50 protein-coding genes and 1 tRNA gene (2 of these 51 cut by a window edge) are annotated in these 57671 nt (G+C 43.9%); 31 read left to right on the top strand and 20 right to left on the bottom strand.

Annotated features, from left to right (window positions below):
• From CAG58_RS13750 to CAG58_RS13735, 4 genes are all read left to right on the top strand, one after another.
• A protein-coding gene (locus CAG58_RS13750) for a helix-turn-helix domain-containing protein (RefSeq protein ID WP_161429743.1) crosses the window boundary here: on the top strand, positions 1 to 2663 show its 3' portion. 658 nt of this gene lie to the left of the window's left edge; 2663 of the gene's 3321 nt are visible here — the last part of the coding sequence; its start codon lies beyond the left edge, outside the window; its stop codon occupies positions 2661 to 2663.
• Positions 2664 to 3347: 684 nt separating this feature from the next.
• Positions 3348 to 3575 carry a FeoA family protein gene (locus CAG58_RS13745; RefSeq protein ID WP_154170489.1) on the top strand — a complete coding sequence of 76 codons (228 nt, stop codon included), beginning with the start codon at positions 3348 to 3350 and terminating at the stop codon, positions 3573 to 3575.
• Positions 3575 to 5845: a Fe(2+) transporter permease subunit FeoB gene (gene feoB / locus CAG58_RS13740; RefSeq protein ID WP_161426683.1), complete on the top strand. Its 2271-nt coding sequence runs from the start codon at positions 3575 to 3577 to the stop codon at positions 5843 to 5845. The genes CAG58_RS13745 and feoB overlap by 1 nt, the downstream gene beginning before the upstream one ends.
• Positions 5842 to 6072, top strand: coding sequence for a FeoC-like transcriptional regulator (locus CAG58_RS13735; RefSeq protein ID WP_154170493.1), 231 nt, complete (start codon positions 5842 to 5844; stop codon positions 6070 to 6072). Before feoB ends, CAG58_RS13735 begins: the two co-directional genes overlap by 4 nt.
• Positions 6073 to 6150: 78 nt before the next feature.
• On the opposite strand, the gene CAG58_RS13730 is transcribed toward CAG58_RS13735, so the two are convergent.
• Both CAG58_RS13730 and argS read right to left on the bottom strand, forming a co-directional pair.
• On the bottom strand, positions 6151 to 6579 hold the full coding sequence (locus CAG58_RS13730; protein ID WP_158138752.1) for an HIT family protein: 429 nt from the start codon (positions 6577 to 6579) through the stop codon (positions 6151 to 6153).
• Positions 6580 to 6690: 111 nt separating this feature from the next.
• A complete protein-coding gene (gene argS, locus CAG58_RS13725; RefSeq protein ID WP_154170497.1) occupies positions 6691 to 8424 on the bottom strand; it encodes an arginine--tRNA ligase in 1734 nt (577 codons plus the stop codon).
• 206 nt (positions 8425 to 8630) lie between these two features.
• Here argS and CAG58_RS13720 point away from each other — a divergent pair, with 206 nt between their 5' ends.
• Positions 8631 to 9230, top strand: coding sequence for a VOC family protein (locus CAG58_RS13720; RefSeq protein ID WP_161426684.1), 600 nt, complete (start codon positions 8631 to 8633; stop codon positions 9228 to 9230).
• Here CAG58_RS13720 and CAG58_RS13715 read toward each other — a convergent pair.
• On the bottom strand, positions 9222 to 11999 hold the full coding sequence (locus tag CAG58_RS13715; protein WP_161426685.1) for an insulinase family protein: 2778 nt from the start codon (positions 11997 to 11999) through the stop codon (positions 9222 to 9224). The two genes, CAG58_RS13720 and CAG58_RS13715, sit on opposite strands and share 9 nt — an antisense overlap.
• 230 nt (positions 12000 to 12229) lie before the next feature.
• Here CAG58_RS13715 and sixA point away from each other — a divergent pair, with 230 nt between their 5' ends.
• The 14 genes from sixA to CAG58_RS13645 all read left to right on the top strand — a co-directional run bounded on the left by sixA (position 12230) and on the right by CAG58_RS13645 (position 26915).
• On the top strand, positions 12230 to 12697 hold the full coding sequence (gene sixA / locus CAG58_RS13710; protein ID WP_154170503.1) for a phosphohistidine phosphatase SixA: 468 nt from the start codon (positions 12230 to 12232) through the stop codon (positions 12695 to 12697).
• Positions 12698 to 12978: 281 nt separating this feature from the next.
• The gene (gene flhA, locus CAG58_RS13705) at positions 12979 to 15072 is read left to right on the top strand and encodes a flagellar biosynthesis protein FlhA (RefSeq protein ID WP_158138749.1); all 2094 of its coding nucleotides are present in this window, start codon (positions 12979 to 12981) and stop codon (positions 15070 to 15072) included.
• A gap of 30 nt (positions 15073 to 15102) precedes the next feature.
• On the top strand, positions 15103 to 16569 hold the full coding sequence (gene flhF / locus CAG58_RS13700) for a flagellar biosynthesis protein FlhF (protein WP_161426686.1): 1467 nt from the start codon (positions 15103 to 15105) through the stop codon (positions 16567 to 16569).
• Between the two features lie 13 nt (positions 16570 to 16582).
• Positions 16583 to 17470, top strand: a complete 888-nt coding sequence (locus CAG58_RS13695; protein ID WP_040904164.1) for a MinD/ParA family protein — start codon at positions 16583 to 16585, stop codon at positions 17468 to 17470.
• Positions 17463 to 18197 carry an RNA polymerase sigma factor FliA gene (locus CAG58_RS13690; protein ID WP_040904165.1) on the top strand — a complete coding sequence of 245 codons (735 nt, stop codon included), beginning with the start codon at positions 17463 to 17465 and terminating at the stop codon, positions 18195 to 18197. Before CAG58_RS13695 ends, CAG58_RS13690 begins: the two co-directional genes overlap by 8 nt.
• Before the next feature lie 45 nt (positions 18198 to 18242).
• Positions 18243 to 18611 (top strand): chemotaxis response regulator CheY, encoded by a 369-nt coding sequence (gene cheY / locus CAG58_RS13685; RefSeq protein WP_040904166.1) that lies wholly within the window; start codon positions 18243 to 18245, stop codon positions 18609 to 18611.
• 120 nt (positions 18612 to 18731) lie between these two features.
• Entirely contained in the window at positions 18732 to 19448 is a 717-nt protein-coding gene (locus CAG58_RS13680; protein WP_004394818.1) for a protein phosphatase CheZ, read from the top strand.
• A gap of 9 nt (positions 19449 to 19457) precedes the next feature.
• Complete coding sequence (locus CAG58_RS13675; RefSeq protein WP_161426687.1) at positions 19458 to 21779, top strand: chemotaxis protein CheA; 2322 nt, start codon at positions 19458 to 19460, stop codon at positions 21777 to 21779.
• Positions 21780 to 21813: 34 nt separating this feature from the next.
• Positions 21814 to 22932 carry a protein-glutamate methylesterase/protein-glutamine glutaminase gene (locus CAG58_RS13670; RefSeq protein ID WP_004394820.1) on the top strand — a complete coding sequence of 373 codons (1119 nt, stop codon included), beginning with the start codon at positions 21814 to 21816 and terminating at the stop codon, positions 22930 to 22932.
• 10 nt (positions 22933 to 22942) lie between these two features.
• Positions 22943 to 23719: a ParA family protein gene (locus CAG58_RS13665; RefSeq protein WP_004394821.1), complete on the top strand. Its 777-nt coding sequence runs from the start codon at positions 22943 to 22945 to the stop codon at positions 23717 to 23719.
• Positions 23712 to 24719 carry a chemotaxis protein CheW gene (locus CAG58_RS13660; RefSeq protein WP_004394822.1) on the top strand — a complete coding sequence of 336 codons (1008 nt, stop codon included), beginning with the start codon at positions 23712 to 23714 and terminating at the stop codon, positions 24717 to 24719. The genes CAG58_RS13665 and CAG58_RS13660 overlap by 8 nt, the downstream gene beginning before the upstream one ends.
• Positions 24720 to 24757: 38 nt before the next feature.
• A complete protein-coding gene (locus tag CAG58_RS13655; protein ID WP_004394823.1) occupies positions 24758 to 25243 on the top strand; it encodes a chemotaxis protein CheW in 486 nt (161 codons plus the stop codon).
• A complete protein-coding gene (locus tag CAG58_RS13650) occupies positions 25243 to 25752 on the top strand; it encodes a DUF2802 domain-containing protein (RefSeq protein ID WP_040904167.1) in 510 nt (169 codons plus the stop codon). Before CAG58_RS13655 ends, CAG58_RS13650 begins: the two co-directional genes overlap by 1 nt.
• A 410-nt stretch (positions 25753 to 26162) precedes the next feature.
• Positions 26163 to 26915: an MlaA family lipoprotein gene (locus tag CAG58_RS13645; RefSeq protein ID WP_154170509.1), complete on the top strand. Its 753-nt coding sequence runs from the start codon at positions 26163 to 26165 to the stop codon at positions 26913 to 26915.
• A 95-nt stretch (positions 26916 to 27010) separates the two neighbouring features.
• Here CAG58_RS13645 and CAG58_RS13640 read toward each other — a convergent pair whose 3' ends face one another.
• The 3 genes from CAG58_RS13640 to sodB all read right to left on the bottom strand — a co-directional run bounded on the left by CAG58_RS13640 (position 27011) and on the right by sodB (position 29154).
• Positions 27011 to 27679 carry an SDR family oxidoreductase gene (locus CAG58_RS13640; protein WP_158144826.1) on the bottom strand — a complete coding sequence of 223 codons (669 nt, stop codon included), beginning with the start codon at positions 27677 to 27679 and terminating at the stop codon, positions 27011 to 27013.
• Between the two features lie 258 nt (positions 27680 to 27937).
• Entirely contained in the window at positions 27938 to 28441 is a 504-nt protein-coding gene (locus tag CAG58_RS13635) for a VC2046/SO_2500 family protein (RefSeq protein WP_154170514.1), read from the bottom strand.
• Positions 28442 to 28569: 128 nt separating this feature from the next.
• A complete protein-coding gene (sodB, locus tag CAG58_RS13630; protein WP_110166592.1) occupies positions 28570 to 29154 on the bottom strand; it encodes a superoxide dismutase [Fe] in 585 nt (194 codons plus the stop codon).
• Between the two features lie 321 nt (positions 29155 to 29475).
• Here sodB and CAG58_RS13625 point away from each other — a divergent pair, with 321 nt between their 5' ends.
• The 3 genes from CAG58_RS13625 to CAG58_RS13615 all read left to right on the top strand — a co-directional run bounded on the left by CAG58_RS13625 (position 29476) and on the right by CAG58_RS13615 (position 33700).
• Complete coding sequence (locus tag CAG58_RS13625) at positions 29476 to 29811, top strand: Grx4 family monothiol glutaredoxin (protein WP_072669841.1); 336 nt, start codon at positions 29476 to 29478, stop codon at positions 29809 to 29811.
• A gap of 84 nt (positions 29812 to 29895) precedes the next feature.
• Complete coding sequence (locus CAG58_RS13620; RefSeq protein ID WP_161426431.1) at positions 29896 to 31854, top strand: DNA topoisomerase III; 1959 nt, start codon at positions 29896 to 29898, stop codon at positions 31852 to 31854.
• A gap of 223 nt (positions 31855 to 32077) precedes the next feature.
• Positions 32078 to 33700: a methyl-accepting chemotaxis protein gene (locus tag CAG58_RS13615; protein WP_161426432.1), complete on the top strand. Its 1623-nt coding sequence runs from the start codon at positions 32078 to 32080 to the stop codon at positions 33698 to 33700.
• A 107-nt stretch (positions 33701 to 33807) separates the two neighbouring features.
• On the opposite strand, the gene phnE (CAG58_RS13610) is transcribed toward CAG58_RS13615, so the two are convergent.
• Genes phnE (CAG58_RS13610) through phnD form a run of 4 tightly spaced genes read right to left on the bottom strand, consistent with a single transcriptional unit; the run spans position 33808 to position 37242 of the window.
• The gene (phnE, locus tag CAG58_RS13610; RefSeq protein WP_161426433.1) at positions 33808 to 34617 is read right to left on the bottom strand and encodes a phosphonate ABC transporter, permease protein PhnE; all 810 of its coding nucleotides are present in this window, start codon (positions 34615 to 34617) and stop codon (positions 33808 to 33810) included.
• Positions 34614 to 35420 carry a phosphonate ABC transporter, permease protein PhnE gene (gene phnE, locus CAG58_RS13605; protein ID WP_161426434.1) on the bottom strand — a complete coding sequence of 269 codons (807 nt, stop codon included), beginning with the start codon at positions 35418 to 35420 and terminating at the stop codon, positions 34614 to 34616. Before phnE (CAG58_RS13605) ends, phnE (CAG58_RS13610) begins: the two co-directional genes overlap by 4 nt.
• Entirely contained in the window at positions 35417 to 36235 is an 819-nt protein-coding gene (gene phnC, locus CAG58_RS13600) for a phosphonate ABC transporter ATP-binding protein (protein ID WP_004394834.1), read from the bottom strand. Before phnC ends, phnE (CAG58_RS13605) begins: the two co-directional genes overlap by 4 nt.
• Before the next feature lie 59 nt (positions 36236 to 36294).
• On the bottom strand, positions 36295 to 37242 hold the full coding sequence (gene phnD / locus CAG58_RS13595; RefSeq protein WP_161426435.1) for a phosphate/phosphite/phosphonate ABC transporter substrate-binding protein: 948 nt from the start codon (positions 37240 to 37242) through the stop codon (positions 36295 to 36297).
• A gap of 305 nt (positions 37243 to 37547) precedes the next feature.
• On the opposite strand from phnD, the gene CAG58_RS13590 reads away from it, so the two are divergent.
• From CAG58_RS13590 to CAG58_RS13570, 5 genes are all read left to right on the top strand, one after another.
• Entirely contained in the window at positions 37548 to 38024 is a 477-nt protein-coding gene (locus tag CAG58_RS13590; RefSeq protein WP_040904169.1) for a YqhA family protein, read from the top strand.
• Positions 38025 to 38127: 103 nt separating this feature from the next.
• Positions 38128 to 38991, top strand: a complete 864-nt coding sequence (locus CAG58_RS13585; RefSeq protein ID WP_161426436.1) for an MBL fold metallo-hydrolase — start codon at positions 38128 to 38130, stop codon at positions 38989 to 38991.
• Between the two features lie 17 nt (positions 38992 to 39008).
• Positions 39009 to 39428 carry a TIGR01244 family sulfur transferase gene (locus CAG58_RS13580; protein WP_154170527.1) on the top strand — a complete coding sequence of 140 codons (420 nt, stop codon included), beginning with the start codon at positions 39009 to 39011 and terminating at the stop codon, positions 39426 to 39428.
• Positions 39429 to 39473: 45 nt separating this feature from the next.
• Positions 39474 to 41195, top strand: coding sequence for a SulP family inorganic anion transporter (locus CAG58_RS13575; RefSeq protein ID WP_161426437.1), 1722 nt, complete (start codon positions 39474 to 39476; stop codon positions 41193 to 41195).
• 218 nt (positions 41196 to 41413) lie between these two features.
• Positions 41414 to 43018 (top strand): ABC-F family ATPase, encoded by a 1605-nt coding sequence (locus CAG58_RS13570; RefSeq protein ID WP_161426438.1) that lies wholly within the window; start codon positions 41414 to 41416, stop codon positions 43016 to 43018.
• A gap of 61 nt (positions 43019 to 43079) precedes the next feature.
• Here CAG58_RS13570 and CAG58_RS13565 read toward each other — a convergent pair whose 3' ends face one another.
• From CAG58_RS13565 to CAG58_RS13535, 7 genes are all read right to left on the bottom strand, one after another.
• Positions 43080 to 44480, bottom strand: a complete 1401-nt coding sequence (locus CAG58_RS13565) for an HD-GYP domain-containing protein (RefSeq protein WP_161426439.1) — start codon at positions 44478 to 44480, stop codon at positions 43080 to 43082.
• A 137-nt stretch (positions 44481 to 44617) separates the two neighbouring features.
• On the bottom strand, positions 44618 to 45232 hold the full coding sequence (locus tag CAG58_RS13560; protein ID WP_161426440.1) for a glutathione S-transferase family protein: 615 nt from the start codon (positions 45230 to 45232) through the stop codon (positions 44618 to 44620).
• A gap of 12 nt (positions 45233 to 45244) precedes the next feature.
• Positions 45245 to 46282: an NADP-dependent oxidoreductase gene (locus CAG58_RS13555; RefSeq protein WP_161426441.1), complete on the bottom strand. Its 1038-nt coding sequence runs from the start codon at positions 46280 to 46282 to the stop codon at positions 45245 to 45247.
• 99 nt (positions 46283 to 46381) lie between these two features.
• Positions 46382 to 46978 (bottom strand): TetR/AcrR family transcriptional regulator, encoded by a 597-nt coding sequence (locus CAG58_RS13550; protein WP_161426442.1) that lies wholly within the window; start codon positions 46976 to 46978, stop codon positions 46382 to 46384.
• 36 nt (positions 46979 to 47014) lie between these two features.
• Entirely contained in the window at positions 47015 to 47359 is a 345-nt protein-coding gene (locus CAG58_RS13545) for a YajD family HNH nuclease (RefSeq protein ID WP_004394845.1), read from the bottom strand.
• A 434-nt stretch (positions 47360 to 47793) separates the two neighbouring features.
• On the bottom strand, positions 47794 to 48468 hold the full coding sequence (locus CAG58_RS13540) for an outer membrane protein (RefSeq protein ID WP_161429742.1): 675 nt from the start codon (positions 48466 to 48468) through the stop codon (positions 47794 to 47796).
• Positions 48469 to 48542: 74 nt separating this feature from the next.
• Positions 48543 to 49049, bottom strand: coding sequence for a GlcG/HbpS family heme-binding protein (locus CAG58_RS13535; RefSeq protein ID WP_161429741.1), 507 nt, complete (start codon positions 49047 to 49049; stop codon positions 48543 to 48545).
• 168 nt (positions 49050 to 49217) lie between these two features.
• Here CAG58_RS13535 and CAG58_RS13530 point away from each other — a divergent pair, with 168 nt between their 5' ends.
• Both CAG58_RS13530 and CAG58_RS13525 read left to right on the top strand, forming a co-directional pair.
• Positions 49218 to 49802, top strand: coding sequence for a response regulator transcription factor (locus CAG58_RS13530; protein WP_161429740.1), 585 nt, complete (start codon positions 49218 to 49220; stop codon positions 49800 to 49802).
• Positions 49803 to 49881: 79 nt separating this feature from the next.
• Entirely contained in the window at positions 49882 to 50856 is a 975-nt protein-coding gene (locus CAG58_RS13525; RefSeq protein ID WP_187985153.1) for a transposase, read from the top strand.
• A gap of 411 nt (positions 50857 to 51267) precedes the next feature.
• Here the strand turns inward: CAG58_RS13525 and CAG58_RS13520 are convergent.
• Both CAG58_RS13520 and nifJ read right to left on the bottom strand, forming a co-directional pair.
• Positions 51268 to 51358, bottom strand: a tRNA-Ser gene (locus CAG58_RS13520).
• A gap of 157 nt (positions 51359 to 51515) precedes the next feature.
• The gene (gene nifJ / locus CAG58_RS13515; protein WP_161426089.1) at positions 51516 to 54797 is read right to left on the bottom strand and encodes a pyruvate:ferredoxin (flavodoxin) oxidoreductase; all 3282 of its coding nucleotides are present in this window, start codon (positions 54795 to 54797) and stop codon (positions 51516 to 51518) included.
• A gap of 112 nt (positions 54798 to 54909) precedes the next feature.
• On the opposite strand from nifJ, the gene CAG58_RS13510 reads away from it, so the two are divergent.
• Both CAG58_RS13510 and CAG58_RS13505 read left to right on the top strand, forming a co-directional pair.
• Entirely contained in the window at positions 54910 to 56343 is a 1434-nt protein-coding gene (locus CAG58_RS13510) for a sensor histidine kinase (protein ID WP_161426092.1), read from the top strand.
• A complete protein-coding gene (locus tag CAG58_RS13505) occupies positions 56333 to 57028 on the top strand; it encodes a response regulator (protein WP_154170546.1) in 696 nt (231 codons plus the stop codon). The genes CAG58_RS13510 and CAG58_RS13505 overlap by 11 nt, the downstream gene beginning before the upstream one ends.
• Before the next feature lie 598 nt (positions 57029 to 57626).
• Here the strand turns inward: CAG58_RS13505 and CAG58_RS13500 are convergent.
• On the bottom strand, positions 57627 to 57671 hold the 3' portion of the coding sequence (locus tag CAG58_RS13500; RefSeq protein WP_158138733.1) for a DUF2058 domain-containing protein. 477 nt of this gene lie beyond the right edge of the window; 45 of the gene's 522 nt are visible here — the last part of the coding sequence; its start codon lies beyond the right edge, outside the window; it ends in the stop codon at positions 57627 to 57629.

The following is a 57671-nucleotide window of genomic DNA, read 5'->3' as shown; positions in this document are numbered from 1 at the left end:
TAGGTACTCATAAAGGGGCTTTATTGATTGATATTTTTCACTCTGAATACCCATTAAAAAAAATAGGTGATGGTCAAGTCTTTGCGATCATTGAAGCCGAAGGAGAGTATTGGATTGGTAGTGATAAGGGATTATTTGTCTATTCCTTAGCGACGGAGAAAACGACCCAACTGATCAGTAATGGGCAGGGGCCTTATGGCTTACCTGAAGGGCGAATCTACGCTCTCGCTAATGATCAGCATGGGGGGGTTTGGATTGCGACTCATCAAGGTGTTCGCTATTTTTCTCTTTTCAGTCAGAAATTTACGCGCTATTTAGCCGATGACATTACTCATGAACGTCTCAATAGCAAACTGAAACGCTTGCGTCCTATACCAAGTAGTAACCAATATTTAATGGTCACTCAGGATGGCTTATATCTATTTGATGGGCAGCAACAGGGCAAAAAATCACTGGTGTACTCAGGGCAGGTTAATGATGTCTTATTGCTAGAAGATCAGCTATGGATCGCCAGCGAACAAGGCTTAATATTACGTTCATTCAAGCAAAATCGTGATCAGCCAGAGCCGTTGCCCTTTATCTTACGTCATTCACCGATTCAGCATTTGACCGTCGATAATGAGGGGCGGTTATGGGGGGTCTCAAACAATCAGCTTTGGTCTTATCATCCTGATTCGCAGCATTACACGGATTTTGGTCACAATTGGTTGCTGGATAATAAGCAAGATATAGCGGTTACGGCTTTATACAGCAGCCGTGAACATGGCTTATTGATTGGGACTCGGCATGGTATTTATACCTTAAAAAATGGCCAAATTACTTATGACAAACGAACGGCCAACTATGGTACCAACCTTGGTATCAGCGAAACTGCAACGGGAGAGGTATGGTTTGTCAGTGAGCGGGGGGTATTTCGACGTTTAAACGATCAACTATCGTTATTCGCTGTGCCTTTGATTGACGATAATATTCGTCTTAAATGCCTTGTGAACAGTGGACAAGGGATGTGGTTAGCCTCCTCTAAAGGTCTCACTCTCTATCATGCGGATGGTTCGATTGATAAACATTTTGGTTCTCCTCATGGCTTAATCAATAATGAGCTAGAAAGCGGCGTTTGTTCCGCTTCTTATACTCAAGAGCAGATACTCTTTTCATCGATGTTTGGGCTCTTGGCTATTCAAACGACGCCACTCGCAAATGCCGAGCCTCCTCATTCCTCACTCATTTTTAGTCAGGTCAGTGTCAACTATCAACCGATACAGATTGGTGGCGCTACTTTAGTGCCGTTACACGTGGCCTATGGACAAGCCATCAGTTTTCAATTTGGTGCATTACCCGATGCCAGAGGGCAAGCGTTAGAATTCAGTCTCAATAATGATCCATGGCAGCGATTTGAAGGGCCGCAGCTAACGCTTGATCATCTTTTACCTGGCCACTACACCCTATCATTGCGACATATTGGAGAAGAGAGAGTTGATAAAACCTTAAATTTTCAAGTATTAAAACCGTGGTATTTCTCCAACTGGGCGATAGTTGGCTATGCCTTTAGTTTATTGTTGGTTGGTGGCTTATTGACAGGATGGCGTTCTCGAGTGATGGATCGAGTGAATCAGGATCTTAAACAGCAGATTGCAGATAAAACACGTCAGTTACAACAGCAAAGTAAGATGCTACTAAGTCATAACTTATTATTACGCAAACAGATACAGATTCGTCATTTGTGGTTAGAGCGTTGGCAACGTCAAAATCAGTCACTGCTTAAACAGTTAAGCGTTCAAACTCACCAGCACCATTCTCCCGAGATAACTGCGTTGATTGATCAACTGACGGAGCAAATAGTGCAAATCGGCACCTTTAATTCATCAGGCGAGTCAATGACCATCAGCTGCTCGTTATCTTTAGTGCTTGAGACGGTGCTGCATGGTTGGCACAGTGAATTTGAACGAGCCAACATTAAAATTGATTATCACCCAAGTGATCTTTTGCCGGATGTGCTGGTCAAACAAGCGGGATTGGATGTTATCTTTAATGCATTGTTATCGGATGCATTAAAGCGTTTGTATGCCCATCAGACATTGACCATTGAGACAATAGAACGTGAAGGACATGTTGTGGTGCTGATAAAAGACTATGGCTCGGCATCCGGCTTACTGGATAAACTGATGGTGATTTCCAACGGTAATGTTCAATTTTCCCTTGATGAGCTGGTGGCTTTATCAGGCGGAAATTTATCGATTCACTCGTCCAGTGAACGAAACTTAATCGAGCTGATGTGGCCACAAGTTATCTCTGTCGAATCGACACCTGCGGCGCTATTATCAGCAAAGCCACAAAGTGACAGTGAGTTAGAGTGGCTACGAAAACTCAATCATATTGTTGCTGAGCGCTATGCTGACGCAGAATTTACAACGTCTGATATTGCGAAAAGAATGTATCTGTCGGAGCGCAGCTTACAACGACGGATGAAGTATCTAACGGGCAAAACATTTAAAGAATATTTAACGGAATATCGCTTAGAGCAAGCCTGTAGTTTATTGATGAGTGGTGAAAAAGTCGCGCAAGTTGCCTTTTTATGTGGATTTAATGATCCGTCTTATTTTAGTCAACGTTTTAAACATCAATATGGATTATCTCCCTCTCAATTTGCTGAAGAGTCACAATGATCGAAACGGCCGCGCTTGCGACTGGCTTAGCATCACGTCCCGTTAGCGACTTTCTCTTGCGCTTTGCAGAGCGTTATCCACGGGTAGGAGCGCTTATCTATGAGTTACTAGGCTGTGTTGAGAGGTGTGGAGATACCGTTGAGTGATTTTTTCATTAGAGGTTAAGCGAGGAGAGTGGGGTTGAAGTGTCAATGAAGAAAAAAATATCGTGGTATAGCCGGGGGACTATACCACGGGTGTCAATGACACCTTCGCTTGCTGCCGGAGTGATATGGGCAGTGCCATATCACCTCTGGAGTTCTATCTTCGGGTCAATTCCCGCTGACCTGTTCAATATAATAACCTCTGCTTTTTTTGCTTATAAAATTAACGCCAACCTCACCTAATAAAAGCGCCATCATTAAGATTAACTCTCTATCGTATTGTTTTTTATGGATTATTTCCCCTTGTTGTATTGTTTTTATCCTTAATGGTTGAGTCGTCCTTGTGGCAAGAAAATAATTTTGACGTTTTTAACGAGTCAATTTTTAGCGGAAATGACAATTTTGAACGTTTATCGATGCTCTGTAGGCCAATATCAATTAATGCAATCTTTGATTTCACACAATGATTAGCACTTATTTACAGCGTATTATCCAGTAATAGCAATCCTTCTCATTAACAATATTGTTTGTGTGGCCCCTAATGAAATTGTCTGAATTAAAAGCAGGTGAGTCCGGACTCATCACGGCATTGAATGAACTGTCGATCGATGTACGTAAAAAATTAATGGTAATGGGGATACTGCCCAATACGTTAGTGACATTAATCCGTCGTGCCCCGATGGGCGACCCTTTACAAATTGAAGTTCGGGGTGTGTCGATGGCCGTTCGAGAGAGTATCGCTGCTGCGGTTGAGGTGGAGAAAGCCTAATGCAATATCAAATTTTGACCGTAGGTAACCCCAATAGCGGTAAAACCACCCTATTTAATGGGTTAACGGGAGCAAAACAGCAAGTTGGTAACTGGGCAGGCGTCACGGTTGAGAAAAAGACGGGGCGTTACACACACTCAGGTGATGAATTTTATATTACCGATTTACCAGGCATTTATGCTCTAGATAGTGGCAATGATAGCAATAGTATTGATGAATCCATTGCTTCACGAGCCGTGCTGACTCATCCTGCGGATGTAATTATCAATGTGGTCGATGTCACCAGTTTAGAGCGCAGTTTATACATGACACTGCAGCTACGTGAGTTGGGTCGTCCAATGGTTGTGGTTTTGAATAAAATGGATGCGCTTAAGCGTGAGCGGCAAACCATTGATGTTAAAAAACTAGAGCAAGTATTGGGCTGCCCAGTGTTGGCGCTTTCTGCTAATAATAAACAGCAGGTGATACAGTTCAAACAACAGCTGCATAAGAAGGTTGTGCAAGGCATTGCCTTAAAGCAGTTAGAATTAGACTATGGCCAAGCTTTTGAACAAGCGATTAGTGCACTATTGCCTCTATTTGAGGGACAAGAAGTCTCTGCTCGTTCTTTGGCGATAAGAGCGTTAGAAAACGATCTGATGGTGATCAATGGGTTACCAGAATCAGAACGCTTAAACGTGATCAGTGTACAGCGAGGGTGTGAGTTTGATATTGATTTGCATGTCGCGGATGTTAAATACACATTTTTACACCACTGTTGTCAACAAGTGCGCCGTAGTGAGGGTAAGCTGAGCCACAGTTTCACGGAAAAAGCAGACCAGATCATTTTAAATAAATGGGTCGGCGTGCCTTTCTTTTTTGTCGTCATCTACTTGATGTTTATGTTCTCCATCAACATTGGTAGTGCATTTATCGACTTCTTTGATATTGGGGTTGGTGCACTTTTGGTTGATGGCGGTCATTATTTGCTCGATGATCATCTTCCTATCTGGTTGGTGACATTAATCGCCGATGGTCTAGGTGGTGGTATCCAAACGGTAGCGACTTTTATCCCTGTAATTGCTTGTTTGTATCTGTTCTTGGCTATTTTAGAAAGCTCTGGCTATATGTCTCGTGCCGCTTTTGTACTGGATAAAGTGATGCAGAAAATAGGCTTGCCAGGTAAAGCCTTTGTGCCACTGGTATTAGGTTTTGGTTGTAACGTTCCAGCGATAATGGCGACACGAACCTTAGATCAAGAGCGTGAGCGTAAACTCGCTGCTGCGATGGCTCCTTTTATGTCTTGTGGTGCTCGTTTACCAGTTTATGCTTTGTTTGCTGCGGCATTTTTCCCACAAAGCGGACAAAATATTGTTTTTGCACTCTATCTGCTTGGTATTGTCGCCGCGGTTTTCACAGGATGGGTATTGAAAAAGACCTTATATCCGGGATCAAGTGATAGTTTATTGATGGAGATGCCTGATTATGAATTACCGACGTTACAAAATGTGCTGATCAAAACTTGGCAGAAACTGAAACGTTTTGTGCTTGGCGCTGGGAAAACCATCGTTATCGTTGTGACCATTCTTAGCTTTTTAAATTCGCTCGGTACCGATGGTTCATTCGGTAATGAAGACAGTGATAACTCGGTGTTGTCTAGTGCAGCCCAAGTCGTAACGCCTTTATTTGCTCCAATTGGAATTAATCAAGATAACTGGCCAGCGACCGTTGGGATCATCACTGGTATTTTTGCTAAAGAGGCAGTCGTCGGGACGCTGAATAATCTTTATACCTCGGTCGATGCCGAAGACGAAGAGTTCGATTTATGGGCAAGCTTACAAGAAGCGGTGTTATCGATTCCTGAAAACTTAATGGGACTTAATTTTGCTGATCCTCTGGGTATTGAAGTCGGTGATTTGTCCGACACTAGCGCCTTAGCGGAAGAGCAAGCTGTCGATGCTTCAATTTTTGGTAATCTACAACATCACTTTGTAAGTGGTTATGCGGCCTTTTCTTACTTAATTTTCATTTTGTTGTATACGCCTTGCGTTGCGGCGATGGGAGCTTATGTTCGAGAATTTGGCGCTAAGTTTGCAAGGTTTATTGCGGTTTGGACAATGGGCTTGGCGTATGGTGCTGCTGCGCTCTTTTATCAGGCGACTCATTTCAATGATCATCCTGTCACCAGTTCGCTATGGATTATCGGGATCATTGGTTCATCGTTAGCGATTTATTATTGGCTTAAGAAAGTCGGCCGAGAGTCGCAATCACTACAGGTACAAATGGCATGATTTTATCTGAGCTAAAGCAATGCATTGAACAACAAGGTTATGTGACTCGTAAAGAGCTCGCCCAACGTTTTGCTTTAAGTGAAGATGGTGTCGATGCGATGCTTGAAGTGTGGATAAAAAAAGGAGTGATTTCACGCTTAATTGATACCAATGCGGCTAATTACGTTACTCGTGTGCGCTATTGCCCAAACCGAGTCAATGGATTATCGATGACGGTCACGATGTAATGGATGAACGCCATCGCGAATGAAATAACAAAGCCGTACTGTCGATGTACGGCTTTTTTGTCAATGAATGTTTTGAGGTTAAACTTTAGAGAATAAGTGGCTCAGCGCTAAGATACCTTGCAAACGAGTTAACATTGCTTGTTGCTCAACAGCGTCGCGTTGCTGCCCGTTGGTATTTCCCCATATTGGTCCTGGCCAAGCACAGTCACTGGTAAAGCGTGCAATATGATGGATATGCAATTGGGGCACAATATTACCGAGTGCACCGAGATTAATTTTATCGGGTTGAAACAAAGCTTCAAGCGTTTGACTGACGGCTTGAGATTCCAGTAAAAACTGCTGTTGTTCGGGCATCGGTAAATGATGCAGCTCTTTCAGATGTTCTCTTTTAGGTACTAGGATCACCCAAGGTACCGCTGATTCTTTATGTAATAACGCAACACACAGTGGGAAGTGGCCAATAATATCAGTATCTTTTGCCAGTTGTGGGTGAAGTTCAAACGGCATCGCTATTCTCCATTAGAGATGATTTTTCGATGTAATAAAGGCTGACATCACGCCAGCCTTTTTTAGATGTATTTTAATCCGTCATTTTTGTCGTTGACGATAAGTTTCTCGTTACATCCGCTCTAGAGTATTAATACCTAATAGGTCCAAACCTTGTTTGATGGTTTTTGCCGTCAGCGCGGCGAGTTTTAAGCGGCTTTGCTTGCTCTCTTCATTACTGGCAACCAAGATTGGACAAGCCTCATAGAAACTAGAGAATTGACCGGCTAATTCAAATAAGTAACTGCACATGATGTGCGGCTGACCTTCGCGGGCCACCGCTTGTACCGCTTCTTCAAACTGCAGCAGTTTAGCAATTAAGGCTTTCTCTTTTTCTTCACCAATGATGATCTGGCCACTAAGCGCATCCATAGAGATACCCGCTTTAGCGAAGATAGAGGCAACGCGAGTGTAAGCGTACTGCATATAAGGCGCGGTATTACCTTCAAATGCCAGCATATTATCCCAATCGAAAATGTAATCGGTAGTGCGATGCTTAGAGAGGTCGGCATATTTTACCGCAGCCATAGCGACAGTGGTTGCAATGCTGTTTTTCTCATCAGCCGTTAAATCTGGGTTTTTCGCTTCAATCAGTGCCGCTGCACGCACTTGCGCTTCATCGAGAAGATCGGCAAGACGCACGGTTCCGCCCGCACGAGTTTTAAACGGACGCCCATCTTTACCCAGCATCATGCCGAACGCGTGATGTTCAAGTGACACATGTTCAGGAATGTAGCCCGCTTTACGTACGATAGTCCACGCTTGCATGAGGTGCTGATGTTGTCTGGAGTCGATGAAGTACAACACTCGGTCCGCGCCAAGTGTTTCATAACGATATTTTGCACAAGCAATATCGGTAGTGGTATACAAGAAACCACCATCACGCTTCTGGATGATAACGCCCATTGGCTCACCATCTTTATTTTTGTATTCATCTAAAAAGACAACTTGAGCGCCGTCATCTTCTTGAGCAATGCCTTTTTCTTTTAGATCAGCGACGATACCCGGTAGCATATCGTTGTACATGCTTTCGCCCATGACATTATCACGTGATAATGAGACATTGAGGCGGTCATAGTTTTGTTGGTTTTGAATCATGGTCACATCGACCAGCTTCTTCCACATCTCTAGGCAGAAAGCATCACCACTTTGCAGTTTCACCACGTAGTTACGTGCTTTAGCGGCAAATTCTTCATCTTCATCGTAGAGCGTTTTTGATTCGCGATAGAAAGCTTCTAAATCGGCCAGCTCCATTGAAACCTCACCCGATTGCTGCTGGACTCGCTCAAGGTTGGCAATCAACATACCGAACTGAGTACCCCAGTCACCGATATGGTTAGCTCGAATCACGTTATGGCCTAAAAACTCCAGCGTACGAACGACGGCATCACCGATGATTGTCGAGCGTAAATGACCCACGTGCATCTCTTTTGCCACGTTAGGGGCAGAGTAATCAACGACAATAGTTTGTGGTTCCGCTTTGTTGACGCCGAGATGAGCATCAGCGAGGGCTAATTCGGCTTGCTGAGCAAGAAAGGTCTCACTCAAGAAAATGTTAATAAAGCCCGGGCCCGCGATTTCGGTTTTACTGGCAATGCCATCGAGATCCAAGACATCAATGACCTTCTGTGCGAATTCTCGCGGATTCATCCCTAACTGTTTAGCGACGCCCATCACGCCGTTAGCTTGATAATCACCAAATTGTGGTTTTGCAGATTGACGAACTGCTGCAGGGCTTCCTGCAGGTGCACCAGCGGCTTCAAGAGCCTGAGAGACTTTATCATTAATCAGTGCTTGAATATTCACACGCGTGTCCTTTGATTCTGGAAACTGGTTTGGTATGCATTTTATTCACTACGGGGTAGCGAGTGCATATCTCGATTCTGTTGATAATTTACGGACCATAATAACAATTTTATGGGGAGGCACATAGGGCGAAAATTAGGTATTTTTCTACTTTAACGAGGAATCTTGATACTATCAGCTGAAAATACCGATTTTGGATGATTATTATGTCTGAATTACTCATCAATTCTGGCCTTCACCCTGAGCAGATGAAAAGTGAAGTTGATGATTTCATGGATAAAATTCATGAATTATGCAAGATCTTACACATTGATATCTCATCATTAGCGATTGATCATATCGCGCTTAGAATCAATCAGTGGCCATTGGCGCAAGCCGCTCATCAAGCTTGGTTAGAGTATGGTTCCTTACTCTCTGAAGCGAAGATCAACGGTCGACCCATCGTCGTATTGGATTTGTATCAACCTATCGTTCATAAGCAGTGGTCGATAGCGTGCTTAGAACTGCCTTATCCTGCCGAAGGAAAATGTTACCCAACACAAGGTTGGGAGCATATTGAATGTGTTTTTCATGCTAATGCTACAACCGCACAGGCGTATCTGCAGGCTATTTTGCAACATTTTCCTGAATTAGCGGAACATTGGGATTCATTAGCGGCATTAGGGGTTAAGACAAAACTTTCTCATCCACAAGGTGAAGGTGAGCGGCTTGCAAACCCAACCGTTGCTTTTAAATGGCAGGGAGTGTGCCTTAAACTGCATCCTCACAGTTTAAGGCAAGTGATTGAGTCCGAAAGATTAACCTAAATCATACACTTTTGGGCGTAATTGAAACTCTGCTATTGAATCAATTGGTTGCCCTAGTGTGAAAGGCGGAGCGTGGTGGTGGGCTTGTCCTTGGGTATGCATAATTAAACGGTTGGCCGTTCTGGGTTTTAATTGATTGACCACAAAGCGGATCATATCAGAACGACTGAGGCGTTTGAGCTCTTCTAGGACCGTCTCACGTTGATCAAAGCTCCAGTCTTTATTACCGATTGCTACCCATAATCGTTGCGCTCGGCTTCTTAAGGTTGGATCGGCAGCGGCGATTTGGTTCCATAACCCTCGTTTACTGCTGTGCCATTGATATTCGTTTAATTCGAGCAATACCATGTAAAAAGCGTTTAAAAATTCATCGATTGAATTGATCAGTTCAATCGGTGCTGCATGCGGAGATTGAACGTAAAGGACAATGCCAGGGTGACGGTTAAGGGGCATGTTGCCAGTGCCCACCATATAACCGAGCTGCTGCTTGGTCCGTATTTCATGAAAAAACGTCGCTGACATTAGATGATTAGCGAGTGAATACAGGGCGATACTACGGGGCTGACTATCTGGCGATTGGTAATACACCACCACGGCAGAATCATCTTGATTGCAATGAACTTCATGTTGAAAAGATCCATGGTTGCCCAGCGTGATCAACGGGCGTAACGCTTCTTGATAAGCTTGATCGTTCACTCGTAAGGCCGTTTTTAGCATTTCGCCCAGGGTCAGCGCTTCTTGGGCTAACCAATCACCATACACGAACATCTCAACATGCAGTTTGGAGAGGATTAACTCAACAAAGGGCGCAAGATGCTCAAGCTTGATACTTTCGAGAGCGTTAAGTAAATCACTATAGGGAGGATTATTCGGTTGCAGTAATCCGGTCATCGCATTAAATAGCTGTGAAATAGGACGATCATGCGCTGCATTACGCCAGTTACGATGTAATTGCTGTTTAATCGTGGCAAAACGCGCTGGCTGAAAGTCACGTTGAGAAAATTTATCCAAAATCATCTTCATCAGTTGCGGTTGCTTTTGACTAAAGCCAGAAAGAGAGAGGGTAACACCGCCTTGATGGGCATAAAGGTTATAACTCATGCCGGCGATTTCCGCTTGATAGGTTTGGGTGGCTAAACTATCTAAGAACATCTCTACACATAAGCGAGTCATAACGATGTGACGAGTGCTTGATACGGCATGAGGGCTATCGATGGCCATATAGATCACACCTTTCGGAACCTGAAATTCAGTGTCTTGTTGATGCCATAATCTAAAGCCGGGTAATTCTTCAATAATCTGTGGTTGCGCAGTAGGATTGACAAACGGCTTGGGTTCTAATTGTTCGCAAATAAATGGGTTTTTACCGGGTAATCTCACTGGAAAATCAGTGACGATCGTGTGGTATTTAGTTAATTGCTGTTGAGTAAAGGGGCGACAAGCATAAGGCGTTCCATACCACTGTGCATTACGATCATAGCTGAGTCCTTGAGCGACTAAGGTTGCTCGTAAGTTCTCTGGTACCAGATAGCTGAGAATAGTGTTCAGTAAAGGTTCATCATAGGCTTGCATCATGTAATCACCATACATGATGTCCTCAGGCTGGTAATGTTGCATATTGATCACTAAGTGGCTGACAATATCGAGAGGGCGTGAGGTTTCTTGAAAACGGAAGACGGATTCAAGAACGGCTCTTTTTTCTAGATAGCGCCACTCATTAAGCCCTTCACGGCCAATCAGCGCTAAAGTTTGAAACAGCATCTGAATAATATCATCAACGTGCTCAATGCCTTGCTGAGTTAAGGTGCAACTGATAGCAAACTCTCGGTAATTGCTGCCGCTGGCTCCCCCTCCCGCAGAGAGGGATGTGATCCAATTGCGCTCTCTTAATGCCAATAATAAGCTGCCTTCCCCTTCATAACCCAATAAATGGGCAAAATAGGAGAGGGGTTTGTATTGATAATAGGCATCCGTACTCGGCATTGGGAAACTTAAGATCAGCTTGCGGGTTTCTTTTAATGGCTCAACATACAGCCATAATCCGGTATGTTTTTGTTCAACAAAGGGTTGCTGAATATTTTTATCGGCTTGTTGAGTATTAATAATGGTGGCAAAACCTTGTTCTACCGAGTGTTGTAACTCATCCAGTGATTGTGGGCCAACGATTGCTAGTGTCATGATATCAGCTGAGTAATAAGCTTGATAAAAAGCGATCACTTCATCACGAATGGATTGGCCGTTTCTATCGGCGAGAGTCTGTTGATTACCGACGGAAAATTTAGCAAAAGGGTGAGCTGGATTAATGGTTTCTTTGTGGACTTGATATAAACGTCTGGAGTCATCGTTTAATTTCATCTTAAATTCAGAATCAACTGCTTGACGTTCTTTATCTAGGGCTTCAGCATTGAATAGTGGGGCTAAAAAAAACTGACTGAAACGATCCAGTGCTTTGGCAAAGGCATTAGGATCGACATCAAAAAAGAAGCAACTATGCTCTGTTCCTGTCCAGGCGTTGTTGCTTCCACCGTGCTGACTAATAAAATTTTGAAACTCGCCTACTTTAGGGTATTTTTCAGTCCCTAGAAACAGCATATGTTCTAGATAATGTGCCATGCCAGGTCGGTCACTAGGATCATCAAAATGACCCACTTTAACCGCCAATGCCGCTGCGGATTTCTGTGCATCAAGTTCATGGATCAGTAAAACACGTAATCCATTGTTTAACGTGAGATAACGATAATGATGATTATCATTGGGGCTTATATGCACAGAGGGTCTCCAAACGGGAAATGAACAGTAAGTATGGCGCTGAAACCACAGCCTGCCAATTGACGGTGAGTAAATTTTTGAACAAACGGTCATTTTCATCGTGATAACAACTTTTTAGCAGAGTGTTAGCTTCATCGATGTCTTTAAGCCGTAGACTGTTATAATCATGACTATGGTCAATATGCCCTAGCAAAAAAGAGCATGCCGACAATAGGTTAATAGGTAAAAATATGAAAATTGTGATTATGCGTCATGGAGAAGCTGAACATTATGCGGACAGTGATGCAGAACGAGCGTTAACCGAAGCAGGACAAACAGCGTCTGCTGCGGTTGCTCGTGTGTTTGCTAAGCAGTCAGGATTAGACCAATTTGATAAAGTATTGGTGAGTCCTTACTTACGCGCTCAGCAAACTTGGCAGGCCATCTCGGGATATTTTTCGGTGGCTAAGGTAGAGACCTGTGACGATATTACGCCTTATGGTCAAGCTGAAGATGTGTTTGAGTATCTTGTGGCTCTGATTCAAACGGAACAACTCGAGACACTGCTGATTATTTCTCATTTGCCTTTGGTCGGTTATTTAGTGGCGGAATTGGTCGCCGGTCTCCCTGCGCCGATGTTTCCTACCTCTGGCGCGATCGGTTTAGAGTTTGACCCTGAGACAAGGCAAGCCAGTGTATTGTGGAATGTTTATCCCTAATCGGCACCAATAATTGTTGTCTATCACCCAAACAACTGGACGCTGAAACTTCATGTTGTTTGGGTAGTAAGCTGCCTTGGGTTTCAGGCAGCTTTTTTTATCATTCACTATGCTGATGAGGCAGATCTATTCTGATGGTCATGGTGAAGAAGATCGTTATTAAGATGAATCGTCATATTCTTGACATATACAACTGGACTAAAACTTGCATCTTTGCTGCTCGGTAGGATCTCGTATACCGTTTTGTCGTAACTTTCCATTAACTTATTACTTGCAGGCCTATGAAATTTACGCTGCCATTTGCTCATAAATTACCTAAGATTCCACAACGCAGTCTTCCTGCGATTGGTGCGCCAGTCATGGTACTGGCTACGTTGGCCATGGTGGTCTTACCGATACCTGCGTTTTTACTCGATTTATTTTTTACCTTTAACATTGCGTTATCGATGGTCGTGTTATTAGTGACGGTCTATACCCGACGCCCACTCGATTTCGCTGCCTTTCCAACTGTATTGTTAATTGCCACGTTATTACGTTTAGCCTTAAACGTGGCTTCAACTCGTGTGGTGTTATTGCATGGACATGAAGGTTCTGGTGCGGCTGGTAACGTTATTGAAGCCTTTGGTAGCGTAGTTATTGGTGGTAACTACGCGGTTGGTTTGGTGGTGTTCCTTATTCTAATGATCATTAACTTTATGGTCGTCACCAAAGGTGCGGGACGGATTTCAGAGGTGAGTGCACGCTTTACTCTTGATGCTTTACCCGGTAAGCAGATGGCCATTGATGCTGATTTAAACGCTGGTCTGATTGATCAAGAGCAAGCGAGAACTCGTCGTTTTGAAGTAACCAAAGAAGCGGATTTCTACGGGTCAATGGATGGTGCTTCAAAATTTGTTAAAGGTGATGCCATCGCCGGGATCTTGATTCTGTTCATCAATATTGTCGGTGGCTTAATTATCGGGATGATCCAATACGACCTGAGCTTTAGCCAAGCAATGGAAATCTATATTTTGTTGACCATTGGTGACGGTTTAGTGGCACAGATCCCTTCGTTACTGCTTTCTATCGGTGCGGCCATTATGGTTACTCGCCAAAATACCGATGAAGATATGGGTGAACAGCTCATTTTCCAGCTGTTTGATAATCCTAAAGCCTTAACCATCACCGCGGGCATACTTGGCATAATGGGGGTTGTTCCTGGTATGCCTCATTTTTCTTTTTTACTACTTGCTGTTTTAGCAGGGGGCGCGGCTTATTGGTTGCAACGAAAACAGGCAAGAGAGAAAGAAGAAGCGAAGTTGCCCGTTAAAGCCGAAGGCGACGCTCCGACATTACGTGAATTATCGTGGGATGATGTACAGCCTGTCGATGTTATTGGTCTGGAAGTTGGCTACCGTTTGATCCCCTTAGTCGATAGAGATCAAGGGGGCGAACTGCTGGAGCGTGTTAAAGGGGTGCGCAAAAAACTGTCACAAGATTTTGGTTTTCTAATTCCTCCGGTGCACATTCGCGATAATCTTGAGCTGACACCAAATAGCTACCGAATTACCCTCATGGGCGTCGCGGTGGGCGAAGCTGAAATTAGACCCGATCAAGAACTCGCCATTAACCCAGGGCAAGTGTATGGAATGATCGACGGTGAACACACTTACGATCCCGCTTTTGGTTTAGAAGCAGTGTGGATACGTGAAGAGCAGCGAGAGCATGCTCAAGCACTGGGTTACACAGTGGTTGACGCCTCTACGGTATTAGCGACACATTTAAGCCAATTGCTCACCAATAACGCTGCACAATTAATTGGTCATGAAGAAGTACAAAACTTACTTGAGCTACTTGGACGGACGGCACCGAGATTAGTCGATGGTTTTGTCCCTGATCAGTTATCGTTAGGCGTTGTGGTGAAAGTATTACAAAACTTACTCAATGAAGCGATCCCGATTCGAGATATCCGCACGATTGTTCAAACCTTGTCTGAATATGCGAGTAAGAGTCAAGAACCTGACATTTTGACCGCTGCGGTGCGTATCGCATTGAAACGATTAATTGTTCAAGAAATCAATGGTATAGAGCCAGAGTTGCCGGTTATCACGCTGATCCCTGAGCTGGAACAGATATTGCATCAAACTATGCAAGCTTCAGGCGGAGAGTCTGCAGGCATTGAACCTGGTTTGGCGGAACGTTTACAAATGGCGCTTAGCCAAGCGACTCAAGAGCAAGAGCTTAAAGGGGAACCCGCTGTATTATTGACTTCAGGCGTCTTGCGTTCAACGTTAGCCAAGTTTGTCAAAAATACGATTCCAAATCTCAGAGTTCTCTCCTATCAAGAGATCCCGGATGAGAAACAGATTCGAATTGTACAGGCAGTGGGTAACTAACCACTTTAACCAACAGTACGGATATCTGCCTTGAAAATTAAACGATTTTTTGCGAAAGACATGCGAATGGCGCTGCTGCAAGTGAAAGAAGAGCTTGGAGCGGACGCGGTGATCATGTCGAATAAAAAAGTCGCAGGAGGTGTCGAAATTGTCGCCGCGGTCGATGCGGATTCAGCTTCATCTGCCCCTGCAGCGACGAAACAGTATCGTGCTTCGCCTGCTCAGTATGATAATCGTAAGCCAAGCCCATCAACACGCAATAGCGCAAGAGAGCTGGAAGACGACCGAGTCAGCTTAAAAGCCAGCAATGCGAATGGCGCTTCTATGACTCAGCGTTTTGCCAGCATGCTGAAACAGTACAGCCAAACACCAGATACCGAACATCGCGCCGAAAATGAAGACTCATTAACGGCCTTGTTGCAGCGCAACCAGACCAAAACGGCCCCTAATCGACAATTGGCGAATGAAAGCGCACTCGCAAAGTTAATGGCCGAAGAGAATCCCACTCCTCGTCAACGCCCACGTCTAGACTCTTCGCGTTACGAACCGAAACGAGATAATGAGCCAACATTAACTCAACAAGAGTTAGAGAGCATGCGCGAAGAGATGAACTCGATTCGTCGCTTGCTTGAGCACCAAGTGTCGGGGTTAATGTGGCAAGAAGTGGAACGTCGCGAACCCTTGCGAGCGATGTTGATTAAACGTTTAGAGCGAATGGGCCTCTCTTTGGAATTGGCCGATCAATTAGCCTGTTATATCCCTGAAGAAACACCACCACCGAAAGCGTGGAAGGCGTTACTTGGCTTAGTCTCTGATCAAATTCCTGTGGTGAAAAAAGACATCTTACAACGCGGTGGTGTCGTTGCTTTACTTGGTCCCACTGGGGTTGGTAAAACCACAACGGTCGCTAAATTGGCAGCTCGTGCGGCGATGGAGTATGGCTCAGATAATGTGGCATTAATAACCACCGATACTTATCGAATAGGCGCTCATGAACAACTCTCGATTTATGGTCGAATTATGGGATGTCCAGTAAGAGTTGCTAAAGATTCCAAAGAGTTAGCCGATGTAATTCATCAGTTACGTAATCGACGCTTGATCCTTGTTGATACTGCGGGAATGGGCCAGCGTGATGTACGTTTATCTGAACAATTGGATACCTTAATGCAAGAGAGTGATGAAGTGATTCACAGCTACCTTGTATTACCCGCTACAGCACAGCGTAAAGTGCTACAGGAAACCATTGAGCACTTTCGAAGAATTCCTCTTTCTGGGTGCATTATGACTAAGCTCGATGAGTGTTTGAGCTTGGGAGAGTTTGTCAGTGTTGTCGTTCAAAATGCGTTACCCGTTGCTTATATTGCCAACGGACAACGCGTACCCGAAGACATAGTGATTGCTCAGCCAAAGTACATGGTGGCAAAAGCAAATGAGTTACTAGAGAAGTCGACAGAGAATGAACCTCATTACTGGAATAGCGATTCAGAGAGATTCTAGGCGGCGGACAAATATGACGAATAAAATGATATATGATCAAGCAAGCGGCCTACGCCGTTTAACTCAACCTTCAGTCACGAAAGTGATCGCCGTAACCGGTGGAAAAGGCGGAGTTGGCAAGTCTAACGTAGCGCTTGGTATGGCTATCTGTATGGCCCGCCAAGGAAAAAAAGTCATGGTGTTGGATGCCGACTTAGGATTAGCTAATGTTGACGTTATGCTAGGGATTCGGCCTAAACGTAACTTAGGTCACGTATTAGCAGGTGAATGTGAATTAAAAGACTCCATTGTTGAAGGTCCGCATGGTATAAAAATCATTCCTGCGACATCCGGTACTCAATCGATGACCGAGTTAACTCATGCTCAGCATGTCGGGTTAATCAGAGCGTTTGGTTCACTTGAAGATGAGATGGATATTCTACTGGTTGATACCGCTGCAGGGATTTCTGACATGGTCGTGAGTTTCTCTCGTGCGGCGCAGGATGTGGTTGTGGTAGTATGCGACGAACCGACTTCTATCACCGATGCATATGCCTTGATCAAACTTTTGAGTAGAGAACATCAAGTTGAGCGATTTAAAATTGTCGCTAACATGGTGAGAAGCTATCGTGAAGGGAGAGAGTTATTCGCAAAATTGACTTTAGTCACAGAGCGATTTTTAAATGTCGGGTTAGAACTCGTCGCCTGCATTCCTTTAGACGATAATGTACGACAGGCAGTAAAAAGACAGAAAATTGTCGTTGATGCTTATCCTCGCTCTCCAGCTTCATTGGCCATTAATTCATTAGCCAATAAAGCACTCACTTGGCCAATACCACGTACGCCAAGTGGTCATTTGGAGTTTTTTGTAGAGCGACTGCTTAATCGAACTGAACCAGTAGAGGAACCTTTTGGTGAATAAAGCGCTGACTTACGATCAATACGGTAATATGACTAGCCAGAAGCTATTTCTGGAAAAATATGCTGTATTGGTTAAGCGTATAGCTCATCATTTAATCGGGCGTTTGCCACCTAGCGTACTTATTGAAGATTTAATGCAAGCTGGCATGATCGGCTTGCTTGAAGCGCAAAAAAATTACGATGGAAGTAAAGGGGCAAGTTTTGAAACCTATGCAGGGATTCGAATTCGTGGTGCAATGTTGGACGACATTCGCCGCGGAGATTGGGTTCCCCGCTCGGTTCACAAGCATAATCGAGAGATCAGTCAAGCTATCGCGATATTAGAGGGTGAATTATGTCGCGACCCAAGTGATGCAGAAATTGCGCAGCATTTAGGGATGTCTCTTGAACACTATCACAACGCATTAACGGATATTAGTTGCTCAAGGATAGTGGGTATCGAAGATCTTGGCGTATCGGATGATGCTATTTCGCCATTGGATGATGCGGAGGACAATGCCCCTTTTCAGGGGGTGGCCGACGAATTATTCCGTAAAGCATTGGTTGAATCAATAAAATCACTTCCAGAACGTGAAGCTTTGGTACTTTCGCTCTATTATGATGAAGAGCTAAACTTAAAAGAAATCGGTGAAGTAATTGGCGTGAGCGAGTCCCGCGTGAGTCAAATACTGAGCCAATCTATGCAACGTCTGCGAACTAAGTTGAGTTCTTGGACACAAAACGACTAAATATCACTGACTTTGAACTCAGTGGAGGCAATTTTGAATAAAAATATGAAAATCCTTATTGTTGACGATTTTTCAACAATGCGCCGTATAGTAAAAAACCTACTTCGTGATTTGGGTTTTAATAATACCCAAGAAGCGGACGACGGTTTGACGGCGTTGCCAATGCTAAAAAAAGGTGGTTTTGATTTTGTGGTCACTGACTGGAACATGCCGGGTATGCAAGGCATTGATCTGCTCAAAAATATTCGCGCAGATGCAGAGCTTAAGCACTTACCTGTACTGATGATTACCGCAGAAGCCAAGCGTGAGCAAATCATAGAAGCTGCTCAAGCGGGGGTTAATGGCTATATCGTGAAACCATTTACGGCTGCTACGCTAAAAGAAAAGTTAGATAAGATTTTTGACCGCCTATAATTTTAAAGCACGGGTCAAAAGTTCATTGAGAATTTTTTGCATGTAAGCGGCAACGTTAATCGTACAAAAAATAGTCAGCGAACAGGTATTTATCCATTATGTGAGCAAGGCTAAGACAGGATGATTTCATTAGAACAAGCAAAAGAACTCGTTCAACTATTAGAAAATGGTCAGCAAGATAGCGCCAATACACTGGTTCAACAAGTGTATGAATCTGAAGGCAATCCAATGCTAAAGGAGATCGGCGTATTGACTCGCGATCTGCATGATTCTTTGCGCCAGTTTCAAGTTGATGAGCGAATGAGTCAAATTGCTAACGACGAAATGCCTGATGCCAGAGATAGATTGCATTATGTCATTGATAAAACTGAAGTCGCTGCCAATAAAACAATGGATGCGGTTGATCGCTGCTTACCGATAGCCGACAACCTACATGGAAGTTTGCTACTCATTCGACCACAGTGGAATGCGCTTATGCGCGGTAAAATTGACTTGAATGAATTTAAAGCACTTTGCCATCGTATTGATGATCTTCTTTCGCAAATAGAAGGCAATAGTAGTGAGCTTCGAGGGCAATTAACCGAAATTTTGATGGCGCAAGATTTTCAAGATTTAACGGGACAAATTATCCGCCGAGTGATCACCTTAGTCAATGAGGTGGAAGGTCGCTTAGTAGAGATCTTGACCGTATTTGGTAAAAATCAATTACAACAATCAGGAAAAGTTGAAAAAGCACCTTGTGAGCCAGAGGGACCAATCATTAATCCTCATGAGCGTACAGATGCAGTTTCATCGCAAGACGATGTCGATGATTTATTATCGAGTCTTGGATTTTAGGGGTAAAGTATGAGCTACGATTTAGACGACGACATTCTTCAAGACTTTCTGGTTGAAGCTGGCGAGATTCTCGAGTTGTTATCAGAACAGCTAGTAGAGTTAGAAAATAACCCACAAGACCGCGAACTTCTTAATGCCATTTTCCGCGGTTTTCACACTGTAAAAGGCGGCGCTGGCTTTCTCTCGCTCACCGAACTGGTAGAAACCTGTCACGGTGCAGAAAACGTGTTTGACTATTTACGTAATGGTCAACGTAGTGTCAACGCTCGTTTGATGGATGTGATGCTACGTGCTTTGGATACGGTGAATGAGCAGTTTCAAGCGGTACAAAATCAAGAGCCATTGCAGCCAGCTGATCCGATCTTAATTCAAGAATTGCATGATATGTGTAAGCCTGAATCTGAGGATGAACCTGAAGGTGCGGCGTCGGCTGACACGGTTGAAGACATCGAACCTGAAGCTGACTCCGAATCTCATGTACCAGCGCCTTCTGAAGATGTGACCGCTCAAGCCTCGAGTAACGCTCATATCGATGCTAACTCGATTGATGATATTAGTGATGATGAGTTTGAAAGCTTACTTGATGAGTTGCACGGTAAAGGTCGTAGTCCTGGTGCGGAAAAGGCGGCCAGTGAAGCTGCCAAATCTCAGCCATCACCAGCATCAGCACCTGCTGCTTCAGGTGATATTACTGATGATGAGTTTGAAAAATTACTTGATGAGCTGCATGGAAAAGGCAAAAGTCCCTCATTACATGGTTCTGGAGAAGCCCCCTCTCCAACGGTATCGTCACAACCCGCGGTAAAAGCAACACCATCGAATGTGAACGCTAATGGCGATATCATGACCGATGAAGAGTTTGAACGTTTATTAGATGAGTTACACGGCAGTGGTAAAGGACCATCGATCGAAGAGCTAGAAATGGCTACGCGCCCAGCGGCAGCCAATGCTACTCAGGCAGCAAAAACCGCTGCACCAGCCAGTCCATCTATTGAAAAGAAACCAGTAGAACAACCTAAGCCTAAAGCTGCTGCTGCCCCTGCCGCTGCGCCAGCACCAGCTAAACCTGCCCCAATCGCTAAGGCAACGGATACCAACTCAGACAAGAACGAGCTAGTTGCTGCTGGTTCTGGCGGTGCTAAAAAACCTCAAGTAGAGGCGTCAGTTAGGGTAGATACCTCGACGCTTGATACCATCATGAATATGGTGGGTGAGTTGGTATTAGTGCGTAACCGACTGTTGAGTCTTGGCCTTAATAGTAATGATGAAGAGATGTCTAAAGCGGTCTCTAATCTTGATGTGGTGACGGCAGACTTACAAGGCGCGGTAATGAAAACGCGCATGCAACCGATTAAGAAAGTATTTGGTCGCTTCCCTCGCGTTGTTCGTGATTTGGCTCGAACCTTGAACAAAGATATTGTTTTGGAGTTGAAAGGGGAAGAAACCGATCTGGATAAAAACTTAGTAGAAGCGCTTGCCGATCCATTGATTCACTTAGTACGCAACTCCGTTGACCATGGTATTGAAATGCCCGACGACCGTGTTGCGGCAGGGAAACCGCGTACGGGTAAAGTTATCCTCTCTGCGTCTCAGGAAGGCGACCATATTGAGCTGGCGATCGTTGATGATGGCGGTGGTATGGATCCCGATAAACTGCGAGCGATTGCGGTTAAACGTGGCATGATGGATGAAGATGCGGCTTCTCGATTGACGAATAAAGAGTGTTTTAACCTGATTTTTATGCCGGGCTTTTCCAGTAAAGAGAAAATTTCTGATATTTCTGGACGCGGCGTAGGGATGGATGTGGTTAAAACCGCGATTAATACCCTTAACGGTTCGATTGATATTGATTCTGAACTCACGAAAGGGACCAAAATCACCATTAAAGTTCCGTTAACTCTGGCTATTTTGCCTACGTTAATGGTGGGAGTGGCAGGTCATCCATTCGCTTTACCGCTCGCGAGTGTTAATGAAATCTTCCACCTTGATTTACGCCGGACCAATATTGTCGATGGTCAGCTAACGATTATTGTGCGTGAAAAATCCATTCCGTTGTTCTATCTACAAAATTGGCTAGCCCCTCAGGCGGGTAAAGTCGAGCCTCGTAAAGGCCATGGCCATGTAGTTATTGTACAAATTGGTAACCAACGCGTTGGCCTAGTTGTGGATACATTAATTGGCCAAGAAGAGGTGGTGATTAAGCCTCTCGATAAATTGTTACAAGGTACGCCTGGTATGTCTGGTGCTACGATAACCAGTGATGGTCATATAGCCTTGATACTTGATGTCTCTGATTTACTTAAGAAATACGCAGCTGCTTCGCGTATCTAGTGGTCGATAGACCACCCAAATGATAAGGGTAACTATGCCGATTAAAGTCTTAGTTGTTGATGATTCAAGTTTCTTTCGACGCCGAGTGAGTGAAATCATCAATGCTGAATCGCGCTTAGAAGTGATTGATGTGGCGACTAATGGCCGAGAAGCTGTCGATAAAGCCATGCGTCTAAAACCAGATGTCATCACCATGGATATTGAGATGCCGGTGATGGATGGAATTAGTGCCGTACGTGAGATCATGGCTAATAATCCAACGCCAATTCTAATGTTTTCATCGCTGACTCATGATGGTGCCAAAGCGACACTGGATGCGTTAGATGCTGGCGCTTTAGACTTTTTGCCGAAAAAATTTGAAGATATAGCCCGCAATCGAGAAGATGCAGTCACTTTATTGCAGCAACGAGTGTTACAAATTGCGGCGAAACGCAATTTTATGCGTCGTCCGGTGGTCACCAGTAGTGTCACGTCCTCGAACCTTGCCTCGCGCTCGTCATCTGACTCATCAGCGTCAGCTCAGGGACGAGTGGCAACTGCACCTTCAGCATTATCACGCTTTAAAGCAACCGGTAAAAAGTACCAATTAACCGCGATTGGTACGTCAACCGGAGGCCCCGTTGCGCTACAGAAAATCTTAACTAAATTGCCGGCTAATTATCCTCATCCGATCATTTTGATCCAACATATGCCAGCCACCTTCACTGGTGCTTTTGCAAGTCGCCTGAACTCTTTGTGTAAAATTCAGGTGAAAGAAGCCGAAGATGGTGATGTTCTTAAACCGGGTACCGCTTATCTCGCCCCTGGCGGTAAACAGATGATGTTAGATGGTCGCCCAGGAGCGGCCAGATTACGCATTATTGATGGCGGAGAACGGATGAACTACAAACCGTGTGTTGATGTGACATTTGGTTCTGCCTCTAAGATTTTCGGGGATAAAGTCTTATCGATGATCCTCACAGGGATGGGGGCTGATGGTCGCGAGGGTGCTCGTATGTTGCAATCTGCTGGAGCAACAGTTTGGGCGCAAGATGAAGAGAGTTGCGTTGTTTATGGCATGCCGCAAGCGGTTTCCAAAGCGGGAATCTCATCTGAAGATTTGCCCTTGGATCGCATCGCAGAACGTATGCTAATTGAAGTTGGCTTGAGTTAAGGAAACGTTAATGATTGTTTGGAGTGTGGCAAACCAGAAAGGAGGCGTAGGTAAAACTACTACGACCATTACCCTTGCTGGCTTATTAAGCCAACAAGGTAAGCGCGTTTTGCTGGTCGATACCGATCCCCATGCATCATTAACGACTTATTTAGGCTATGATTCTGATGCCGTGCCAACGAGCCTTTTTGATCTATTTCAGTTACGCGAGTTTAATGAACAAAATGTCGAGCCATTAATCTTACGTACCGATATTGAAAATATGGATCTGATCCCTGCTCATATGTCATTAGCTACCTTAGATCGAGTTATGGGTAATCGCAGTGGTATGGGATTAATACTTAAACGTTCATTGCTTGCTCTACGCCATCGTTATGACTACGTATTAATTGACTGCCCTCCGATTCTTGGGGTGATGATGGTGAATGCGTTGGCGGCGAGTGACCGTATTTTAATCCCAGTGCAAACTGAATTCTTGGCAATGAAAGGATTAGAACGCATGGTCCGTACATTAGCGATCATGCAAAAGTCACGCAATCGCGAGTTTAAAGTCACCATTGTGCCTACGATGTACGACAAACGAACTCGTGCGTCATTACAAACTTTGACTCAGCTAAAGAAAGATTACCCTGAACAGGTATGGGCATCTGCGGTTCCTATTGATACTAAATTCCGTGACGCAAGTTTGAAGCGTCTACCCGCTTCTCATTTTGCAGAAGGAAGCCGAGGAGTGTTTGCTTACAAACAGCTGTTACTCTTCTTAGAGAGGTTGGCTATCGATGAGTAACTCCTTACTATCTAGCGAACAAGCACTGGATGATTACTTCGCGGCTCTACTAGAGGAAGAGCTGGATGAGCCGAATTGGCAAGATGGTCCTTTTTCGACCACGCTTATTAGTCATTCAATAGATGATCCTCAACCTCAACCTGCTCGCCAGCGGAGTGCAGAAAGCTATATCGATCAAGAATTAGTCGAATTTGAGTTGCCTAATTTAGATGACGTACAACGCTTGCTGAGTCAATTAGAGAGCAGTAATCCTGTCGCTGAGCTTGATCTTGAAGTGGTTATGGCAGAAAACACCACTCAAATTGCTCAAACGGTTACTGAGACGGTAGTGGAAGAAATTCAAGAATGGGATATTGAAGAGACGCTTGTTGAGTCTGATCCTGTTATCACGATTGAAGAGCCAGAGCTGTTTGTTGAGGAACCCTCTTTACAGCCTTTGGAAGCAGAGCCTGAGGTGATCATCGAGCCGGTTATGGCAGATGACACGTTAGTGACCGAGGACACACAACCTGATCCATTCGGCATTGGACAGTGGCAATGTCCGATCCGTGAACAAAATTTTCAAGTTTTGTATTTTGATGTTAACGGAGTGACTTTCGCCGTACCACTGGATGAGTTAGGTGGTATTCATCGTAAAGCTACGTTGAACCATCTGATTGGACGACCAGCATGGTATTTAGGCTTACAAACTAACCGAGATTCACAGTTGGATGTGGTCGATACGGCGAAATGGGTAATGTCTGATAAATTAGCGGATGATACGTACAAAAAAGACTATCAATATATAGTCATGTTAGATAACAGCCTGTGGGGCTTAGCTTGTACTAAACTATTAGGTACTGAATGGTTAAGTAGCGATAAGGTACGCTGGCGAGAGCAAGTGGGCAAACGACCTTGGCTCGCAGGAATGGTTAAAGAAAAAATGTGCGCTTTGATACACGTTCATGCATTAATCGCTATGCTTAATGCAGGTCTTGATGTCCAAGCGCTCGATAAATAATACATATTTTGTCGGTCACGACTTAAAGAGGAAAAGGTATGTCTGAAGTAGAAGTGAGAAAAGAACACTCAAATGATGAAGTGCTTCAGTGGGTAACATTTCAATTGGAAGAAGAGACTTATGGCGTCAATGTGATGCAAGTCCGCGAAGTGTTACGTTACACCGAGATCGCACCCGTCCCAGGGTCGCCTGACTATGTTTTAGGAATTATTAACCTACGTGGTAATGTTGTCACCGTTATTGATACACGTTCACGTTTTGGTCTGATGCAAGGTGAAATCACCGACAATACACGAATCATTGTCATTGAATCTGAGCGTCAAGTGATTGGTATCTTAGTCGATAGCGTTGCTGAGGTGGTTTACTTACGTTCATCGGAAATTGATACCACGCCAAGTGTCGGTACAGAAGAGAGTTCTAAGTTTATCCAAGGCGTGAGTAATCGTGATGGAAAACTGCTTATTTTGGTTGATCTCAATAAACTGCTATCGCAAGAAGAGTGGGACGATATGGCTCATCTCTAATGAGTGATTTTTTACACTTTACGCCTTCTGTCCTTGCAGGGGGAGCGGCGTTCATTGTTGTACTATTAACGCTTGGGTTGTGGTTTTTGCGCCGTTCATTAACTCGCCAAGGCGATTATTTTCGTCAACAAGTTCGCCAGCTTGATAAAGAGTTGCAAAAAGCCACCAAGCAGTTGTTAGAAGTGCGTTCTGCTGCAATCGGCCTTGGGCAAAAAGTCACAGGGCAACAAGAGATCATCGTTCACTTAAGTGAGCGTCTTAAGCAGTTAGAAAATGTTGATACCGATGCCCGCCTATACAGTCGGGCAAGTAAAATGGTCAAGTTAGGCGCTGACATTGATGAGCTTATCGAAGAGTGTGAGTTACCTAAAGCCGAAGCGGAATTAATGTTATCATTGCAAAAAAAATTGGCCGGTAAAGAATCTATTCCACCTTTAAGTAGCGATCCGGAAGGGCGCATGCCTGCTTCTAATACGGGTAAAAGACCGACTCGTAAATCTTCTCTTTAAATAAAAGTCAAATGAGAGTGTTACACTTTCTTTTGGCTTTTATTTTCGTAAACCATTATAAGAAGTTTGCTTACTATCGTCTCATAGGCGGGATTTTGGCCGTTTTTTCATCGATAATGTTCAGGTTAATAACGAGTTTAGCGCTAATTCTATTTTGTCTCTGGGATGCTGTGTTAGTATCAACGGTTTTGAATAACTCATTAATCATTTTTATTGGTTACTAAAAATGATTAATAGCAATCGACGCTTTTTGTTTACTGATGACCGAGCGTTAATATTCTGGTTACATCAATAAGACAAATTCGACGATAATATGATATTTTAAGGCTCATATTGTTATATTCACCCTATTTTTATATTGTAAAAGTCGAGCAATGTCGCAATGACTTTTCACCAATTGGATTATGACCATGCCCAGCCGTTTGTTACGGATAGCAATGCTTTTATTGATGCTGGTACTGGCCGGATGTAGCTCGGTACCTGAAAATGCACATAATGAATCACATCCTAATGACCCTTTAGAGGGGTTTAATCGCGCGATGTGGAAAATTAACTACGATTACCTAGATCCCTACCTAGCTCGTCCTGTTTCACTGGCTTATGTCGATTATGTCCCGTCACCATTAAGACGCGGTTTAGCGAATTTCTTATCTAATTTAGATGAGCCAGCCAGTATGGTTAATAACCTGATCATGGGGAATGGCGAAAAAGCGCTCGATCATTTTAACCGTTTTTGGTTAAACAGTACTTTTGGGCTTTTAGGTTTGATTGATATCGCCTCAGAAGCCGGAATTCGTAAGCATGATGATAAACAATTTGGTGATGCGATAGGTTATTACGGTGTCGGTAACGGACCATACTTAATGGTACCGGGGTATGGACCCTATACTGTGCGGGAAGTGGCGGATACGGTTGATGGTTGGTATGTTCCTCTTGCGTATTTGAATATTTGGGGAAGTATTGGTAAATGGGCGGTTCAAGGAATGGAAACCCGAGCCGCTTTAGTGCCTCAAGAAGCCATGCTACAGCGTTCTCCTGATCCTTACGCATTAACGCGAGAAGTCTATTTACAACGTCGTGACTTTAAAGCTGAACGAGACACAGAACATTACGACACTGATCAAGAAGATTTCCTTGATGATTACCTCGACGGCGGATTCTAGTTTTTCTTGATACCATCTGTTATTGAGATCCAATGAGTGCAGGTCACTTGACCCTAAAGTGATCTGCACTTTCTATTTCTGTATTCTCTTTGCCATCATGCTGACATGACTCGTCCACTGAAATAGTCATTAGTCACAATGTATTCGGTATTACGTATAAGCTCATCTTGAATTTCAGCCCAATGCAGATTGTGATGATTGCCTCCCGCCATCGGGATCACGCCACCGACACGAATATTATAGGGCGTTAACTCTCTGGCCCAACTTTGGGTAAAGCCGGCAACCATAGAATTGGTATTTTCCATTCCAGCTTGTTGTTGTGCGGTATTGTGCCAGACGAGATTAACAATCACTCCTTTTGCTTGATGCTGACGCATCCTTTCTGAGCAAGTTTGCCCAAAGGTAAAGAGGGATGAAGCCATATTGGCCAATTGTTGAATAAAACGCTCTGTAGGCTGTTCATCCACCAAAGAAGGAAAACTGACGCTTGGCCAGTGATTGATTAACACGTCCGGGGCTGAGTGGTAGGTGGTTTCAATATAATCAAATAACTGATGAATACTCGTTGGAGAGCGGTCGGGTAACGTGTAGTAATGAACACGATGACTGATCGCGTAGCAATGCTGCCAGGTGGTGACTAAAGCACTATGATTGGTATCACATAATATAACGTTAGCCCCCAAACGAGCAAAATGCATCGCCAGCGTGCTGCCCAGTAGCGAATTAGCTGAAGTAATTAAAATTAATGCACTTTTAATTTTCATTGTGTGCCTTCCTTGGAGGTGCCGTGACCATCGAGTACATTAAGCATGGTTGACAGTTTGATATGATGGTGTGAATTGCTTCAAATAAACCCAGTTGTTCGAAAAGCAATCGTTTTTTCTTTGCGCTTATTCACATTCGGCGACAAGGCTTAAGCAAAAATATACACAGCTGCTCTAGGGGCGGTTGGCTTTTGGGGGGATAAAAAGAGAAACTTTTTGATCGATGATTCGCTATTTTTAGCGCCGTCGAGATATATCCTATACCTGAGCTCGTAGTTGATCTTGCCTAAGGGCGTGATTAAGCTGAGGATATAAATCCATTATCATCAACGTCTTATTCTCTTGCTGTGCGAGATGACGGCGGTCATGCCCAGAGAGATTTAAATACACGTCTTCTGGGAAATTTTCAGTGTCTTCAGGGAGGTAAGTGAGCACTTCAGGTTGCAAATAGTGCGACAGTTTGGCGCTCGCCATGCCGCCAGAGTGAAACAGTTTTGCTTGCTGAGCCGAAATAGCGTAAGAGCTTTGATCATTGCGTAGTGCTTGACATGCTGGCAGTTCAAAGCGTTGACGTAGCTGATCTTCAGTCGTACGGTGAGTGGTGATCGGCTCGATGGGCGTGGTATCGCGAACGTCATTAGAGAAGAGTGCCATGAATAGAGCGAAATCGGCATGACGACCTTGCTGTACCGCTTGGTTGACCCCAGTTCCGAGCTGTAACTCATTAATTATTCCGGCTTTGTCTAATGTATGTACTTGCATGGTTTCTCCTCAATGCACCACTAATAACGGCACATGAAGGAAAAACTTTAATAAAAAAAGCCTACCTTATTTGAGGTAGGCTTATCGGTTGGAGCGTTATTCGGCTCTCACCTCTTAATCAACCAAGATTACTTCGCTAGGTTTTGTGCAACAAATTCCCAGTTGACTAGAGCCCAGAAGCCGTTCATGTAGTCTGGACGGAGGTTACGGTAGTCAATGTAGTAAGCATGTTCCCACAGATCAACGGTCAATAAAGGCGTTACGCCCTCTTCAGTGATTGGGGTTGCTGCGTTAGAAGTATTGATAATCGCCAATGAACCATCTGCTTTTTTCACTAGCCAAGTCCACGACGAACCGAAGTTGTTGATCGCAGAATCAGTGAATTTTGCTTTAAAATCAGCAAATGAACCGAAGGCTGCATTGATGGCTTCTGCCACTGCGCCTGTTGGCTCACCACCGCCGTTTGGAGATAGGCAGTGCCAGTAGAAAGTGTGGTTCCATACCTGTGCCGCATTATTAAAAATACCGCCCGTTGACGTTTTGATGATCTCTTCGAGAGATTTGCCTTCAAACTCTGTACCTGGGATCAGACCATTCAATTTTACGACATAAGTATTATGGTGTTTACCGTGGTGGTAATCCAAAGTCTCTGCTGAAATGTGCGGTTGTAGCGCATCTTTTGCGTAAGGTAGTGCTGGTAGTTCAAATGCCATTGTTCAATTCTCCGTTGTTGAGAGGAAAGAAACGACTAAGCAGACGAGGTCAAATACAGGTTACGGCCCACGACTGATGTAGACACTTCTTTGATTGCTTCCAGTGTTATTGTAATGGAGTCGATAAAACTGACTTGCTATGCATTTTAGCAAGTTTTTACTTTATTAACACCCCAAGTGAAAGAAAAAGTTCAGTTAAGTCAATATACCGCGATCACTTGATACTTACTCTGCTAAATCCATAAACAGAATGTGCTTTTTATTCTCTCTTAATGATTTAGAATGGAAGGGATTAACTTAGCCATCCATTAAGAGGAAGCAATGGAAACCATCGATAAAATTAAACAGCAACTTGCCGAAAACCCAATTCTTCTTTATATGAAAGGGTCACCTAAACTGCCAAGCTGTGGTTTCTCTTCGCAAGCCGCTCAAGCGTTAATGGCGTGCGGTGAAAAATTTGCCTACGTCGATATCTTACAAAATCCAGATATTCGCGCAGAGCTACCGGTTTATGCTCAGTGGCCTACTTTTCCCCAGTTATGGGTTGAAGGTGAATTGATTGGTGGTTGTGACATTATTTTGGAAATGTTCCAAAAAGGTGAACTACAGCCATTAATTAAAGAAGCGGCCGCACGTAACGCGACAGATGAAGCGTAACACTGTATAAAAAAACAGTTTAGCTTGATTTTTTAGGGTCACATTGGTTAATGTGGCCCTAATTTTTTCTGATTTTAGACTGTTATGAGCCGCTTATTCATTGCTGAAAAACCCAGTTTAGCCCGAGCCATTGCTGATGCGTTGCCCAAGCCCCATAAAAAGCAGCAAGGTTTTATTGAATGTGCCAATGGCGATAAGGTGACTTGGTGTATTGGTCATTTACTGGAGCAAGTGGAACCGGACAGCTATGATCCGCGATACAAAAAGTGGAATTTGGCTGATTTACCCATCCTACCCGAAAAGTGGCAATTGAAGCCGCGGAAAACGGCGAGTCAACAATTGGCCGTAGTGCGTAAGTTACTAAAAAGTAGCCAAGAAATTGTCCATGCTGGCGATCCAGATCGCGAAGGTCAACTGTTGGTTGATGAGGTTATCGATTATTGTCAGGTCTCTAAACAAAAGCAGCAAACCATTCAACGTTTACTGATCAGCGATCTCAATTTGCCTGCGGTGAAACGCGCACTTTCAACAATGCGCAGTAATCGTGAATTTATTCCATTGTCGATTTCAGCCTTAGCACGCTCTCGGGCTGACTGGTTATACGGTATGAATATGTCTCGTGCTTATACCTTGCTTGGACAAAAAGCGGGTTATCAAGGGGTATTATCCGTTGGTCGAGTGCAAACACCTATACTGGGTTTGGTGGTCCGTCGTGATGCCGAGATAGCCCATTTTGTCGCCCATGATTATTTTACCTTACACGCATTGATCCCTTATCAAGTCGAAGGGCATGAGTTTGATATTCGCGCTCGCTGGCAGCCTAGTGACGCCTGCCAGCCTTGGCAAGATGAAGAGGGACGAGTGTTAAACCGCGCTTTGGTTGAAAATGTTGCCCGTCGTATTCAACATCAGCCAGCGATTGTTGTGGCGTCAGAACAAACGCAAACTAAGCAAGCAGCACCACTGCCTTATTCATTATCGGCCTTACAAATTGATGCTGCCAAGCGCTATGGTTTGAGTGCTCAACAAGTATTGGATATTTGTCAGTCACTGTATGAAAAATACAAGTTAATCACTTATCCACGTTCCGACAGTCGTTATTTACCTAAAGAACATTTAACTCAGGCGGATACGATACTGACGGCGATTGCTCATAATCTTCAGCCATTACAAACTGCGGTCGCCGGTGCAGACCGTACATTCCGTTCTAAAGCGTGGAACGACAGTAAAGTTGATGCGCATCATGCGATTATTCCTACCCCTAAGCAAAGTGCTGTACATGGACTTTCTGCTGCTGAGCAGAATATTTATCAGTTAATTGCTCGCCAGTACGTACTGCAATTTTATCCTCCCGCAGTATACGCTGAAGCTAAACTCGTATTTACCATTGCAGGAGGAACCTTTATTGCTAAAGGCAGACAATTGGTGTTCGCAGGCTGGAAAAGTGTCATAGGCCAACAAGAGCAACCTGAGGATGGAATTGATACTGTGCCGCCGCTACCAAAGGGGACATCGTTGATCTGTCGCGAAGGAGAGATGAAAACTTGCCAGACCGAACCGCCGCGTTATTTTACTGAGGCAACGTTATTGCAAGCGATGACGGGGATCGCCCGCTTTGTTGAAGATAAAGAGCTTAAGAAAATTCTTCGTGAGACCGATGGGTTAGGCACAGAAGCCACTCGAGCTGGCATCTTAGATACGTTATTCAAGCGTCAATTACTGACACGAGAAGGAAAACAGATAAAAAGTACTCCGGCTGGCAAAGGACTGGTGGAGGCGCTACCGCTGCAAGCCACTTATCCTGATATGACCGCTCATTGGGAGCATCAACTGCAAGCGATGGCAGAAAGAGGTCAAGCTTATCAACCCTTTATTGAAGATCTTGAGCGACAAATTAGCCAATGGATAGAGCAAGTGAAACAACAACCTGTCCCCGCCTCGTTGCGAGCTTTACCGCCGGTTAAGCGACCTGCATTTAAAACCAAGAAAAGGTCGACGAGCAGTAAAAGAAAAAGCCTGCCTGCACGTTGTTCAACCCCATAAAGGCGTTATCGCGCGGTGATTCACCATTGATTGATGAGGACGTTTAAGGTTTGTTGCGTGAAAGTTAGAATAAATCCACATAAAAATAATGGTCCTGTTGCATAAGCGGTAAATGTTTTCCATAGTAAGCTCCGGTTCTTGGATGAATATCACAAAGAATCAGGATGGAATCATCATACAGAGGCAAAAATGCCCGTCATTACGCTTGCGCTAGGAATACACTATGTTAAAGATACTTAGAGCCCTCAACGTTCGTCAGAAAATCTTGGTGATCGAACTCATTTCTCTGGCCATTATTGTGCTTATCAGCCTCTACGGGGTAAGTAAGTTACGAGAAATGGCCTTTCAAGAACGCCAACAAAGTGTTGAAAATCAAGTCCAATCAGTGGTCAGTTTAGTTGATTATTATGCTCGTTTAGCACCAAGAATTGGTGAAGAAGAAGCTAAGCAACGAGCGATCGAAGCGATCAAGTCACTCCGATATGACAATGGTAACTATTTTTGGGTGATGACGGCTAATGCTCGTCTAGTACTGCATCCTCTGCGCCCAGAAATGACCAATCAAGATATGAGTCAGGTACGTGATGGTTCTGGTCGTTTTCATTGGCAACAAATGGCACAGGTTGTTCAACGTCAAGGCGCTGGGTTTGTCGAATACACTTTTGTGCCACCGAATGGTCCGATTGAGGACAAAATTTCCTATGTTGCACAAGCCAATGGTTGGAATTGGGTCATTGGTACCGGCGTTATCGTTAACGATATCAATCAAACGGTGTATCACAATGCCTTATTTTATGTTGGCTTTGCTTTTGCGGGCGTGGTGATTACTTTACTGTTTTCGAGCATTATCGGTAAAAACATTACCGACCCTCTGGCTCTGTTTGTCACCAAAGTACAGCGGGCAGCGCAAGGGGATATGACGGTGCGTTTTAATCCTAAAGGACGGGATGAGATTGCTAGTTTAGGGCGTTCGATAAATTCAATGATCGAAAGTACCCATCAAGCTTTAATTACCGCCAAGCAGTCAGCGATGAATGCCGCTGAGATGGCGTCGTCAATCGCTTCGGCCAGTGAGGAGACCGCAACCAGTACCCAATCGCAGCGCATGCAATTGGAGCAGTTAGCGACCGCCATGAATGAAATGAATGCGACCATTCGCGATGTGGCGCAAAATGCCGAGCAAACCGCCGCTTCGACCGATGATGTCGCCAATCAAGCGTTAAGTTGTAATAGCATGATGGAGAGAACGGAGCAAAATATCGAACAGCTATCTCAAGAGGTCTCGCAAACCGATCAATTGGTTGAAGCGCTGCGGAATGATGTCGCGGGGATCAATGAAATTGTTGATGTGATTCAAGCCATCTCTGAACAAACTAACTTATTGGCCTTAAATGCGGCGATTGAAGCCGCGCGGGCAGGAGAGCAAGGTCGCGGCTTTGCGGTGGTTGCTGATGAAGTGCGTCATTTGGCTGGCCGTACTCAGCAATCGACGCATCAAATTCAGCAAACCATCGAGTCCTTAATTGCCAGAGCGGGCAGTGCGTCACAAGCGATGAAGCAGTGTCATAGTCGTGTGACAGAAAATGTTCAAACCGCAACCGAAACTAAGCAAATGTTAAAACAGATGGTGACAGAGCTGACTCGAGCGAATGACATGGTGACCCAAATTGCCACCGCGGCAGAGCAGCAAGATACCGTAGCTGAAGAGATGAACAGCAATGTCAGTCATATTAATCTGTCGGCTGATCATATTAGCCAATCGGCGCAAGATTTGGCTGAACAAAGCCAGCATCTGGCTGATAGTGCTAACCAATTGGATGAGCAGTTACAGCGTTTTAAAGTATAACAACCGAGTTTATATCGGTTGTTATTGAGTCGGATAAAGACAACAAAGTGGAGAAGAGCTCTCCACTTTGTTATTGCCCTAACGTTGAATATTAAGAGCTAACCCCATTAAATCACTGCTTGACGGACCTTGGCAGAGATCCATTCACTTACGACGACCGTTGCCAAGATGACTAAAATAATCAAGGTGACTTGAGGCCAAGCGAGGACATTTAAACTAGATTGCAATTGCATGCCGATGCCACCCGCTCCAACTAAACCTAAGATCGCACTTTCGCGAATATTAATATCCCAACGAAAAACACTGATCCCAAAAAACGTAGGTAATACTTGCGGCACAATCGCATAATTTAAAACCTGCGCTTGACTTGCCCCCGTGGCGGTTATTGCTTCAATTTGAGTCAGTTCGGTCTCTTCAATGGCTTCATACAATAATTTGCCGACAAAACCGATGGATCGCAGTGCAATGGCTAAAATGCCAGCCAGTAGACCAGGGCCAAGAATCGAAACTAGCAGCAGTGCCCAGATCAAAGAGTTAATTGAGCGAGAGGCGACAATGACAAACAAAGCAATTGGTCTCACCAATACTCTAGAGGGTGTGGTATTACTGGCGGCTAAAAAAGCCAGTGGCGTAGCCAGAATGACGCCCAGTAACGTACCTAAGGTTGCCATATTGAGCGTGTCCCACAATGGCGACCATAAGCGCTCCATATAAGACCAACGGGGAGGAAAGGCTCTGTCTATTAAATCAGCCGCGGCTTGAGGAGCATCGTAGACGAACACCCACATGGTATGTTCTGTCATGATATTCCAGCAATAAATAAACAAAGCCAGCAGTAACATCCAACCAACCCAAAGTAACAATTGAGTCTTTGGCGTACGATATTGCCAAGTTAGGCTTGAGTTGAGAGGATTCATTTCACGTATTTCCGTAGATAGCCAGAAGAATATTCACTGAGCATCACTATCGCAATAATCAGTAAGAGAATGGCGCCAGCACTGTCATATTCGTAGCGCGAGAGAGAGGTATTGAGTGTTGCGCCAATGCCACCGGCTCCAACAATGCCGATTACGGCACTCTCACGAAAGTTAATATCGAGTCGGTATAAGCACAACCCAAGTAGACGCGGTAACACCTGTGGCTGAATAGCATAATTAATCCACTGTAACCATGATGCGCCAGTGGCTTTAATCGCCTCAATAGGGGCGGGGTCGATGCCCTCAATTTCTTCTGCCAGTAATTTACCGATAAAACCAATCGTGGCGAAAGTTAAGGTCAAAAAGCCAGCAAAAGCACCAAAGCCAAATAAAGCGACGAAAAAGATTGCGACGATAATTTCTTGTAAAGAGCGACTAAGAGCAATAAAAGCGCGACAAATCATATAAACCCAAGTTGGACTTAAGTTGCGAGCTGCGCCAAGTCCAACCGGAATCGCTAAAGCAATACCCACCACAGTGGAAGTTAAAGTCATGGTTAAACTTTCGATCATTCCAGCGGAAATATCTCGCCAGCGAGTGGAAAAATCAGGCTGTAAGAATCCACCAATAAAGCGCTGTGCCCGTTCTAATCCTTCGTAAATCCTTAGCCAGTTAATATCTATACTGCCAATCGCGAACCATAAATAGATTAGGCACAAAAGAGTAATCACCCATCGCCAAACGCGACTTTTAATGATCTGTGGCGGTTTGCGCCATTGAGTTGAATAAGGTACTGGGTTCATGCATTCACCAATGAACGATGAGCTTGAGAGGCCAGTTCTGTGTCAAGGGATGATTCTGGCTGGCGCATGCTGGTCCAATCCTCTTCACCGTAAATTCGAGTCAATACACTTTCTGTTAGCTGCTGTGGAGATCCATCGAACACCACCTCACCGGCTTTTAAGCCAATAATTCGGTCGGTAAACTGCTGAGCGAGGACCACATCATGAATATTAATGATCGCTGGTAAGCCACGTTCGTTGCACATTTCAACCAATAAACGCATCACTTGGCGACTGGTTTTAGGATCTAAGCTCGCGGTTGGCTCGTCAATCAACAGCAGTTCTGGATCTTGAGCTAGAGCACGAGCAATACCTACCCGTTGGCGTTGTCCGCCAGATAATGCATCGGCTCTTTTGTCAGCATGTTGAAGTAAGCCCACACGATCCAGTAGACGATAAGCGTTGCTGATGTCTTGTTCGGGGTATTGTCGCCAAAAGCTGCGCCAAAACGAGACATAACCTAATCGTCCCGAGAGGACGTTCTCCATCACCGTTAAGCGATCAACGAGGGCATATTCTTGAAAGATCATGCCAATTTTTCGTCTTGCTTGTCGTAACTGAGTTTGAGAAAGTTGATTGACCGTTAAGTCATTTAAAATAATTTGCCCGTCACTGGGCTCGACTAAGCGATTAATACAGCGAATTAAGGTTGATTTCCCAGCTCCTGAAGGGCCAATTAAGCCAACAACTTGCCCTTTAGGCACACTGAATGAAACGTTATTGAGGGCCTTATCGCCCGTTGGGTAAGTTTTGGTTAATCCATTGATGGTCAGCATGAATCCACTCCTTGATGATAAAAAGCGCCAGATGATCAGTATCATCTGGCGTTTAAGGGTTAACGACAGGTGTATTGAACCCCCATGGCTTGATCGATTTCACGCACCACAGACCAGTGTTCTTTGAAGGTAATAGGAATAAACTGTGCTTCACCCGACTGAGAGAATTCTTTTTCCATCGCTGTACCTTTCCAATCAAAACTGAAAAAGGCTTGGCGGATTTTTTGTTGTAAATCAGGGTGTAGGTTGTAAACCACGCCATAACCTGTGGTTGGGAAACTTTCCGATTTAAAGATCGTGTTATAGCTGTCTGGGTTAATCACGTTTCTTGCGACCATGCGCTTGGCAACAGAATTGGCAATGGCAGCAGCATCATAGTCGCGGTTAACCACGCCTAAAATGGAGTTATCGTGAGCACCCGAGAAGGCGGGGGTATAATCTTTGCCTGCGGTTAATTGATAACTCGCTTCAAGTAACGCTTGTGGCGCTTTAAATCCCGAGTTAGAGGTTTCTGCAGTAAATGCCAAGGTGCGACCACGCAGATCTTCAATCTTTTCAATTCCAGACGTTGGGTAGGTAATGATTTCCATTTCATAACCGTAGCTGCCGTCTTCTCTGGCCATCATCGCAAAAGGACGAAAACCCGCGCACGCGACGGCTAATGGGTTTGAACCTGTGTTAAATCCAGCGATGTGTAAACGTCCTGAACGCATGGCTTCAATTTGTGCGGCGTTAGAGTTAACTGGAAAAAATTGAACTCGTTTGCCAGTCACTTTAGCCATATGGTCTAAAAATGGTTTCCAGACATCCGCATAAACGGCAGGGTCTTCGACGGGCGTATAAGCAAAAATCAATGTTGATGGGTTCACCCAAGCTGACGCATTACTGGGGATATCGGCGACCAGATCACCATCGTTATCTTTATAGCGTGAATCGAGAGAGAATTGTGCGTGAGCAAGTGGCGTTGCGATTAACGCCAGTGCGACGCATTGAGCTAACAATTTCATGATAAAACCTCAGGTTGTCGTCCTTAAACAAGTTGGTACACGGTAGAAGGGAAAGGTGACTTTTATGTGAATAAACCGTTAAGGCTTGATGACAATGATTATTTTTAGTGATGCGTAATGGGTAAAAGACTGGCGTTGTACTTACTTTTGATGGGGGATGCTGCGATGCTCACAAAGGTCGTCATTGGCTTTCCCCATCGAGTGATCAGCTATGATAGATTATAAGTTGCTTATCAACGTAAGTTTAAAAACAGCGGTTTTATGTACCTGAGCTGCTTATCTCTGGGTTAAAAAGAGTAATCATTATGATGGATCGTTTATTTGGTAGTAGTCGATTTTTAGTGTTAGCGGTTATCGTGACCAGTTTTGTTGCTGCGGTGATCTTATATCTCGTTGTGCTGTCGATTATGTTCGGTATTGTCAGTAATTTGTGGGGCGGAATTCCATCTGGCGTTACTCAAGGGAAAATGTTGGCGGTGAGGTTGCTAAAAGTCTTAGATATCTCACTGATTGCGATTACCTTTCAAATCATTGCCGCCAGTTTATATCGTCTTTTTATTCGCCCATCAGCTTTGGAGGCGAGTCCCTTTCTTTCTGCCCTCGCGATTAGAAATTTTCATGATTTAAAAATCACTTTATTGCAAGTGGCGGTGGTGATCATGATCATTCTTTTCCTTGAGCATTTGGTGGAAGTGGGTGCCAGTATTGAAACGCTGTATTTAGGCGCAGGGATGAGTATGGTGATTGCTGCGGCGATTTGGGCGTGGAAATCGATGAAGTAACAGTAAATGGACAAATTTTACTCGTATCACTGGCAAAACGCGCGATGATGAATTAGTATAAACTAAATAAGCATTTGCTAATCATTGTGGTGGGGGGATTGTAATGAAACCTAATGTTCATGAATTTTTTGATGCTAACACGTTTACTTACAGTTACGTGGTGGTCGACCCGAGTTCATCGAAATGTGCAATCATCGACTCTGTGCTGGATTACCAACCAGCATCAGGCAGAACATCTTATGAGTCCGCCGATAAAGTGGTCGCCTTTGTTGAACAACAAGGCTTATCAGTGGAGTGGATTTTAGAAACCCATGTCCATGCCGATCACTTAAGTGCCGCGCCTTACCTCAAGCAACGACTGGGCGGTAAACTGGCGATAGGTCAACAGATTACCGTGGTTCAAGATACCTTTGGAAAGTTGTTTAACGCAGAACAGGATTTCGCCGCAGATGGCAGCCAGTTTGATCATTTATTTACCGATCAGGAGTCATTCACGGTAGGTAACCTTCAGGCTAAAGCGATCCATACTCCGGGACACACACCAGCGTGTATGACTTACCTGATTGGTGACAGTGCTTTTGTTGGTGATACGCTGTTTATGCCTGATTACGGTACCGCACGTTGTGATTTTCCGGGCGGGGATGCTAAAACGCTCTATCACTCCATTCAAAAACTGTTCACCTTACCCGATGAAACGCGCGTATTTATGTGCCATGACTACAAAGCGCCGGGGCGAGAAGAATTTCTTTTCCAAACCACGATTGGTGAAGAGCGTGTGCATAATATTCATGTTGGTCATGGTGTGGAAGAAGCGGCGTTCGTAGCAATGCGTCAAGCTCGAGATGCGACTTTATCGATGCCGACTTTGATCTTGCCCTCGGTTCAGGTCAATATGCGTGCTGGCGTATTACCTCCGGCTGAAGACAATGGTGTTCAGTATCTAAAAATTCCGCTTAATAAAGTTTAACTAACAAGGATAGTCTGATGTTGACATTGATTACATTAACCCCACAACTGACCGTTGCACCGCAAATTGAGCCAAGTGATATCGAACAGATCGCTGGTTTAGGTTTTAAATCGGTGATCAATAATCGGCCCGATGGCGAGGAAAGTGGCCAGCCATTGAATCAAGTGATTGAACAACATGCCGATCAGCTTGGTTTAGTTTATGTCCATTTACCCGTGGTGGGGGGCCAAATTAGCGAAGCTCAGATCCATCAATTTGGTGAATTGTTACAGACGCTCCCTCAACCTATCTTAGCTTTTTGTCGCACGGGAACCCGTTCTAGTATGTTGTGGTCATTGGCAAGTCAAGATAGTGCGATGTTCAGTGAGCGTTTGCAGGTTGCTACCAAGCAAGGCTTTAAGCTTGATGGTCTCGGCGAGCGATTTGCTCAGCGTTAAGCACAAGCACGGTGAGTTGAAATTAAAGTAAATAGGAATCAGCCAATGAAGCTAGCTTGGCGTCAATATCTGCCCATCGTGACTTGGTTGCCGGAATACACTCGTCAGGCTGCCAGCAAAGACGGAGTGGCGGCGATCATTGTCACCTTGATGCTGGTGCCACAAAGTTTAGCTTATGCGATTGTGGCTGGTTTACCTCCAGTTTATGGCTTATATGCCAGTATTTTACCGCTGGTGGCTTACACCCTATTAGGAACCAGCAAAACGTTGGCTGTTGGCCCCGTTGCGGTGATTTCGTTAATGACCGCAGAAGCGATTGCGCCTTTACATGATGTTGGGACACACGCTTATGTAACGGCTGCGGCGACGCTAGCGTTTTTATCTGGGCTGATGCTCTTAATCATGGCGGTGTTTCGTTTAGGGTTTTTAACGACGTTTTTAAGTCATTCGGTACTATCTGGTTTTATGACCGCCTCTGGCGTTTTGATTATTTTGGGACAATTACCTAAGTTACTGGGCTTATCAGTAGCCGATGGCTCGCTCAATGAAGTGTTGGCTGCTGTGCACTATCCGACCTTATGGCTGGGACTGGGGAGTTTAGTACTATTGGTGCTTGGCCGACGTTATTTCTCCTCTTTATTACAAAACCTTGGCTGCTCTGCATCGTGGGCGGGCCATATCACCAAATTACTGCCGGTGATGGTCATGGTCGCAAGCATCTTGATCATTGATTACTTTCCACAGCACACTCAAGGGGTGAGTGTAGTTGGCGCTATCCCGACGGGGTTACCAAGTTTGGTTATGCCCGTGTTTGAAACCAACTTAATGGTTCAACTGTTGCCTGCAGCGCTGCTGATCAGCGTGGTCGGGTTTGTTGAGTCAGCGTCGGTTGGCCAAACGTTAGCGGCGAAAAGACGTCAACGGATTGAACCAAATCAAGAGTTGATTGCTTTAGGTGGGGCGAATATTGCCTCTGCGATACAGGGCGGGTTTCCGGTTACGGGGGGACTTTCTCGCTCAGTGGTTAACTATGACGCGGGAGCGGAAACGCCATTGGCGGGCATGTTGACCGCGATAGGGATCGGCATCACGGTACTGTATTTCACCCCATTGTTTAGCTATCTTCCTCACGCGGTTTTGGCGGCGATTATTATTGTTGCAGTATCGGCTTTGATTGATATTAAAGCTATTTTTACTACGTGGCGCGCCGCAAAAAGCGATGGCGTGGTGATGTTAAGTACTATTGTTGGAGTGCTCTTTATCAATATTGAGTGGGGGATCATCATTGGCGTGCTGCTCTCATTAGTGATTTTTTTATGGCGAACCAGTCAGCCGCACATCGCGGTGGTGGGATTAATCGAAGGCAGTGAACATTTTCGTAATGTGCAGCGTTTTCAAGTTAAGCAAAGTAAAACGGTATTAACTTTACGCATCGATGAAAGCTTATATTTTGCCAATGCCCGTTATTTAGAAGATAAAATCCCAGAGTATTTAGCTAGCTACCCTGAAACCCAGCATTTAGTGTTAATGCTTTCTGGGGTCAATCGTATCGATAGCAGTGCCTTGGAGAGCTTACATTTAATCGCAGAGCGTGTTGCTCAATCGGGTATTACTATGCATTTGTCTGAGGTCAAAGGCCCCGTGATGGATGAAATACAACGCTCAACGTTTTTAGAGCATTTCACAGGGCAAATTTTTATCAGCCAATTTCAAGCTTTTAGCTACTTAACTCAAGCCGAGCATCCCGATGAGGACTGGCGAATCTAACGCTACACCATGGGAAGACTTCTGTGATTAATCTCTCATATCTATCATTTGTGTGATAAACCTGTATAATTCGCCGCCTATCTATACCCTGATGATGTTCACCGATGGCCAGTCCGATGTCGGGGCATCATTACGGTATCAATACCTATTAATTGGTGTGTGACCGTTATCGGTTGTCACCCAACGGCTCGTTCATATTCATACCTAGGAAGACTTCTTTGATCTCTACTGCCAACATCACCATGCAATTTGGTGCAGAACCCTTATTTGAAAACATTTCTGCTAAATTCGGCAACGGTAACCGCTATGGGTTAATCGGTGCGAATGGATGTGGTAAGTCGACATTCATGAAGATCCTCAGTGGTGCGCTGACACCAAGCTCTGGTAACGTTTCGATGACGCCAGGTTTGAAGCTCGGCGTGTTGAGTCAAGATCAATTCGCCTTTGAGCAATTTAGCGTGATTGATACCGTGATCATGGGCGATCGTAAGCTGTGGGAAATTAAACAAGAACGTGAACGAATTTACGCATTACCTGAAATGAGTGAAGCCGATGGCATGGCAGTCGCTGAGCTAGAAAGCGAATTTGCCGAGATGGATGGTTATACTGCGGAAAGTCGCGCGGGAGATATTCTACTGCAAGCAGGCATTGAAGAATCGCTGCATTTTGGTTTGATGCAGCAAGTCGCTCCTGGTTGGAAACTGCGTGTCTTATTAGCGCAAGCTCTGTTTGCTAACCCCGATATTTTATTGCTTGATGAGCCGACCAACAACTTGGACATTCATACCATTAACTGGTTAGCAGAAGAGTTGAAGCAGCGCAAATGTACCATGATCATCATCTCTCACGATCGCCACTTCTTAAATGCCGTCTGTACCCATATGGCTGATATTGATTATGGTGAGCTACGGATTTATCCGGGTAATTATGATTATTTCTTAGAAGCATCAAGCTTGATTCGTGAGCAACTGCTAGCGGGGAATGCCAAAAAAACCGCTGAGCTGAACGAGTTACAAGATTTCGTCAACCGTTTTGGTGCCAATGCTTCAAAAGCTAAGCAAGCCAGTTCACGTGCCAAGAAAATGGATAAAATTAAGCTTGATGAAGTGAAATCAAGTAGCCGAGTAAGTCCACATATTACCTTTGGTGAAGGGAAAAAACTACATCGCCAAGCCCTTGAGCTACAAGAGTTAGCGCATGCCTTCGATGAAGGGCCATTATTTGAAAAAGGTAACTTGTTGCTAGAAGCGGGAACTCGATTGGCGGTAATTGGTGAAAATGGTGTCGGTAAAAGTACTTTATTGCGCTGTTTAGTCGGTGAATTGGCTCAAACGCAAGGCGTAGTCAAATGGTCAGAAAATGCCTCCATCGGTTATTGTCCTCAAGACAATACCGCCGATTTTGATAACGATTTAACCGTCTTTGAGTGGATTTCACAATGGCGCACCGTAAAGCATGATGATCTGATTGTACGTGGTATTTTGGGGCGTCTGCTGTTTAGTGCCGATGATGCCAACAAAAAAGCCAAAAGCTGCTCCGGTGGAGAAAAAAACCGCTTAATGTTTGGTAAATTGATGATGTTAGACGTCAACGTTTTAGTCATGGATGAACCAACCAACCACATGGATATGGAAGCGATTGAAGCGCTAAACACGGCGCTAAAAGGTTATAAAGGTACCTTGATTTTTGTTAGTCATGACCGAGAGTTCGTATCTTCTTTGGCGACGTCGATTATTGAAATTAAAGATCAGCGCCTGCAAGTCTTTCAAGGCACTTATAACGAGTATCTTGCCCATCAAGAAAAACTACTCAGCGCCGCTTAGGTTTGTTATACCGATCGCCACGATGGTTAGATAATCGTGGCGGTTCATCTTTATGGTCTTATTAAAGATCGATTGATTGCCACTCAGGCAGTTTTTTAATCGCGATGGTTAATGCATTAAAGCAATCCACATCAATCGCGGTGTGTAGGTTGTCTTGCATTATTGCTAGTGCCTGAGGGATAGGAATCGCGCCGCGATATGGCCTTTCAGCGGTAATCGCATCGAAGATGTCAGCGGTAGTGATGATCCGAGTCATTAGTGAAATCTCTTCGCCTGCTAATTGTCGCGGATAACCGGTCCCATCGAGTTTCTCGTGATGAGCGGCTGAAATGGTTGCCAAAGAGCGGAAAGCTGAGATGTTGATTAAGATTTGTTCAGTAAGTGAGGCGTGAGCTTTAACGGCTTCCCATTCTTGATCGTTGAGCTTATCGGGTTTATCCAAAATGGTATTACTGACCCCAAGTTTACCCAAGTCATGCAGCAAAGCCGCGCGTTTTAGCCAACGACGTTGGAGCGGGTCAATACCTAGCTGTTCGGCGATCAAATCAGCATATATCGCTACGCGTTGGCTGTGATCGGCGGTATAGGGACTTTTCGCGTCGACAATTTTGCCAAAGGCACTAACAATATCATCGAAATAATCATCATCGAGATAAATATTCGCTTGAGCCGGAGCCATTGCCATTATACGTTGGCGTATATCTTGCGCTTTGAGCCCATCAACAAACGATTCAGTTTTAGCAATAGAGACCAGAGTATCCACTAACGCTGGGTCAAACCATTGACCACTGCGTGATTGCACTTCTTGTAAAGCGGTTGAGAGATTGTGTTGGTATTGAAATACGTCCACCACTTGAGAGAGTAGGGCGATACGAGAGTAAAGTGGAATTTGTTCTTGCTGCAATTGTTCGGGTCTGCCCTTGCCATCCCAATGTTCATCTAAACTGTGGATACCTAGCGCAACTGGTTCAGAGAAGCGCAGCTCACGAGCAATGTCAGCGCCTCGCGTGCAGCGAGTTTGAATTAATTCTTGTGCGTAATCACCGCCATTTTTCAATATATCCAGCGTTGTGCTGATCCTTTCTATCCAACTTTGCCCAGCACCTGCATGTTTGATGACAAAGTTTATCGCACTGGATAAGCTGGTGCCGATGGTTTTGTAATTACGTTTAAATGTACGATCATCGGCCATGTATAACTCACAAATTCGCGCCGCGTTACTACTACAGCCCGCATCTTTGAGTAATAAGGTAAAAAACAGATCGTGGCGTTGTGTCTCATCTAGGCCAATCGCTTGGCCAATGTGCATGCCAATCCAGCAGCAACGAATACAATGCTCTGGCGGTTGCCCTTCCGTCATATCGAGTGCGGCAGTTAAGGCTAACATCAGTTCAGAGAGCGGCATGAGGGGCTTAGAATAAGGTTGCGGTATGTGGTTTTCTAATATCGAATTTTCATGCATTAAGGACGGCTCTCAATAGCTTGTTACGGATATCCTTAGCTTAGTCGATTGTCGAGCGGATAGGCGAGAAATCAGCGAGTATCGATAAATCGCACCGCATTAATTTATGCCGTGCGATGTTGATGATTACCCTAAGACTAAGCGTATTGCGCTTCGAGTTGATTGGCTTTTTGATAAGCGGGGTGTGTGGCCAACTGACGCAAATAACGCGCAATATTTGGATAGTGTTCGATGACGCCATCTTTGACCAAGATCTCTGCAATAAATGACATCATGATATCAGCCCCTGTGAGTTGCTCGGCGACCAAATAGGTTTTACCTGCTAAAGATTGGTCAAAATAGCGCATTACTTGCGCTGCTTCGTGATCAGCATAGCCTTTTAAAAAGTTGGTTTGACAACCATCTTTTGCGACAAACATCTGTAATAATAACGGTAAAATTGCAGAACTTTCAGCAAAATGTAGCCATTGTTGATAGTGAACGTAATCAACACTGCCACGTTGCGGAGCAAATTGTCGGCCGTATTTGTCAATTAAATAATCGGTGATCGCCCCCGATTCAGTAACGATCAGTCCATCATCTTCAAGGACAGGTGATTTACCGAGAGGGTGTACGGTTTTTAGTTCGGGCGGTGCGAGAAACGTCGCTTTATCCCGTTGATAAGCGACAATTTGATAGTCGAGTCCCAATTCTTCCAGTAACCAGATAATCCGCTTTGAGCGTGATTGATTAAGATGATGCAGGATGATCATGATTTTTTCCTTTTAGATTGAAAGTGGTTGATTGACTTCAATCACCACTTTGCCAAAGTTTTTACCTTCCAGTAAACCGATAAAGGTTTGTGGTGCATTGTCTAAACCGGAGATGATTTGCTCGCGGTAGTGGATTTTTCCTTGGCTAAGCCATTGACTCATCTCGCGGGCAAATTCGCTATAACGATCGCCGTAATCATCAAAGATGATAAAGCCTTGCATACGAATGCGCTTAGTGAGTAGAGTGCCCATCAGTAGTGGTAAGCGGTCGGGGCCAGTCGGTAGCGCGGTCGCGTTATATTGGGAAACTAAACCACAAACAGGAACGCGAGCTGAAGTATTCAGCAGCGGTAATACCGCATCAAAGACTTTGCCGCCAACATTCTCATAGTAAACATCGATGCCTTGTGGGCAGGCTTGGGCGAGTTGCTGAGCAAAATCATCCGCTTTGTGATCAAGACACTCATCAAATCCCAGTACTTGTTTGGCATAACGGCATTTTTCTTCTCCGCCTGCAATACCGACTACGCGACAACCTTTGATTTTGCCAATCTGGCCGACGGTTGCGCCAACAGGGCCAGTTGCTGCGGCGACAACCAAGGTTTCCCCTGCTTTAGGCTGACCAATATCCAGTAGTCCCATGTAAGCGGTAAAACCGGGCATCCCCATCACGCCTAATGCATAGGAAGGGGTTATCGGATCTCGCCCCAGTTTCAATATGCCTTCACCATTGGAGATGGCGTAATCTTGCCAACCAGTATAAGCAAGCACCCACTCACCAACAGTAAAGTCTGGGTGATGCGAGGTTTCAACTTGGCATACAGTGCCACCGACCATCACATCATCAATTGCAACAGGTTCAGCATAGGATTTAGCATCGCTCATGCGTTCACGCATATAAGGGTCGAGAGAAAGGTAAATGGTGCGCAGTAATACTTCACCTTGCGCAGGAGTTGATTTGGCCACGTGTTGTAAGCGAAAGTTACTGTCAGTCGGGGCACCATGTGGCCGAGAAGCCAGTACGATTTGGCGGTTGATCGTTTGAGTCATACATCAAATTCCAGTTATTAAATTAGACCAGTCGTCTAATTTTCGTGGGTAAAAAACCGCTATCGAAATAGCGGTATTCTATATAGACAAGCCACTGGTTTAACTTACAGGTTTGCCTTGTAATATTTGCTCGGTGGTAATAAGTGCTTGATCAAGTCCTTGATTATCTTGACGAAGTTTACTCAGTAGGCTCGCGCCAATCCACAAATTATACAACAGCTCAGCGGTTAGCTGGCTGTGCTGAACGTAAATTGAACCTTCATTGACCCCTTGCTCAATACATTGAGCAATCGCATGGATAATGGCATTCGCCCCATTCAATAGTGCGATACGCATCGCATCAGAAAGATCAGCGACTTCAGCACTTAACTTCACCACTAAACAACGTTGCGCATGGCACTGACCTTCACTTTGCTCATGCCAGTATTGCCAATAGCGCATTAATCGCTGGTAAGCGGTGCCGTGTTGGTCGGTAAATAGGTCATGAATTCGCTGTGAGTAATCAGCAAAGTAATCATTGATTAATGCCTCGCCAAATTGCTCTTTCGATTTAAAGTAATGATAAAACGAGCCTTTTGGTACGTCAGCGGTTTTTAACAATTCAGATAGGCCAACATTGGTAAAGCCTTTACTCACCACCAGTTGGTAGCCGACATCTAAAATATGTTGACGAGTATCATTGGTTTTTATGTTCATGACGACACTATAAAAATAACTAGACCAGTCGTCTAGTTATTTTTTCATCATTTTAGCTAAATCGGCAAACGGGTTGTAAGTCGCGCTTTGGTGCTCATCAAGCTTAGCGGTTGACTCAACGCCGTAACGTTCATGTTCGAGATACTTTGAATGCTCATGATCGTGACAATATAAGCATAGCAGCTCCCAATTGCTGCCATCTTCCGGATTATTGGTGTGATCATGATCTTTATGGTGCACGGTTAACTCGCGCAAGTTGGAGTACACAAATTCCCGAGCACATTTACCACATACCCATGGGTAAAGTTTGAGCGCTTTTTCTCGGTAACCACTTTCTTTACGTGCGTAATTGGCACTCGAACCGTAAAAATCCGACGACATATTGCTTTCCTATCTTTAAATTTTCTTTGACGATATTAAAGACTAAAAGCCGCCGCAGAGCAAAGCTTGTGTGAGGTTTTTTCTGGATAAAAAGCAAGTTCTTATAAAGAATCATATTTATTGGCAGTGAGAAAAATATAAGATTAGATAAGTAGTATGATTTTAAGTTATCATACTACTTATTATGCAAGGCGAGCGCATGAGTTGAATTAATGTTAATTTTCAAAAACTATTAACCGTGAGATAGTTGTTTTGAGGTGCTTTTTTTATCCCTGTTTGTTTCTTGACCGCATAAATCTGGATTTACGCAGCTCAACTCTTAGCGAGTTAACAAAGAGTGTGGTTTCCGTTTACAAATAATCTACTCATGCGGTTGCCCTGACTTATTATGGGTTTAAACTTATATTAATATATGGATTTTAGTATTATTTAAACTAAAAATTAACACGAACACCCAGATAATACTCACTTGCTTTTAAGTTTGCTTTCATTTTTTCATCTTGCAAGCCTCTGGCATTTTGAAACTTGTTCCATCCACTTTCTACTTCTCCGAGATCAACATAACGATATCCTAGATCAAAACTTACATTCTCAACCAACTGATAGCTAACACCTGCACCTAAAGAATATGCAATATTAGTATCTGTATTCTGCTCATATTGACGATTTTCATTACCTTGCCATCCCGAAGATTTTACTTTTGCAAGACCAAAGCCAATCATGCCATAAGCTGAAATGCGATCTTTTAATTTAAAGTCACGATACATATTAAACATTAAACGTTCAGATTGTACTTTATGATGATTGAAGCTTGTGGTAAAAACACTAGAACCACTAGTATATTCAGATGTCTTTTTAAAACTATATTCAGCTTCTGTTCTCCAATGATTACTATATCTTTTTCCTAAAGCTAAAGAAAAATCATAAAATCGAGACTTATCATCTCCAGAAACAAACTCTCCGATCCCTGGTCTATGACTTAAGTTCATTCCATCAGCAGATTGGATAACTTTCGCTCCTCTAATAGCGCCATAATAATCATTGTCAATTTCATTGGAGAATACATTTGTTGATAGTAGAGTTAATGAAATAGCTATTTTTTTATACATTTTAACCTCCAAGATGGTTTTATTTTTTTGGTTTTTTATATAGGAATGAAAATATTAATCCCTTAGAAATATTCTTAAAGCTGGAAGGTTTTTTTTATTGAGGCTTCCGCACACTCTGCATCTAAATTACCATTTGGTGCCCCACCAACTCCGATGCCACCAATAACATTACCATTTAATTGAATAGGAATACCTCCGGCTAGAAATAATAAGTTTTCATTCATATATTGTAATGGCTGCATAATAGGGTTATCGGCTATCACTTTCATTAAATTACCAGAAGGTTGTTTCATGCTCGTTGCTGTAAATGCTTTTTTACGTGAACTTTCTAATGTGTGAATACCTGCGCCATCAGACCGAAGTTGAGCTAAGACTTGTCCAGATAGGTCTACGACTGTAGTTGATATTTTGTATCCTTTAGATTCACATTGAGTCAATGTTTCTTCTGCTAATTTGATTGCTGACTTGGATGAGATCTGTTTTGTTAAAACACTATGCTCATGTTCATTTGCTAATGCATTGAAAGATAAGGACAAAATGCTTAGTGATGTCACTAATATACTGAGTTTTATTTTGTTCATGTTCACTCCTGTTAAGTGTATTATTTAGTTTGATTACTTTAACAGAAGCTTTATTGCTAAATGCTTTCACTATCATTACAAAGTTGTAATGTTGCTTAAGTTGAATACATTTTAATGGTAAATTAAGCTCGAAAAAATTATTTAGTGAAAAATAAAGGTAGGTATCAAATGAAGATCCTTTTGATTGAAGATGATGAGTATATTTCTGATTTTCTTGTAAGTGGATTCCGTCAAGAGGGATGTGTGATCACACATGTTATTGATGGTATTGATGGATTATACGAGGCTGTTAATCAGTCTTATGATGTTATTATTCTTGATATTATGATACCTAAAAAAGATGGACTAAAAGTTCTTGCAGATTTTAGAGGAGAGGGACATACTACGCCGGTTATTATACTTAGCGCTAAACATTCTGTGGCTGAAAAAGTGAAGGGTCTACAATCTGGTGCAGATGATTATTTAGTTAAACCATTTGCTTTTCCTGAATTATTAGCACGTTGTCAATCATTGTATAGGCGAGGTAGAAATAGTTTATCTCAACCTTATGAAATAATATATGGTGAATTATCTCTTGATGTTCTTAAACGTGAATTAAAGCGTGCTGGAAATGTAATTAATCTGAATCAAAGAGAATTTGGTCTCATTAAACTTATGCTTGAAAATCCTGAAAAAGTAATAACTAAAACTGCCATTTTAAAGGACACACACCAAAAGTATTGCCATTTTAAAGGACACACACCAAAAGTATGAAAAAAGAATGATTTTTAGTTTTTTGGTGATTCGGTAGCACATTTATGCATCATTTATTGCTAAGGTTCCTTCACGTTTAATGGAGGACACTACTTTGACCACCGCTCGACAACAACTGGTTTCTACGGATGTAACATCTTATTATCACTGCGTTTCTCGCTGCGTGAGGCGTAGCTTTTTATGCGGTAAAGATACCTTGACCAATCGTTGTTATGAACATCGAAGAGAATGGATAGAACAAAAAATCTATTCGTTAACGAACGTCTATTGCATTGATATTTGTGCATACGCCATTATGAGTAATCATTATCATCTGGTTGTAAATATTAACCAAAATAGAGCATTAAAACTCACATTTCATGAAGTCGTTGAACGTTGGAGCCAAGTGCACAAGCTACCGTTTTTGATTCAACGTTGGCAAAATAAACAACTCACTAGCCTAGCTGAACAAACGCGCTGCATTGAACTAATTGAAGTTTGGCGGGAAAGGTTATCGAGCTTGAGCTGGTTTATGAAAGAGCTCAATTACGATATTGCTTGTAAAGCTAACCGAGAAGACAATTGCACTGGACACTTTTGGGAGAGCCGTTTCAAAAGCCAAGCACTACTTGATGAAAAAGCATTGGTAGCGGCAATGGCTTATGTTGATTTAAACCCGATTCGAGCGGGGATCGCTGATACCCTAGAAACCGGTGAATTTACTTCGATAAAAGCCAGAATAGATGCACTAAATAAAAATTTAGCGACAGCGCCTTGTTTGCATCCATTTATTGGTAACCCAACTAATGAGCCGCGAGAGGGGATCCCTTTTCGTCTGATGGATTATTTAGAGTTGGTTGACTGGACCGCTCGCCAATATCGAGACGGCAAAGCGTCGATGAGCGATAAAATGCCAAATATTTTGTCGCGATTAAGTTTTAATTCAAAGGATTGGCTAAAAATCTGCACTGGTCTAGAGAAATCGCGCACGACAGCTATCGGTACTCGGCCTCAGGCGGTAATAGCGAAAGTGCTTCTGAAAAAACAAAGAGTACAGCTTTATCTCTTGGAATAAGCAACCTAACAACTGCTAAAGTCTAGTAAAAACGAGCCAGTAATTGTGCTGGTGGTAATCCCTTCTTTTGAAATCACCCAACTATTTGATGTTTTACTTTTATATCTAAGTAAGGCCGTTTCTGAATCGCACATTAAGGTTAGTTTTTAAATCGATCACAGCATTATCGAATGTATTTATAAGTGTATGTCCTTTTAAGCGGCCTTTTAAGCGGCCAGGCAGCATTATGGCCAAGAGAAAAATGTAGGTGTGTGTCCTTGATAAAGATGTAGTGCAACAGGAATGGAAATACGTGTATAAAACACATTATTGCTCAATTTAATCAAATACATATGTATCACCTACTTGTATTAGGTGACATTGATCGTCTTAAAACGAGAAAAGCCCCTGATTACTCAGGGGCTTAGAATGTGGCGGAGAGATAGGGATTTGAACCCTAGGATAGCTATTAACCATCGCCGGTTTTCAAGACCGGTGCTTTCAACCACTCAGCCATCTCTCCGTGTGGCGCGAATAATATAAGGCTTCTTAGTGCTTGTAAAGTCCCTTTGATTTCAAGTGAATAAAATACGAGCAAAAAAGGCATTTTTATTTCCTTAACTGGCTCAAACCAACCAGTAAAGTGATATTCATGCTGGCTAGTTTGAGTTTTATCGCTGTTATTCAGTAACTTTTCCTCCGACTTCGGCATAGAGTGGCCAGTCGCCACTTTTAACTAAGTTGCGAGTAAACTCGGCGCTGTGTGCTAAGTCATAATTGTGTTCAATACAGGGTGAGTATGCGATCACTAAAGATGGACCTTGGTGTTCACCCGCGGCTTTTAAGGTCTTAATGGTGTGATTCATATTAGCCGCGAGTGCAATTCTGGCCACATAAACACCGGGGACGTGGCGGTAAAGCTCAATCAAATCTTTCGCTGGATTTGGATTAGGCTCGCTGCATAATTTCGCCGTTTGGCCTTGCGGGGTTGATTTAGACTTTTGTCCCCCAGTATTGGCGTAGCATTGAGTATCAAGCACTAATATGTTGATGTTTTCGCCACTTCTTAGTACATGATCGAGTCCACCGAATCCAATATCGTAGGCCCAGCCATCACCACCGATTAGCCATACTTGTTTTTCGACGAAGTAATCTAAAAGAAGATGCAGCTCAGCATGTTGAGGTTGTGCTTCAATCTGATTTTGCAAAGCTTGAATTTGCTGGCGACGTTCAGGAATATTCAACGCTTGAATGTTATCCGAACCTCCTTGTTGGGCTAATACATGCTCTGCTCGTGATTGAAGGGCTTTGACAGCCAGTTTCATACCCAGACCAAACTCAGCATTATCTTCAAATAAGCTATTGGCCCATGCCGGCCCTCGTCGATCCGCATTTTGACTATAAGGTGTTGTCGGTAAGTTGCCACCAAAGATAGAAGAGCATCCGGTTGCGTTAGCAATGTATAGTCTATCCCCAAACAGTTGAGTTAGGATTCGAATATAAGCGGTTTCGCCACATCCAGCGCAGGCATTAGGGTATTCAAAGTAAGGCTCAACATGTTGAAGCGTTTTGACATCAATACGTTCTTGTTGATAAATATTTTGTGTTGGTAAGGCTTCAAAGCGTTCAAATTGACCTACCTCCTGATCGTAACAATCGGGTTTGGCGACCATCATCAAGGATTTACGTTCAGGATTTTTCTTATCTTTACCCGGACAAACGTTCGCGCACAGCTGACAGCCAGTACAATCGTTGGGTGATACTTGCAAAGTATAGATAGCATCTGGTTGATGACGAGAGCGGTAAGGCATGGTTTTTAATGGTGATAAATCTTCGCCTTCTATTGGTTCGACAATTCTCGCTCGAATGGCTGAGTGCGGACAAATCGCGACGCAGTAACCGCATTGAGTGCATAAATCTTCCGACCAGACAGGTAGCTGCTCGGAAATGTCTCTTTTTTCGAGATGCGATGTGTTGGTTGGCCAGCAGCCATCTGCGGGAAAGGCAGACACTGGCAAGCTATTTCCTTGTCTAGCGAGCAGTTGTTCAACTAACGATAAGGGCTCTGCAGAAGCACATGGCGTAGGGGCGATAAAGCTAGAGGCGACATGAGCAGCAAAAGGATTGTAATTAATATTCTCTGGTGTGGCTTCGATACACGCAATACTTCGTGTAATCAGCTCGGCCGATTTTCCTTGCAACTGTTGTTCACATAGGTTGCGCAGTTGGGTAAGCAGGGCTTGGTTATCTTGTTGATTGGTTAACAGTAGGGTGGTGGCGACCTGCATGACCACACTGGTTTTATTGTTAAGCTGATGTTTTGCCACCAGTTGATCGGCATCAAGGGTGATCACGCGAATTTGTTTTGCTTGAATTACGGCTTGTAGTGACGTCGGAAGTTTATACCACAGCTCACTGCCTGTTTTATTGGTATTGATCAGTAAAATGGCACGATGAGCGAGGTGAGTACTGATGTCTATATCCCGTAATAATCCTTCTTGGCTCAGTGAAATGAGCTGCGCTTGACGGATTGGATAAGGCGTTCGAATCGGCTGTGATGAAAAACGTAAGTGAGTGGTGGTAATATTCCGTGATTTTTTTGAATCGTACTCAAATTGCGCATTGACGTTCGATTGATAATGTTGACCTAAAACCTTAAGCACATTTTTCCCAGCGGAAACGCTGCCATCTCCCCCATAACCATACATCAGCACTTGTTGTAAATGGTCGTCATTATGAGTGAGTTGGGCGATGGGTAAGTTGAGATGTGTCTTGTCATCGGAAATACCGATCACAAATTCTCTTTTTTGTTGCGCTTGAGGAGCCGAAAGCATATTAAAAATTTGCTCAGCATCTTCAGGATAAAAGGGCTTTCCGGCTAACCCGTATCGACCACGATATAAAGTAATCGAGCGAGGCTGGGTTTGTAATGCATGTAATACATCAAGATATAACGGTTCTCCGCTCGATCCTGGCTCTTTGGTTCTGTCTAGCACTGCGATTTGTTGCACGGTATTTGGCAGGGCTTCTAATAGCGCTTCACTGGGGAAGGGGCGATAAAGATGTATGCTGATCACGCCAATTTTCTGGCCGAGATTGACCTGTTGATCAACATAGCTTTTCAGGGTTTCGGTGACTGAACCAAGTGCCACAATAACCTGAGTCGCTTGTGGGTGACCAGTATAGCTGACTAAATGATATTGTCGTCCAGTATGCGCGGCAAAGTCATCCATGATGCTTTGTACGATAGATGGCGTTTGTTGATGATAGCTATTTTGCGCTTCTCGGCATTGGAAATAGCTATCACTGTCTGCGGTTGCACCACGTAGGCTTGGCCTATCAGGGGTTAAGGCTCGCTGACGAAACGCAAGTAGATCATCACCGGAAAGTAATTGCTTAATGGTTTGCTCATCGAGAGGAATAAGATTGGTCAGAGCATGTGAAGTGATAAATCCATCAAAAAAATGAATAAACGGTAACCGACAACGCAAAGAAGAAAGCGTCGCAATCAACGCCATATCTTGCGCTTGCTGGCCATCCGTTGCACATAACATGGCAACACCGGTCTGTCTCACGCTCATCACATCTGAATGATCACAAAAAATTGATAAAGCATGAGTGGCTAAAGCACGCGCCGCAACATGAATCACACATGGCGTGAGTTCACCAACCAGTTTATATAAGGTTGGTATCATCAATAATAAACCTTGTGATGAGGTAAAGGTTGTTGCTAACGCCCCACTCATTGCGCTGCCATGTACAACAGCAATGGTTCCTGCTTCCGATTGCATTTCAATCAGCTGAGGCACTTCCCCTAAAAGATTAGGCCTTTTTTGTGCTGCCCATGACTCACATTTTTCTGCCATAGTTGTGCTTGGGGTGATCGGGTAAACGGCGATCACTTCACTCAATTGGTAAGCAACTTGAGCTACCGCGGTATTAGCATCAGTAATCCAATTCATCACTCTGGAACCTCTGGTTAATCACAATGGTTGTGACTTAAGGCTAAACAAGTATGATTCCCTCACATAACGTGACGAAAACACGAGAAATAAAATGGTTAAGATGCAGAACATGCTGAAAAAGTACGATGGATATAAAATCATCATACTAATATTGCTGTACGGTTTGATAACCGTCATCGGGGTGATTTACCGTCAAGTTATGATAGAGACCGATATGGCGATGTTGTTCTTATTACTCAACATCTTAAGCGCATCGGTACTTCGGCCTAGCTATGCTTATATAATGACTTTAGCTGGGGTCATTATCTTTCATTACTTTCTGTTACCGGATTATCATTCGTTCCGATTTCAGAATGCACAGCACATCATTACTTATGCGGTGATGGTCTTTAGTGGGATATTCGCGATCAATATAACACAGTCACAACGGAAGGAAATACAGAAAAATAAACGCTTGCAATATAAGCATAAAAAATATTACCAGTTAGCTTGCCATCTTTCGGCGCTGCGCACTAGTGAGCAAATCGCGCAAGCAACGGTACAGTTTTTGAGTAAAGAGTCAGCATTACGTGGCGCTGTGTTTTTGTCTTCCCCAGACTGGCGACTGGTCGCCCAGCATGACAAATGGACTTTGCCAGATATCGACAGTTGGCAGCCTAATCAGCCGTTATCAGCGGCATCGGTATATTGGCTAAAAGATCGTGAGAGAGAGTTGGGAGCACTAGTGATACAAACCGATCAGCCGCCACAACGTGTTGAGCCTTGGGTTTTGTCTTTATTGAGTTTGTCGTTAGCGCGATCTCAGGCCAATCAAGCGTTAGCTCAAGTGGAAGCCGCCAATCAATTAGAATCGATGCGCAGTACCTTATTAGCGTCAGTTTCTCATGATCTTAAAACACCCTTAGGGACGATTATTGGCGCGGCAACGACCTTAGCAGATAACGGTGTTGTTTTATCTTCGGCGATTCGAGATGAGCTATTACAGTCCATTGCCGAGCAAGGGCGGAGGTTGAATCGTAGTTTAACTAAATTGCTCGACATTACCCGTTATACCACAGGTGCTTTGGTCCCTAAGCTTGATTGGGTTGAGCCAGAAGAGCTGATTGGCAGCGTATTAGCGAGTCTGAACTCGCGACTGACATTCCATCACATTCAGTTTACCAGTACGCCGATGTTGGTGGAATTGGACAGTTTGCTGATTGAGCAAGTTATTTTAAATTTACTTGAAAATGCCATTAAGTATACTCCGCGAGGCAGTCAAATTACGATCACGACCGATTATACTAACGGACGGTTTATTTTAACGGTAGCGGATAATGGGCCGGGCGTGCCGGAGCCAGAATTAATACGTATTTTTGAACGATTTTATCGACTCAATGATCAGCAAAAAGATGGTACTGGGTTGGGCTTGGCAATTTGTCAGGTGATTGTTTTAGCTCACCGAGGTGAGATCAGCGCGCATAACCTTGCGGGCGGAGGCATCTGTTTTAATGTGAGTATTCCTTGTCGATTGTATGATTTAAAGGAACTGTATGAACAGTGAAATAAAAGTCTTAATTATTGAAGATGAAGCACCTATTCAGCGTTTTTTAAATGTCCTGATCACGGGTTATCAATATCAGGTCAAAACCGCCTCATCGGCAGAGCAGGGGGTTGCGTTGATCGCCAATTGGAATCCCCATCTTATTTTATTAGATTTAGGATTACCGGATAAAGATGGGATTGAGCTGACCAAAGAGCTGCGTAGCTGGACACAGACCCCTATCATTATCATCTCAGCTCGAGAGCGAGAGACGGACAAAGTACTCGCCCTTGATGCTGGTGCTAACGATTACTTGACTAAGCCATTTGGGAGTGAGGAATTGCTGGCAAGAATTCGGGTTGCCTTGCGTTTATTTGAACAACCCGATCAGCAGGAGTTAGTGCAGTATCAATTTGGTCGAGTCGTGATTGATTTAGCTTTACAGCGTGTGACCAAAGATGGACAAGTGGTTAAGTTAACGAAAACCGAATACAACATTCTTAAATTACTGACCAAAAACATGGGTAAAGTTTTGACTCATAAACAAATTTTAAAAGAAGTATGGGGCAGTAACTATATTGAGCATCACCATTATGTGCGTATTCACGTCGCTCAATTACGTCATAAAATCGAAGATATTCCTGCTCAACCGAAACACATTATTACTGAAACAGGGGTGGGTTATCGTTTGGTGGATGAGGTTTGATAGTTAAGTACTGACTCGCATCAGATTGACTTGTATGTATCATGCTTAATTATCTCTCTTTATAAAAATTATATACGCCTACGCTTTATCTATACAACATGGATACATCGAATTACTTATAGTAATCACATGCCCACATTATGGTTCGATGGTGTGGGTTTGGGTTAAGTATTCAGACAGGTTGGGCGTGAATCTATAGTGGGATAGTTTGCGAAACACAACACAGAGTAATAACCAGTACATTTTTGTCGACGGATCAACATAACATACAGGATGTAAGTCATACGCGGTATTGTAAGGGTTGTACTGCGTCAAGTGAAAGTTCAAACCTGTAGAGTTGGGAACTACAGCGTTTGAATGGCAGCAATGGTTCAGACCCAAAGAGCTTATAGCGCACCTGTAGCTCAAAAGTCCTTTCCCCCTTTGCTATCACTTTTTTCGATTCAGGGCTCCTCGGAGCCCCTTTTTTTATCCAAATTCTGCCTATTGCAGCCTTTCTGCAATAGGTTTGATTGACCCTCATAGATTAATTATCGAGAGTGATTGTAATCGCTAAAAGTCGAAGAGCGGTGGCGATAAGTGGGTCTATTCTGCGGCTCTACCACATTAAATCATCAGGGACAACAAAATCGGCGTAAGGATC

The organism is Vibrio sp. V31_P5A7T61 (genome assembly GCF_009904895.1).
Taxonomy (GTDB): Bacteria; Pseudomonadota; Gammaproteobacteria; order Enterobacterales; family Vibrionaceae; genus Vibrio; species Vibrio metschnikovii.
This window is presented reverse-complemented; position numbering and strand designations above follow the sequence as displayed.

Coding starts and splice junctions, on each gene's coding strand:
- CAG58_RS13745 (WP_154170489.1), top strand. CDS start 3,348: ATGAAATTGTCTGAATTAAAAGCAGGTGAGTCCGGACTCATCACGGCA.
- feoB (WP_161426683.1), top strand. CDS start 3,575: ATGCAATATCAAATTTTGACCGTAGGTAACCCCAATAGCGGTAAAACC.
- CAG58_RS13735 (WP_154170493.1), top strand. CDS start 5,842: ATGATTTTATCTGAGCTAAAGCAATGCATTGAACAACAAGGTTATGTG.
- CAG58_RS13730 (WP_158138752.1), bottom strand. CDS start 6,579: ATGCCGTTTGAACTTCACCCACAACTGGCAAAAGATACTGATATTATT.
- CAG58_RS13720 (WP_161426684.1), top strand. CDS start 8,631: ATGTCTGAATTACTCATCAATTCTGGCCTTCACCCTGAGCAGATGAAA.
- sixA (WP_154170503.1), top strand. CDS start 12,230: ATGAAAATTGTGATTATGCGTCATGGAGAAGCTGAACATTATGCGGAC.
- flhA (WP_158138749.1), top strand. CDS start 12,979: ATGAAATTTACGCTGCCATTTGCTCATAAATTACCTAAGATTCCACAA.
- CAG58_RS13695 (WP_040904164.1), top strand. CDS start 16,583: ATGACGAATAAAATGATATATGATCAAGCAAGCGGCCTACGCCGTTTA.
- cheY (WP_040904166.1), top strand. CDS start 18,243: ATGAAAATCCTTATTGTTGACGATTTTTCAACAATGCGCCGTATAGTA.
- CAG58_RS13680 (WP_004394818.1), top strand. CDS start 18,732: ATGATTTCATTAGAACAAGCAAAAGAACTCGTTCAACTATTAGAAAAT.
- CAG58_RS13675 (WP_161426687.1), top strand. CDS start 19,458: ATGAGCTACGATTTAGACGACGACATTCTTCAAGACTTTCTGGTTGAA.
- CAG58_RS13670 (WP_004394820.1), top strand. CDS start 21,814: ATGCCGATTAAAGTCTTAGTTGTTGATGATTCAAGTTTCTTTCGACGC.
- CAG58_RS13665 (WP_004394821.1), top strand. CDS start 22,943: ATGATTGTTTGGAGTGTGGCAAACCAGAAAGGAGGCGTAGGTAAAACT.
- CAG58_RS13660 (WP_004394822.1), top strand. CDS start 23,712: ATGAGTAACTCCTTACTATCTAGCGAACAAGCACTGGATGATTACTTC.
- CAG58_RS13655 (WP_004394823.1), top strand. CDS start 24,758: ATGTCTGAAGTAGAAGTGAGAAAAGAACACTCAAATGATGAAGTGCTT.
- CAG58_RS13650 (WP_040904167.1), top strand. CDS start 25,243: ATGAGTGATTTTTTACACTTTACGCCTTCTGTCCTTGCAGGGGGAGCG.
- CAG58_RS13645 (WP_154170509.1), top strand. CDS start 26,163: ATGCCCAGCCGTTTGTTACGGATAGCAATGCTTTTATTGATGCTGGTA.
- CAG58_RS13640 (WP_158144826.1), bottom strand. CDS start 27,679: ATGAAAATTAAAAGTGCATTAATTTTAATTACTTCAGCTAATTCGCTA.
- CAG58_RS13635 (WP_154170514.1), bottom strand. CDS start 28,441: ATGCAAGTACATACATTAGACAAAGCCGGAATAATTAATGAGTTACAG.
- sodB (WP_110166592.1), bottom strand. CDS start 29,154: ATGGCATTTGAACTACCAGCACTACCTTACGCAAAAGATGCGCTACAA.
- CAG58_RS13625 (WP_072669841.1), top strand. CDS start 29,476: ATGGAAACCATCGATAAAATTAAACAGCAACTTGCCGAAAACCCAATT.
- CAG58_RS13620 (WP_161426431.1), top strand. CDS start 29,896: ATGAGCCGCTTATTCATTGCTGAAAAACCCAGTTTAGCCCGAGCCATT.
- CAG58_RS13615 (WP_161426432.1), top strand. CDS start 32,078: ATGTTAAAGATACTTAGAGCCCTCAACGTTCGTCAGAAAATCTTGGTG.
- phnE (WP_161426433.1), bottom strand. CDS start 34,617: ATGAATCCTCTCAACTCAAGCCTAACTTGGCAATATCGTACGCCAAAG.
- phnE (WP_161426434.1), bottom strand. CDS start 35,420: ATGAACCCAGTACCTTATTCAACTCAATGGCGCAAACCGCCACAGATC.
- phnC (WP_004394834.1), bottom strand. CDS start 36,235: ATGCTGACCATCAATGGATTAACCAAAACTTACCCAACGGGCGATAAG.
- phnD (WP_161426435.1), bottom strand. CDS start 37,242: ATGAAATTGTTAGCTCAATGCGTCGCACTGGCGTTAATCGCAACGCCA.
- CAG58_RS13590 (WP_040904169.1), top strand. CDS start 37,548: ATGATGGATCGTTTATTTGGTAGTAGTCGATTTTTAGTGTTAGCGGTT.
- CAG58_RS13585 (WP_161426436.1), top strand. CDS start 38,128: ATGAAACCTAATGTTCATGAATTTTTTGATGCTAACACGTTTACTTAC.
- CAG58_RS13580 (WP_154170527.1), top strand. CDS start 39,009: ATGTTGACATTGATTACATTAACCCCACAACTGACCGTTGCACCGCAA.
- CAG58_RS13575 (WP_161426437.1), top strand. CDS start 39,474: ATGAAGCTAGCTTGGCGTCAATATCTGCCCATCGTGACTTGGTTGCCG.
- CAG58_RS13565 (WP_161426439.1), bottom strand. CDS start 44,480: ATGCATGAAAATTCGATATTAGAAAACCACATACCGCAACCTTATTCT.
- CAG58_RS13560 (WP_161426440.1), bottom strand. CDS start 45,232: ATGATCATCCTGCATCATCTTAATCAATCACGCTCAAAGCGGATTATC.
- CAG58_RS13555 (WP_161426441.1), bottom strand. CDS start 46,282: ATGACTCAAACGATCAACCGCCAAATCGTACTGGCTTCTCGGCCACAT.
- CAG58_RS13550 (WP_161426442.1), bottom strand. CDS start 46,978: ATGAACATAAAAACCAATGATACTCGTCAACATATTTTAGATGTCGGC.
- CAG58_RS13545 (WP_004394845.1), bottom strand. CDS start 47,359: ATGTCGTCGGATTTTTACGGTTCGAGTGCCAATTACGCACGTAAAGAA.
- CAG58_RS13540 (WP_161429742.1), bottom strand. CDS start 48,468: ATGTATAAAAAAATAGCTATTTCATTAACTCTACTATCAACAAATGTA.
- CAG58_RS13535 (WP_161429741.1), bottom strand. CDS start 49,049: ATGAACAAAATAAAACTCAGTATATTAGTGACATCACTAAGCATTTTG.
- CAG58_RS13530 (WP_161429740.1), top strand. CDS start 49,218: ATGAAGATCCTTTTGATTGAAGATGATGAGTATATTTCTGATTTTCTT.
- CAG58_RS13525 (WP_187985153.1), top strand. CDS start 49,882: ATGGAGGACACTACTTTGACCACCGCTCGACAACAACTGGTTTCTACG.
- nifJ (WP_161426089.1), bottom strand. CDS start 54,797: ATGAATTGGATTACTGATGCTAATACCGCGGTAGCTCAAGTTGCTTAC.
- CAG58_RS13510 (WP_161426092.1), top strand. CDS start 54,910: ATGCTGAAAAAGTACGATGGATATAAAATCATCATACTAATATTGCTG.
- CAG58_RS13505 (WP_154170546.1), top strand. CDS start 56,333: ATGAACAGTGAAATAAAAGTCTTAATTATTGAAGATGAAGCACCTATT.